The sequence below is a fragment of the Polaromonas eurypsychrophila genome (assembly GCF_014641715.1).
GTDB classification, from domain to species: domain Bacteria; phylum Pseudomonadota; class Gammaproteobacteria; order Burkholderiales; family Burkholderiaceae_C; genus Polaromonas; species Polaromonas eurypsychrophila.
Genome location: NZ_BMIG01000017.1, coordinates 1 through 53764, shown reverse-complemented (window position 1 = coordinate 53764; position 53764 = coordinate 1). Strand labels below are relative to the sequence as shown.

60 protein-coding genes (1 of these 60 cut by a window edge) are annotated in these 53764 nt (G+C 62.0%); 32 read left to right on the top strand and 28 right to left on the bottom strand.

Annotation, left to right across the window (positions count from 1 at the left end):
• Window positions 1–407 carry the 3' portion of a histidine phosphatase family protein gene (locus IEX16_RS17920; RefSeq protein ID WP_188709847.1) on the top strand. Its footprint begins 181 nt before the window's first position, so only the last 407 of its 588 coding nucleotides appear in the window; its start codon lies off the left edge, out of view; the stop codon is at window positions 405–407.
• On the opposite strand, the gene IEX16_RS17915 is transcribed toward IEX16_RS17920, so the two are convergent.
• From IEX16_RS17915 to IEX16_RS17895, 5 genes are all read right to left on the bottom strand, one after another.
• A complete protein-coding gene (locus IEX16_RS17915) occupies window positions 404–685 on the bottom strand; it encodes a DUF4389 domain-containing protein (protein WP_188709846.1) in 282 nt (93 codons plus the stop codon). The two genes, IEX16_RS17920 and IEX16_RS17915, sit on opposite strands and share 4 nt — an antisense overlap.
• 110 nt (window positions 686–795) lie before the next feature.
• Window positions 796–1119 carry a type II toxin-antitoxin system HicB family antitoxin gene (locus IEX16_RS17910; RefSeq protein ID WP_188709845.1) on the bottom strand — a complete coding sequence of 108 codons (324 nt, stop codon included), beginning with the start codon at window positions 1117–1119 and terminating at the stop codon, window positions 796–798.
• On the bottom strand, window positions 1116–1364 hold the full coding sequence (locus IEX16_RS17905; RefSeq protein WP_188709844.1) for a toxin HicA: 249 nt from the start codon (window positions 1362–1364) through the stop codon (window positions 1116–1118). The genes IEX16_RS17910 and IEX16_RS17905 overlap by 4 nt, the downstream gene beginning before the upstream one ends.
• 268 nt (window positions 1365–1632) lie before the next feature.
• Window positions 1633–2307 carry a lectin gene (locus tag IEX16_RS17900; RefSeq protein WP_188709843.1) on the bottom strand — a complete coding sequence of 225 codons (675 nt, stop codon included), beginning with the start codon at window positions 2305–2307 and terminating at the stop codon, window positions 1633–1635.
• A 333-nt stretch (window positions 2308–2640) separates the two neighbouring features.
• Window positions 2641–3486, bottom strand: coding sequence for a lipase family protein (locus IEX16_RS17895; protein WP_188709842.1), 846 nt, complete (start codon window positions 3484–3486; stop codon window positions 2641–2643).
• 151 nt (window positions 3487–3637) lie between these two features.
• Between IEX16_RS17895 and IEX16_RS17890 the strand changes: the two genes are divergently transcribed.
• Window positions 3638–4624, top strand: coding sequence for an alkaline phosphatase D family protein (locus IEX16_RS17890; protein WP_188709841.1), 987 nt, complete (start codon window positions 3638–3640; stop codon window positions 4622–4624).
• Window positions 4625–4649: 25 nt separating this feature from the next.
• Here the strand turns inward: IEX16_RS17890 and IEX16_RS17885 are convergent, their stop codons facing one another.
• The 3 genes from IEX16_RS17885 to IEX16_RS17875 form a co-directional block, all read right to left on the bottom strand.
• Complete coding sequence (locus IEX16_RS17885; RefSeq protein ID WP_188709840.1) at window positions 4650–5024, bottom strand: type II toxin-antitoxin system PemK/MazF family toxin; 375 nt, start codon at window positions 5022–5024, stop codon at window positions 4650–4652.
• The gene (locus tag IEX16_RS17880; protein WP_188709839.1) at window positions 5011–5241 is read right to left on the bottom strand and encodes an antitoxin of toxin-antitoxin stability system; all 231 of its coding nucleotides are present in this window, start codon (window positions 5239–5241) and stop codon (window positions 5011–5013) included. Before IEX16_RS17880 ends, IEX16_RS17885 begins: the two co-directional genes overlap by 14 nt.
• Window positions 5242–5445: 204 nt before the next feature.
• Window positions 5446–6729 (bottom strand): phospholipase D-like domain-containing protein, encoded by a 1284-nt coding sequence (locus tag IEX16_RS17875; RefSeq protein ID WP_188709838.1) that lies wholly within the window; start codon window positions 6727–6729, stop codon window positions 5446–5448.
• Between the two features lie 337 nt (window positions 6730–7066).
• Between IEX16_RS17875 and IEX16_RS17870 the strand changes: the two genes are divergently transcribed.
• A complete protein-coding gene (locus IEX16_RS17870) occupies window positions 7067–9511 on the top strand; it encodes a penicillin-binding protein 1A (RefSeq protein ID WP_188709837.1) in 2445 nt (814 codons plus the stop codon).
• A gap of 5 nt (window positions 9512–9516) precedes the next feature.
• Here the strand turns inward: IEX16_RS17870 and IEX16_RS17865 are convergent, their stop codons facing one another.
• From IEX16_RS17865 to IEX16_RS17845, 5 genes are all read right to left on the bottom strand, one after another.
• Window positions 9517–9927, bottom strand: coding sequence for a DoxX family protein (locus IEX16_RS17865; protein ID WP_188709836.1), 411 nt, complete (start codon window positions 9925–9927; stop codon window positions 9517–9519).
• A 615-nt stretch (window positions 9928–10542) separates the two neighbouring features.
• A complete protein-coding gene (locus IEX16_RS17860) occupies window positions 10543–11457 on the bottom strand; it encodes a hypothetical protein (RefSeq protein WP_188709835.1) in 915 nt (304 codons plus the stop codon).
• Between the two features lie 85 nt (window positions 11458–11542).
• Window positions 11543–11896, bottom strand: coding sequence for an H-NS histone family protein (locus IEX16_RS17855; RefSeq protein WP_188709834.1), 354 nt, complete (start codon window positions 11894–11896; stop codon window positions 11543–11545).
• 78 nt (window positions 11897–11974) lie between these two features.
• Window positions 11975–12490: a hypothetical protein gene (locus IEX16_RS17850; protein WP_188709833.1), complete on the bottom strand. Its 516-nt coding sequence runs from the start codon at window positions 12488–12490 to the stop codon at window positions 11975–11977.
• A gap of 3 nt (window positions 12491–12493) precedes the next feature.
• On the bottom strand, window positions 12494–12817 hold the full coding sequence (locus IEX16_RS17845) for a hypothetical protein (RefSeq protein ID WP_188709832.1): 324 nt from the start codon (window positions 12815–12817) through the stop codon (window positions 12494–12496).
• A 644-nt stretch (window positions 12818–13461) separates the two neighbouring features.
• On the opposite strand from IEX16_RS17845, the gene IEX16_RS17840 reads away from it, so the two are divergent.
• From IEX16_RS17840 to IEX16_RS17820, 5 genes are all read left to right on the top strand, one after another.
• Complete coding sequence (locus IEX16_RS17840) at window positions 13462–14040, top strand: DUF2889 domain-containing protein (protein ID WP_188709831.1); 579 nt, start codon at window positions 13462–13464, stop codon at window positions 14038–14040.
• Between the two features lie 77 nt (window positions 14041–14117).
• Window positions 14118–16562 (top strand): penicillin-binding protein 1A, encoded by a 2445-nt coding sequence (locus IEX16_RS17835; protein ID WP_373288376.1) that lies wholly within the window; start codon window positions 14118–14120, stop codon window positions 16560–16562.
• 81 nt (window positions 16563–16643) lie between these two features.
• A complete protein-coding gene (locus IEX16_RS17830) occupies window positions 16644–17867 on the top strand; it encodes an MFS transporter (protein WP_188709830.1) in 1224 nt (407 codons plus the stop codon).
• Window positions 17868–17951: 84 nt separating this feature from the next.
• Window positions 17952–18209 carry a hypothetical protein gene (locus IEX16_RS17825; protein ID WP_188709829.1) on the top strand — a complete coding sequence of 86 codons (258 nt, stop codon included), beginning with the start codon at window positions 17952–17954 and terminating at the stop codon, window positions 18207–18209.
• A gap of 180 nt (window positions 18210–18389) precedes the next feature.
• On the top strand, window positions 18390–18740 hold the full coding sequence (locus IEX16_RS17820) for a hypothetical protein (RefSeq protein ID WP_188709875.1): 351 nt from the start codon (window positions 18390–18392) through the stop codon (window positions 18738–18740).
• A 5-nt stretch (window positions 18741–18745) separates the two neighbouring features.
• Here IEX16_RS17820 and IEX16_RS17815 read toward each other — a convergent pair whose 3' ends face one another.
• Window positions 18746–19675, bottom strand: coding sequence for a peptidoglycan-binding protein (locus tag IEX16_RS17815; RefSeq protein ID WP_188709828.1), 930 nt, complete (start codon window positions 19673–19675; stop codon window positions 18746–18748).
• Window positions 19676–20040: 365 nt separating this feature from the next.
• Between IEX16_RS17815 and IEX16_RS17810 the strand changes: the two genes are divergently transcribed.
• Window positions 20041–20352, top strand: a complete 312-nt coding sequence (locus IEX16_RS17810; RefSeq protein ID WP_188709827.1) for a PilZ domain-containing protein — start codon at window positions 20041–20043, stop codon at window positions 20350–20352.
• A gap of 103 nt (window positions 20353–20455) precedes the next feature.
• The gene (locus IEX16_RS17805; protein ID WP_188709826.1) at window positions 20456–21100 is read left to right on the top strand and encodes a glutathione S-transferase family protein; all 645 of its coding nucleotides are present in this window, start codon (window positions 20456–20458) and stop codon (window positions 21098–21100) included.
• A 213-nt stretch (window positions 21101–21313) separates the two neighbouring features.
• Here the strand turns inward: IEX16_RS17805 and IEX16_RS17800 are convergent, their stop codons facing one another.
• The 3 genes from IEX16_RS17800 to msrB are packed head-to-tail and all read right to left on the bottom strand — an operon-like array spanning window position 21314 to window position 23439.
• Window positions 21314–22204 carry a dienelactone hydrolase family protein gene (locus IEX16_RS17800; RefSeq protein WP_188709825.1) on the bottom strand — a complete coding sequence of 297 codons (891 nt, stop codon included), beginning with the start codon at window positions 22202–22204 and terminating at the stop codon, window positions 21314–21316.
• 30 nt (window positions 22205–22234) lie between these two features.
• Entirely contained in the window at window positions 22235–22939 is a 705-nt protein-coding gene (msrA, locus tag IEX16_RS17795; protein ID WP_188709824.1) for a peptide-methionine (S)-S-oxide reductase MsrA, read from the bottom strand.
• Complete coding sequence (gene msrB / locus IEX16_RS17790; RefSeq protein ID WP_188709823.1) at window positions 22939–23439, bottom strand: peptide-methionine (R)-S-oxide reductase MsrB; 501 nt, start codon at window positions 23437–23439, stop codon at window positions 22939–22941. Before msrB ends, msrA begins: the two co-directional genes overlap by 1 nt.
• Before the next feature lie 241 nt (window positions 23440–23680).
• Between msrB and IEX16_RS17785 the strand changes: the two genes are divergently transcribed.
• From IEX16_RS17785 to IEX16_RS17725, 13 genes are all read left to right on the top strand, one after another.
• A complete protein-coding gene (locus IEX16_RS17785; protein WP_188709822.1) occupies window positions 23681–24232 on the top strand; it encodes a hemerythrin domain-containing protein in 552 nt (183 codons plus the stop codon).
• 130 nt (window positions 24233–24362) lie between these two features.
• Window positions 24363–24725, top strand: a complete 363-nt coding sequence (locus IEX16_RS17780; protein ID WP_188709821.1) for a translation initiation factor Sui1 — start codon at window positions 24363–24365, stop codon at window positions 24723–24725.
• Between the two features lies 1 nt (window position 24726).
• Window positions 24727–24942 (top strand): DUF3820 family protein, encoded by a 216-nt coding sequence (locus IEX16_RS17775; RefSeq protein ID WP_188709820.1) that lies wholly within the window; start codon window positions 24727–24729, stop codon window positions 24940–24942.
• 114 nt (window positions 24943–25056) lie between these two features.
• Entirely contained in the window at window positions 25057–25689 is a 633-nt protein-coding gene (locus IEX16_RS17770; RefSeq protein ID WP_188709819.1) for an FHA domain-containing protein, read from the top strand.
• Window positions 25690–25834: 145 nt separating this feature from the next.
• Window positions 25835–26629 (top strand): DUF2726 domain-containing protein, encoded by a 795-nt coding sequence (locus tag IEX16_RS17765; protein WP_188709818.1) that lies wholly within the window; start codon window positions 25835–25837, stop codon window positions 26627–26629.
• 155 nt (window positions 26630–26784) lie between these two features.
• The gene (locus IEX16_RS17760) at window positions 26785–27264 is read left to right on the top strand and encodes a hypothetical protein (RefSeq protein WP_188709817.1); all 480 of its coding nucleotides are present in this window, start codon (window positions 26785–26787) and stop codon (window positions 27262–27264) included.
• 74 nt (window positions 27265–27338) lie between these two features.
• Entirely contained in the window at window positions 27339–27935 is a 597-nt protein-coding gene (locus IEX16_RS17755) for a CDP-alcohol phosphatidyltransferase family protein (RefSeq protein WP_188709816.1), read from the top strand.
• 203 nt (window positions 27936–28138) lie between these two features.
• The gene (locus IEX16_RS17750) at window positions 28139–28348 is read left to right on the top strand and encodes a hypothetical protein (RefSeq protein ID WP_188709815.1); all 210 of its coding nucleotides are present in this window, start codon (window positions 28139–28141) and stop codon (window positions 28346–28348) included.
• A gap of 15 nt (window positions 28349–28363) precedes the next feature.
• Window positions 28364–28522, top strand: coding sequence for a hypothetical protein (locus tag IEX16_RS17745; RefSeq protein WP_188709814.1), 159 nt, complete (start codon window positions 28364–28366; stop codon window positions 28520–28522).
• Window positions 28523–28532: 10 nt separating this feature from the next.
• Complete coding sequence (locus IEX16_RS17740; RefSeq protein WP_188709813.1) at window positions 28533–28730, top strand: hypothetical protein; 198 nt, start codon at window positions 28533–28535, stop codon at window positions 28728–28730.
• A 164-nt stretch (window positions 28731–28894) separates the two neighbouring features.
• Window positions 28895–29098 (top strand): hypothetical protein, encoded by a 204-nt coding sequence (locus tag IEX16_RS17735; protein WP_188709812.1) that lies wholly within the window; start codon window positions 28895–28897, stop codon window positions 29096–29098.
• Between the two features lie 52 nt (window positions 29099–29150).
• On the top strand, window positions 29151–29546 hold the full coding sequence (locus IEX16_RS17730) for a response regulator (protein WP_188709811.1): 396 nt from the start codon (window positions 29151–29153) through the stop codon (window positions 29544–29546).
• 200 nt (window positions 29547–29746) lie between these two features.
• Complete coding sequence (locus tag IEX16_RS17725) at window positions 29747–32512, top strand: 7TM diverse intracellular signaling domain-containing protein (RefSeq protein WP_188709810.1); 2766 nt, start codon at window positions 29747–29749, stop codon at window positions 32510–32512.
• 7 nt (window positions 32513–32519) lie between these two features.
• Here IEX16_RS17725 and IEX16_RS17720 read toward each other — a convergent pair whose 3' ends face one another.
• The 6 genes from IEX16_RS17720 to mfd all read right to left on the bottom strand — a co-directional run bounded on the left by IEX16_RS17720 (window position 32520) and on the right by mfd (window position 39802).
• Entirely contained in the window at window positions 32520–32888 is a 369-nt protein-coding gene (locus tag IEX16_RS17720; RefSeq protein ID WP_188709809.1) for a glyoxalase superfamily protein, read from the bottom strand.
• Window positions 32885–34747, bottom strand: a complete 1863-nt coding sequence (locus IEX16_RS17715; protein WP_188709808.1) for an ABC transporter ATP-binding protein — start codon at window positions 34745–34747, stop codon at window positions 32885–32887. The genes IEX16_RS17720 and IEX16_RS17715 overlap by 4 nt, the downstream gene beginning before the upstream one ends.
• 6 nt (window positions 34748–34753) lie before the next feature.
• A complete protein-coding gene (serB, locus tag IEX16_RS17710) occupies window positions 34754–35464 on the bottom strand; it encodes a phosphoserine phosphatase SerB (RefSeq protein WP_188709807.1) in 711 nt (236 codons plus the stop codon).
• Window positions 35465–35605: 141 nt separating this feature from the next.
• Complete coding sequence (locus IEX16_RS17705) at window positions 35606–36004, bottom strand: type II toxin-antitoxin system VapC family toxin (RefSeq protein ID WP_188709806.1); 399 nt, start codon at window positions 36002–36004, stop codon at window positions 35606–35608.
• A complete protein-coding gene (locus tag IEX16_RS17700; protein ID WP_188709805.1) occupies window positions 36001–36264 on the bottom strand; it encodes a hypothetical protein in 264 nt (87 codons plus the stop codon). Before IEX16_RS17700 ends, IEX16_RS17705 begins: the two co-directional genes overlap by 4 nt.
• 46 nt (window positions 36265–36310) lie before the next feature.
• On the bottom strand, window positions 36311–39802 hold the full coding sequence (gene mfd / locus IEX16_RS17695) for a transcription-repair coupling factor (RefSeq protein ID WP_188709804.1): 3492 nt from the start codon (window positions 39800–39802) through the stop codon (window positions 36311–36313).
• Window positions 39803–39928: 126 nt separating this feature from the next.
• Here mfd and ispD point away from each other — a divergent pair, with 126 nt between their 5' ends.
• Complete coding sequence (ispD, locus tag IEX16_RS17690) at window positions 39929–40744, top strand: 2-C-methyl-D-erythritol 4-phosphate cytidylyltransferase (protein WP_188709803.1); 816 nt, start codon at window positions 39929–39931, stop codon at window positions 40742–40744.
• Window positions 40745–40853: 109 nt separating this feature from the next.
• On the top strand, window positions 40854–41333 hold the full coding sequence (gene ispF, locus IEX16_RS17685) for a 2-C-methyl-D-erythritol 2,4-cyclodiphosphate synthase (RefSeq protein WP_229676416.1): 480 nt from the start codon (window positions 40854–40856) through the stop codon (window positions 41331–41333).
• Window positions 41334–41646: 313 nt separating this feature from the next.
• Here ispF and IEX16_RS17680 read toward each other — a convergent pair whose 3' ends face one another.
• Window positions 41647–43023 (bottom strand): sensor histidine kinase family protein, encoded by a 1377-nt coding sequence (locus IEX16_RS17680; protein WP_188709801.1) that lies wholly within the window; start codon window positions 43021–43023, stop codon window positions 41647–41649.
• Window positions 43024–43108: 85 nt separating this feature from the next.
• Window positions 43109–43846, bottom strand: a complete 738-nt coding sequence (gene ompR / locus IEX16_RS17675; RefSeq protein ID WP_188709800.1) for an osmolarity response regulator transcription factor OmpR — start codon at window positions 43844–43846, stop codon at window positions 43109–43111.
• A gap of 269 nt (window positions 43847–44115) precedes the next feature.
• Here ompR and IEX16_RS17670 point away from each other — a divergent pair, with 269 nt between their 5' ends.
• The 3 genes from IEX16_RS17670 to IEX16_RS17660 all read left to right on the top strand — a co-directional run bounded on the left by IEX16_RS17670 (window position 44116) and on the right by IEX16_RS17660 (window position 46873).
• On the top strand, window positions 44116–44817 hold the full coding sequence (locus IEX16_RS17670; protein WP_373288375.1) for an SIMPL domain-containing protein: 702 nt from the start codon (window positions 44116–44118) through the stop codon (window positions 44815–44817).
• 93 nt (window positions 44818–44910) lie between these two features.
• Window positions 44911–45882: a diacylglycerol/lipid kinase family protein gene (locus IEX16_RS17665; protein WP_188709799.1), complete on the top strand. Its 972-nt coding sequence runs from the start codon at window positions 44911–44913 to the stop codon at window positions 45880–45882.
• A 175-nt stretch (window positions 45883–46057) separates the two neighbouring features.
• Window positions 46058–46873 carry a metallophosphoesterase family protein gene (locus tag IEX16_RS17660; protein ID WP_188709798.1) on the top strand — a complete coding sequence of 272 codons (816 nt, stop codon included), beginning with the start codon at window positions 46058–46060 and terminating at the stop codon, window positions 46871–46873.
• Window positions 46874–46886: 13 nt separating this feature from the next.
• Here IEX16_RS17660 and IEX16_RS17655 read toward each other — a convergent pair whose 3' ends face one another.
• Window positions 46887–47339 (bottom strand): multidrug/biocide efflux PACE transporter, encoded by a 453-nt coding sequence (locus IEX16_RS17655; protein WP_188709797.1) that lies wholly within the window; start codon window positions 47337–47339, stop codon window positions 46887–46889.
• Between the two features lie 102 nt (window positions 47340–47441).
• Between IEX16_RS17655 and IEX16_RS17650 the strand changes: the two genes are divergently transcribed.
• The 4 genes from IEX16_RS17650 to IEX16_RS17635 all read left to right on the top strand — a co-directional run bounded on the left by IEX16_RS17650 (window position 47442) and on the right by IEX16_RS17635 (window position 51025).
• Complete coding sequence (locus IEX16_RS17650) at window positions 47442–48326, top strand: LysR family transcriptional regulator (protein WP_188709796.1); 885 nt, start codon at window positions 47442–47444, stop codon at window positions 48324–48326.
• 120 nt (window positions 48327–48446) lie between these two features.
• A complete protein-coding gene (locus tag IEX16_RS17645; protein WP_188709795.1) occupies window positions 48447–49307 on the top strand; it encodes an N-formylglutamate amidohydrolase in 861 nt (286 codons plus the stop codon).
• 100 nt (window positions 49308–49407) lie between these two features.
• Window positions 49408–49809 carry a YkvA family protein gene (locus IEX16_RS17640; RefSeq protein WP_188709873.1) on the top strand — a complete coding sequence of 134 codons (402 nt, stop codon included), beginning with the start codon at window positions 49408–49410 and terminating at the stop codon, window positions 49807–49809.
• A gap of 94 nt (window positions 49810–49903) precedes the next feature.
• Window positions 49904–51025 (top strand): NAD(P)/FAD-dependent oxidoreductase, encoded by a 1122-nt coding sequence (locus tag IEX16_RS17635; protein WP_188709794.1) that lies wholly within the window; start codon window positions 49904–49906, stop codon window positions 51023–51025.
• A 3-nt stretch (window positions 51026–51028) separates the two neighbouring features.
• Here IEX16_RS17635 and IEX16_RS17630 read toward each other — a convergent pair whose 3' ends face one another.
• The gene (locus tag IEX16_RS17630; RefSeq protein ID WP_188709793.1) at window positions 51029–53104 is read right to left on the bottom strand and encodes an NADPH-dependent 2,4-dienoyl-CoA reductase; all 2076 of its coding nucleotides are present in this window, start codon (window positions 53102–53104) and stop codon (window positions 51029–51031) included.
• 476 nt (window positions 53105–53580) lie between these two features.
• Window positions 53581–53764 (bottom strand): hypothetical protein (locus IEX16_RS20145; protein ID WP_229676415.1); only part of this gene is annotated, 184 nt, incomplete at its 5' end.

Sequence of the window (53764 nt, the reverse complement as noted above, 5' to 3'; positions counted from 1 at the left end):
AGCTCAACGACTGCCCGACGCAGCGCAACCTGGACGACACGGGCCGGGCCGAGGCGCGCAAGCTGGGGGAGCAGTTCCGCAGCCGCAAGATCAATGTGGGTGCGGTGCTGAGCTCGCAGTGGTGCCGCACGCGTGACACGGCGCGGCTGGCGTTTGGCAATGAGGCTGTGAAGGACGAGCCGGCCTTCAATTCGTTTTTCGGCAGATCGTCCGGGATCAGCGATGCACAGACGGCGCAGGCCCGCGCCATTCTGGTGCGCTGGCGTGGCCCCGGCACCTTGGTCGTGGTGACGCACCAGGTCAACATCACGGCGCTGACGGGTGTGAACCCGACCTCGGCCGAAGGGGTGGTGGTTCGGCCGGCAGCCGACGGCAGCCTGCAGGTGATGGGCTCGGTGACGCCCTAGACCTTTGCGGACGGCCAGTCGCTGAATGGGAAGGGCAGGGTCTCGGTAGAAAAGGAGACGAAGGCGGCGATCTGGCCCAGGTAGCGGCCCACACTGCGGCCCAGGCTTTGCAGGCGCGGGTTGGGCTCGTCATTGAAGACTGCAAAGCCGAGTTGCAGCAAGGCAATAATAATCAGCACCCAGGCGGCGATCTGGAAGGCCATGCACATCAGCAGCATGAGCAGGGCGCGCATAGGCAGCTTGCGCGGCGGGAGGGTGGCGAGGGAGGTGACGGTCATGGTGCTCCTTCAGGGTGACGGCAATACTTCTTTTCATCAGGTGGGGCCGGCGGGCGCAGCATCAAGCCTTCTTTTCCCCCACGTCTTGCGGGGCCACCTCCAGCTCCGCCTCAAGCCGCCAACTTGGCACTCGCCAGCCGATTCAAACTCACCCCTTGTTCTGCAGCCGTCAAGGCCAGGTTGCGGTGAAGCTGCGGCGGGATGCGGACCCTGAACTCGCCGCTGTAATGCTTTTCGGCCATCGCCTCGGGAATAGGCTCGCCGCTGGCCTGCATGTCGGCCACCACCTCTGCCACAACTTTGCCGATGCCTCTGAGTGCAGACTCCGGGGTTTTTGCCAACCAGCTTAAAGACGGAAACTCGGCGCACAAGCCCAAATGTTCGTTATCTTCCGGGGACCAGGTGACCCGGTAGGTGTAGTGTTTGATGTTCATGATTTGCCTTGTAGTTTTTCAATGGCCTGCAGGACTTGCCGGACCTGATAGGGCTTGGCTTTGCCTTTTGCGTTCTGAATATTGACGCGCGGGTCGCCGAGCCAGGGCGTTTTGAAAATGGCATGGCTGCTGCCATCTTGTCTCGGCTTGCCGAAGTAAGCGATACACACCTTTTTGAGATCGCCGAAACCCACATTGGCGGGCTCGGCGCGCATTTTTTCCAGGAGTTTATCGAGGCTGGCCATGGACGACATGGTGCCACTATTGGCCCCATATGTCAATTTGAGAAGGTGGGAGGAGGTGAAGATGAAGGCTGTGCGGCGGCCAAAATCGGACGGCCTTCGCTAGCAAAATCATAGCTTCTAACGCAGGCTGTGTAAGGGCTGGATGCCGATTTGGTCAAGAAAGACAGGAGGGCCGACCCCGGTCCGGGGCGACCCCGCCCAGGCTGGGGCAGGGCACCAGTGCGCCGCCGGCGGGATGCCGGGGCGTTGCAGCTATCGCTTCATCAAATCAGTTTGCTGCGAAGCAGTAGAACTTGCCTGAGCCACCGGTGCGGACTAGGGCCTCCTGGCTGCAGCCGGCGGACTGGTGCGAGAAGTTCCAGGACTTGGCCCAGTTGTCGGTGTTGGGGCCGATCAGGTCATGGTGACCGACGATGGCCGAGCCGTCGGTTGAACTGGTCCAGGCTTTGCAGGTGGTGTCGGTTTGCGGTGCAAAAGCAGTGCCGTCCGCGCGCGAGCCGGTCAGGATGTCGTGCTCATTGGGTGTGTCGCCCCGGCCCTTGATCACGTTGCCGCGCTCGTCGAGTGCGGTGTCCTTGCTGATGAAGTTGCCGTTGTGCAGATGCGTGACGCTGCGCGCAATCATCGCGCCCTTGGCGTTGAACCAGGGGCCGGTACCGACGCGGTCACGTGCGTGAGTGGCTGCCACGGCCGGGGCGGTGGCGGAGGCGAAGGTGGGCGGCGTGCTCAGGTAGGCGCGCCAGTTTTTGCCGGTGGAGCCGGCGGCCGAGGCCAGGCGCTGGCAGTGCGCATCGGCGCCGGCCAGGCCGCCCAGGTCGGCGCCCTTGCCGCTGCCTGCGCTGGTGATAAAAAAGCTCATGAAGCCGGGGCCGGACGGGGTGGCACAGGCGGTGAGCAGGGCCACGGTGATGCCTGCGGCGGCGATGTAAGAGAGTTTGCGCATGAAAAATTTCCTTGGGTGGTTGGTGGGCAGGACCATACGCATCAATCGTCGAGAAGGCAGCGGGCTGTTCCTGCCTGTATTGAACCTCCAAGCCCGCTGCCGCTCTATTCGGGATGACCCACCCCCCCTGTCATCCCGCCTCCCGGCCTGTCATCCCGGACTCGATCCGGGATCCATGCCGCATGAACCACCGTCGCGTGGAAGCAGCCATGGATTGCGGGTCCGGCCCGCAATGACAGCCGGGGAGATGCGTGTCTCCCCTGCGCTTTTCTGGCGCGGTCAGGCATCTGCGCAGGCGGGAGCCTGTGCGACCACTGGGGCGCGATGCCCGGATCAAAAAAATGCCCTGGCGTAATTGATTGGTGCGTGGTCGGCCAGGTCGCGCACCACCACCGTGCCCCTGTGCCAGGTGTGGTTCTTCAGATAGTCCAGGCGGCCTTGTTCACGGTCAATGGCAATGAAAGCGTCTGTCGGGTTCTCACGTATCTGCCCGTCAAAGGTGATGTAGCTGCGGAAGTTGGGGTGGGCGTATCCCAAAAACGTCGGCGGAACCCGTGTGACGAAGTCGCAGCAGTTCACAAGCCGTGTCCACGGCCCCTTGATGCTGGCCACAAAAGCGCTGTCCCCAGTGCGTGGCCCGCCTATCGTAACCAGCCTGTGCGGGGTGGAAATGCTGGCGCACAGGCAAGCCAGTGCCGCCCCCAGGCTGTGTCCGGAAATGATGAGCTGTCTGCCGGCGGCGGGCCCGGCACGCCATTGGCGGATCTCCGGTTGAATGGCCTGGTAGGCGCGCTGAAAGCCATAGTGCACACCGCCTGTGCCCTGTTCCCATGGCACCAGCAGCGCATTGGCGTCGGAGCCCAGGTCGGCCAGCTTGTCGGGCTGTGTTCCGCGAAAGGCGAGCAAGGCCGTGCCGTCACTTGCGTGGATGGCGCCAAAGGCTTCGGTACCCACCAGGGTGTTGCTGCTGAAAGTTTCCACGTTGACATAACCGGCCAGTGCCAGCGCCTGGTGAAGCCGCACCTTCTCTGCGTCGCTCTCTTCAACCCGGTAGTAGGCCAGCCGCGCTGCCTCGACTGCAATGGCAATGTGCCCGGGCTGGGTGTGGCTGCTGAAGACGGTGTCGCGCAGCTCGGGCCGCAGCAAGGCATCGTTGGTGGGGTCGTAGGCGAGAGGCATGGCGTCTCCTGAATTGAAAACGCCACAGTAATGAGGTGTTGCAGCATGCGCATCCTCCAATCAGAGGAGCGCCTCGCGTGTTGCCCTCCAATTGGGGGATGTGCGCCGGCAGACCCGGTGCTAGATTGGCGCACCACTACCGGGAGCTACGATGAAAATCGCCTTTACCTCTTGCACCTGCGCAGGCCTTATCAGCAAGCAACCCGTGTGGGACTCCATCCGCGAGGCGCAACCCGATCACCTTGTGCTTCTCGGCGACAACATTTACAACGACGTGCCGTCAACGAGCATGTCTGAGCTGCAGGCGATGAACGCGCACCAGTTTGCCGAACATATGTATGTGCGTTATGCGCAGCAACTGGCCAACCCGAAATTTCGCGCCATGGTGGCTGCGCCCGGCATCCAGGTTCACGCGATCTGGGACGATCACGACTTTGCCTGGAACGACGCAAAAGGCGGCGTGATTCAGGGGCAACCGGTGCAAGCCGACAAGGTGAAGGTGTCCACCAGTTTCATGCGCGAGTTTCGCCGGGTGCTGGCTGCAAAAGACCTGACGCTGTTCCCTTCTTCTGCCGGTGCCGCGGCTTTCTGGCAGGACGCTGCGGCGCCAGTGTTCACGCCGCTGGGCGCCACCTCCATCAAGCTCGAGCCGGATGGCCGGTCGTGGCTGCACCTGACGGACGGCCGCACGCAGCGCCAGGGGCAAACCCTGTTGGGCAACGCACAACGCGTGCAACTGGCACAGCAGTTTGCGGCCCATCCGGACGCCCTGCACATCATTGCGAGTGGTGGCACTTTCAGCCAGAAGGACTGCTGGGCGAAGTACAGGGACGACTTCAGCTGGCTCAAGGAACGCATTGGCTCAAAGACATGGCTGATGCTCAGCGGCGATGTGCATGCCACCGGCCTGCTGACCCACAAGGTGTCGGCTGCAGGCCGCCTGGTGGAGCTCACGGCCTCGGGGGCAGCCGTTGTGGCCAAACTGAACCCCGTGATCACCGGCCCCGAACTGCGCAACCACGGCATGGTGGAGCTGCGGGCAAATGACGCCAAGCTGGACCTGTTTGCTTACAACAAGCCTGTGACTTCAGCCGTGTTGCCGCGCCGCGCGGGTGGCGATCTGGTGGCACTTGACTAACGCGAGATGCACGGGTCCGGGTTTCTCATTCACCCACCAAAATTCGCAGCGCTTCTTCCACCCGCTTAATGTGCGTGCGTGGTAGCTCGGTGATGGGTTTGTCCCCCATCACGCGTCGATTGGAGATGGTGCGAATCTGGTCTATCAGCAAGTCGGTTTCTTCCTGCATCTTGCCCAACTTGCCAAGTGCCACGCGCAAGGGGTAACCGTCGCCCTGGGCATCGCGATAGGTATTTGTGGTGCCGGGTATGACGATGGTGGTGGCATGCCATGCCGAGTTGAGGACATTGGTCTGGATGACCAAAGCGGGTCGGCTAAGTTCGCCTGGTTCTTCTTTGTGGCTTTGTGGCTCGAAGTCCACTTCCCATACTTGTCCGCGCTTGAGCTTAAGCAAGGCCATCTCCGGCGCTGGCGTCCATGGCCTCGTTTTCCGCCAGATGTCGAGCCGACAGGTGTTTCGAGAGAAAGACCATGCGCTCCTTGAGCAGACGCTCATTCTTTTCGCGCACGGCCTCACGCACGTAGTCCGAGCTGGACATATTGAAAGCGTCGGCCAGAGCCTTGGTTTGCTCGGCAAACTCGGTCGAGGTCCGAAAAGAGAGGGTGGCGGTGCTCATGGCGTATCTCAATTTTGTATGACGTAATTGCAATACGTTTATGTTTGCATGCAAGGCAAGGCAAGAGATGCTTGCCCAGTGCTGATGCTGGTCAGAGCGGCTCAGGCAGGTGTGTCGAGCGTGGGGGCGCTAGTGTTTTAATAGCTGCTCGCGCCCACCGGGCATGGGCTGAAAGCCGATTTGATCAATAAAACCGGGTCGCCCTCACAACACCTCGTTGAACACATAAAACCAGTTGTCCTTGAACTTGTGCCACAGGCCGCGTTGCTGCCAGGCCTTGAGTTCGATCTCCTGGCAGCGCGCCACGTATTTTTCGAACACCGCGTCGAGCTGGCCTGCCAGCGCTTCGTCCTTGACGCTCAGGGTGAGCTCGTCGTTGGTGTCGAAGGAGCGGTCGTCGAAGTTGCTGGAGCCGATGGCACTCCAGACGCCGTCAATGGTCATCGCCTTCTGGTGCAGCAGGGTGTGCGGGTACTCGAACAGGCGCACGCCGCACTTGAGCAGTTTTTCAAAATTGCGGTGGCCGGCATGTTGCACCATGGGGTTGTCGGAACCGCCGGTGGACGGCATCATGACGCGCACGTCGACACCGCGCTTGACGGCTTCACCAAACGCGTCGATGGCTTCAGGCTTGGGGATGAAGTAGGGGTTCTGGATCCAGATACGCTTTTGCGCCAGGCAGATCACGGTGTGGTGAAGAATCTTCACGGCTGGCGCCGAGCCTTCGGGCTTGGCGTAGGCGGCGTGGATGCTGACTTCGCCAGCCGGTTTCAGCTCCGGAAACACAGCGTCGCCAACAAACAGCTCACCGGTCTGGCCGCCCCAGTTCTCGCTGAAGGCGGCCTGCACGCTGTGCACGATGGGCCCGTGCAGGTGCACGCTGAGGTCGGCGTAATGTCGGCCGTCCTCGGCATCGCCCAGCCACTCGTCCACCACGCAGTGGCCGCCGACAAACGCTTCCTTGCCATCGATCACGGCGAGCTTGCGGTGGTCGCGTTCGTTCATCACGCCGATGGTGTAGATCGAACGCTCATGGAACATCGCGAGCTTGCAGCCGGCGTCTTCCATCTGTTTGCGCTCGCTCTTGCCGATTTTTTTGGAACCGGTGGCGTCGAGCAGCACGCGCACCTTGAGTCCGGAGCGTGCGCGTTCGGACAGCGCATCAGCCATGCGCTGGCCGAGCTTGCCTTCTTTCCAGAGATAGGTCTCGAAATGCACGGTTTGTTGGGCAGCGCCGATGCGCTCTATCAGGACGTCGAAGAATTTGCCGTTTTCCAGCAGCTGGACCGAGTTGCCGGAGGTCATGCTGCCCAGGGTCAAACCTGCCAGCGAGGGCATCAGCGCGTCGATGGTCGCGCCGTATTCGATCTTGAGCTTGGGGCTGCGGTGGCGCTTGATCGACCAGATGACAAACACCAGGAACGTGGCGATGGCCAGAAACAGCGCGGCGGCGCCGTGCAACGCGCTGCCCAGAAAAGATTCACTCACGATTGTTGCGTCCGCGAACCTGATCGACGAAATCAATGCGGTAGGGTTCCCCGCCGGGCTGGGCCATGGCTGTCTCCTGAGAGGAATCCTGAGAGGAACGAAAGATGAAAGTGTGAGCTAGTAGGGTACAACCGCTGGCGCTTGCTGGCTGTAGGCGATTGCCGCAGCGTGTTGCCCGTGGCGGGCCTGCCATCGGCGCTTGACCCGCCAACCACCCGACTGAAGTCCGGAAGGTTGAGCTTGATATCGACGGCAGCAGCCTGGCTGCCGCAGCCGATGGCTTCTATGTCTGGCGTCCTACAGGCTGCTGTTGCGTTAGCCACTAGGCTGCTCGCTCATGATTACACCGCCCGACATCGACCTCACCGAGCCCGCCCCGTCCCGCCTGCGGCAGATCGTCACTTCCATCGCGCATGGCCTGCGGCATCCGACACTGCGCGGCCTGGCCTGGGGGCTGGCGGCGGTTCCGGTGGTGTTGCTGATCTACGTGCTGGCCTTGATTCCCTTCACGCCCAGCATCAACGACCTGCGCAAGGCCAAGGCGGCCAAACCTTCGGTCGTGCTGTCGGCCGACGGGCAGCAACTGACGGTGTTCAGCCGAGCCAACCGCGACTGGGTCCCACTGGCCGAGATCTCGCCGCATGTGGTGAACGCGCTGATCAGCACCGAGGACGCCCGCTTTTACCAGCATCGGGGCATGCACCTGCAGCGTACCGCGTCCGCTGCAATGAACACGGTGCAGGGCAAGGTGCAGGGCGGCTCGACCATCACGCAACAGCTGGCGCGCAACCTCTATCCGGAAGAAATTGGCCGTGCGCGCACCATGACTCGCAAGATCAAGGAGGCCATCACCTCGCTGAAGATCGAGGCGGTGTACTCCAAGGATGAAATCCTTGAGACCTACCTGAACACCGTGCCTTTTTTGTACAACGCCTACGGCATCGAGATGGCGGCACGCACCTACTTCGACAAGACGGCCGATACGCTGAATGTGCTGGAAAGTGCCACCCTGATCGGCATGCTCAAGGGCACCAGTTACTACAACCCGGTGCTCAACCCTGAGCGGGCGCTGCAGCGCCGCAACACGGTGCTGGGCCGCATGGTGCGGCACCAGAAGCTTCCGGCCGAACAACTGGCCGCGCTGAAACAGATGCCGCTCAAGGTGGACTTCGAACGCCAGGAGCCCGAGCTCGGCCCGGCCCCGCACTTTACCCAGCAGTTGCGTCGCTGGCTGATCGAATGGGCCGACCGCAACAGCTACAACATGTATGCCGATGGCCTGGTGGTCCACACCACCATCGATTCGCGGCTGCAAGTCATGGCCAACGAGGCGCTGACGCGTCAGGCGGACAAACTGCAGACGCTCTCGGACGCCGACTGGGCGCAAAAGTCCGGGTGGACCGCCAAAGGCGCCAAACGCGAGCTGATGCTGACCTTTGTGCGCGATTCGGCCGAGTACAAGGCCGCGATAAAAGCCGGGCAGAGCGATGAGCAGTCCTTCAAAGAACTGGCCGGCGACGTGACTTTCATGCAAAAGCTGCGCGAGGACAAGACGCGGCTGCAGGCCGGTTTTCTCGCGCTGAACCCGTCCAACGGCCATGTGATGGCCTGGGTCGGCAGCCGCGACTTCGTCATTGACCAGTTCGACCATGTGGCGCAGGCGCGCCGGCAGCCGGGCTCGACCTTCAAGCCCTTTGTCTACGGTGCAGCATTGGAAAACGGCTCGCGGCCTTACGACGGCTTCATGGACCAGGCGGTGGACATTGCCATGGGCGACGGTAGCTTCTGGCGGCCCAGCGACGGCGGCGGCCCCAGCGGCGCGCCCATGACACTGCGCGAAGGCCTGGTCTATTCGAAAAACACCATCACCGCGCAGGTCATGCAGATCGTCGGCCCGGCGCGCGTGGCCAGCCTGGCGCGCAGCATGGGGGTTCGCCAGAGCAAGCTTGACGAAGTCATGTCGCTGGCGCTGGGCACCAGCCCGGTGACCCTCAGGGAAATGGTGGCCAGCTACGGCACGCTGGTCAACGACGGCCGGTATGTGCCGCCCATGGTGGTCACCAGGGTGGAAGACCGCAACGGGCAGGTGGTGGAAGCGTTTCAAAGCGCGGTGGCCGAAACCGCGATGTCCACCGCTGCTGCCAACATGCTGCTGGACGTGATGCGCGGCGTGGTGGACCAGGGCACCGGCGCCGGCATACGCAGCCGTTACGGCATCAAGGCCGACGTGGCTGGCAAAACCGGCACTACCCAGGACAACACCGACGGCTGGTTCATCCTGATGCATCCGCAATTGGTGGCGGGTGCCTGGGTTGGCTTCAACGACAACCGCGTGACCATGGGAGATCGCTGGGGCCAGGGCGCGCAAAGTGCGCTGCCCATGGTGGGCGAATTTTTTCAGCAGGCGATCAAGGCCAAGGTGGTGGATGCGCGCGCCAGGTTCTCTGCGCCCGATGGCCTGAGCAAACAGGCGCCGCCACCCGGCCTGGAACCGCTGCCGCTGCCCGGTGCGCCCCTGGCCGAGATCACCCCGATTGAGCCGCCGCTGGGGAGCGCGGTGACGGTGCAGGGGCCGCAGGGCGGCGCGCCGACGGGCATGTTGTCGCCACCGCCGATTAAATACGTGAACATCCAGATCCTTCCGGCTGCACCCGCGCCCGCCGCCGACCTGCCGGCGATGCAGTCGCCCCCGCCCCGCGCAGTGGAGGCAGGAACCCAGGACGCCCCGCGCGAACTGCCGGTGCTGCAGATGTCCGCGCCGCGCGTCGTCACCGAGCCTTGATGGTTTTACCGGCGTGACGCCGCCGCCGGCCGCAAGGCCAGCCAGGCGATCAGCGCCAGCAGCGCCGCCTGCAAGGGCAGCCGCAGTACCAGCGCCCAATACGGCACGGACGGAAACAATGCCGGTTGCTGCAACATGTAGATATGCGCTGGCGTCACGGCAATCGTCAGCAGGAACAGTCCCCACAGCGCGGCGCGCCTGCTTGGTCGCCAGAGCAGACCGGCGGCGCCCAGCAGTTCGGCCGCGCCGCTGAGTAACACCGCCTCGCGTGGCCAGGGCATCCAGGGCGGCACGATGCGCATTTCTGCTTCGGTGAAAACAAAGTGCGCGATCCCGCCCAGCAAGAACCACAGGAATACGAAGACCAGCCCGGCGCGGTCGGCCTTGCGGAAAAATATGGTAGGTGCTGGATGCATGGCTGCAGTGTGAGGCAAATCGCTGGACAGGCCCTTGCACTGTTCGCGGGCCTCGGGTCAAAATCAATCCACTGACCTCTGAACACGCGGCCGTCATGGGCGAACCGCCTGACTTCGTGCATCCATGCGCGTGTAGTTCCCTCCGTCGGCATGCGCCAGCCGCTGAACGCGCGGCCGTCATGGGAATGTTCGGGATGCCCCCATCGTCGAAACACTATTTCCAGGCTCAAATATCCGCGCGCAATCGACAAAGCGGTACGAAATCACCCATGGATCGTGTCACCCTGGTTGGCTGGCAGCCAATTGGCATGTCGATTTTCGACAACTGGCCTGAATGACGTTTTTTTTGATGAAAAATCGCTTTGTTTTCAACGACTTGCAAGCGTGTCGAAGGCGGGAGGCAGAAAGCTGTCGAATCCGGGGTTTTCGACAGTTTTCTAACTATTAGGTAGTGCCTTGAAATATAAGAATTTTCAGGCAATAGTTAAATTAAGACAAAACAAAATCATCAATGAAATTAAGTGTTTACATAATGTACATCGTTTATGTAATGTAAACATTTTTAAAGAGCCTCCGAGGAGGCTCTTTGTAACGGTCGACTTTAAATTAAAAATATCAGTCGAGCGATACGAGTTTTACTTTTTGACCGGAGTTGAGAAAGCTATCCGGGTGATAGTTCAAAAGCGTTGACTCGATAATCAACCCAAGAGAAGGCGCATACACGATTTCTTGCTGGTCCTTTCCTGTGCCACACGTACCAGCCCATCGTCCGTCAAAAGAAACTTCAACCACGGGAACATCTACCTCTTTCCCCTTGATTAAAAGCTTCCTATGCCCCTCTTTTAGAGAGACATCGCTGTAGTCCAGTTGAATAACACCACAACTGAACGCGCTAACCATCGAAGTTCTGATGCTTTGTTTTTTGCCAGGCGTCAAATCAGAAGGCTTCCAATGAAATTGGTTACCAGCGAGTTTACCTCGGCGCGCGGGAGAAACGAAGTCCATCATCGACATACTACTATCGAAAGCGTCAACCCGACCGTTTCCGTACCTGATGGTCGTAATTCCGCCAGATACGTTTAGCCGTGCAGACACAGATTTAATATCTGCTTCGTATATTTCCCGTCCACGTTCAGCGAGTGCTATGAATTGATAGGTCGTTTTTTGCCCCATCACAGACACTTCTTCGTTGCGTGAGGCGATCATCCTCACGTTGAAGAATTCATCCGCACCATCCTTTCGAAAGGTGATCGGCATGAGACTGCTGCCATTTAACTTCCAGCTGTCGTACTTGCGTACGACTCGGGACGTCTCGATGACGTAGGTACCGCTATCACAATCTTGCTTGGGGTTGCAGTTGACGAAGGTGCCATCAGGCAAGAAAGAGATGGTTTCACCATCAGCGATCGTGAACTTGCGCCCCTTTTCCCCAACAACATACGTTTTCAGTTCTTCCCCCTGAATGACGACAGGCTGCGCGAAAGCAGTGTTTGTAAACAGCAGGAAGAAAGCGAAAATCTTTGCATTCATGATTAACTCCTTGCGCCATGGCGCGTTTGATGTAAGTTTACATAATGTACATCGTTTATATAATGTAAAAAATGCATGAATATCACTATTTATTTTCAATCAAATAATCTTGTTTGCTGTGACCGGCAGACAAGTAGGTCACTAGCCATGCGGGGGCTTTGCCGCGACCTGACCAAGTTTTTCCAGTAGATGGATCTGCGTATTTCGGCGCGACAGTTAGGCCTTTGTCAACCCTTGCATGTTTCGTGCGCGCGGCGGATTTCTTCGCACTAAGCCCTAAATCAGTTGCAGAGAGTTGGTGCGTTTTAATCAATTCTTTGATTGACGCAATAGTTTGTGCGCGTTCAGTATTTTTTTGTTGATTAAGTTTTTCGCGCAGCTCACTGATTTTTGCTTCGGCTTGGTTGATTTGCTGCTGAAGATCGGTTGTGTTAGACATAATAAAACTTTAATTTTAAAAAATATTTAATAAATGATTTTGTAATAGCCAATGCTGCATGCCGTGATGCCTGCTATGTTATTGGCGATTTGAAAGCGATGGCGGTTGAATATTTTCCTCTATTAACCAATCATCACCATGCTGCTTGAGAACGTAGGTGTGGTGGCTTGTCTCGCGGTAGTAGGGGTTGCGATATTTACCTTCGACTGTGCTCCACCATCGAAGATACCAATATTCCGTGGTTCTAACAACTGTCGTACCTTCGCGTATTTCTTTAACAGTCATCGAAATAAGTCGCTTTGTTGATGGATTGTGAAAATTCGTCAAGGTCCATGATCGTTGCGTCACCTTTTGCAGGGTATGAATCAAATCCTTGTATGCCGTGCCATTGCTGGCATACCAAGGCAAGAGTTTCTTTTCGTCGATCAGCGGCAAAGTCTTGTAGGCTTCAAATTCTGCGTCCATGCATGCAGCCACCACCATTTCGATGTGTTCACGGGTTGTCGCGAGGGTTTGGGGATTAACTTCGCTTGAGTGACGTCGATCTTGAACCAGCAGGTGGTACCCGCCGACCTCTGGATAGTCCTCGTCCACGACCTAAATTTTCACGTTTGGCGTCACGGCCACTGACAAGGCGAAAGATAAACGCCAACGGTTGATCGCCGCGAAGACACAAGCGCCGCAACTTGTATTCGACTTCAAACTTGTACTGTGCAATTTGTAGCGGACGCCAGCCATGCGGTTTGGCCGGGTCTCCAAGAGTGCGCTCAAGGTAATGCCGAAAGTACTACCATTGCGCGGCATTTTTCTTGGGCACCACGATGGGATTGTTGATGAGCTTCTCAACGCAACCCAAATTTGGATGGCGTGCTCCCGAACTTCCGCCAGCGTCAAAAATTCCATACAGGTATCGACATCCATATCCCCAATTACTGACTTCAATTGGAGTGGAACTAGCTGCGCAAGCCGGATAAAACTTGCTCCTGAATGGCCGATGACACAAGATGAAGTTATCAATTTTCAAGGAGTAAACACCATGCCTATTGGACGTTTCACAGGCAACTTGCCACTGTTCGCCCCGAGCTTGTCGACAGGCTCAGCCCGAACGGTGGGGTGTCATGAATTGCGAAAACATCAATAGTTGCTCCTAAAACAATAGCTGATGACGTCCAGCCATTATGGGCTGGAGGCCAATTAGATGTCAAATTGATGGCAAATCAACCGAGCTGTCACCGCTGGCGCAGCGGACAAGCCTCCTTGCAGGGAAAATAGGGTTTTCAGCCCGACTAGGGCCTGTTCACACTATTTATGCAAGATGCGTTGCGAGTCAAAAAGGTCATGCGCGAGGCGCAAAATGCAGCCGGGCTGGAGCCCGGCAAGGCTTTGCAACGCTGCGCATGGCCCTTTTTGGCCGCAACCCGGAGGGAACGTGGTTAAAACACCCCCACTCGTTGTTGCACTCCTAGCTCAGCCGCCCAGGCTGAGCGTCGTCACGCGCCTAGATTGGCGCTGTTTTAACCACGTTCGCACTTGTATAAATAGTGTGAACAGACCCTAGCCGCCCCATGCCATTGCCCGCCCCCCAAGCCAGAGACCTCCTGCACACCCGCGCCGTTGTCTACCGCGGCTACCGCCGCGAGGACGGCCTGTGGGACATCGAGGCCGAAATGAGCGACACCAAAACCTATGCGCTGGAGCGCTCGGAGCGCGGCGAGATGCCGCCGGGCACACCGATTCACGGCATGGCGATACGCGCGACGGTAGACGACCAGATGACCATCCGCGAGATCAGCACCGCAATGGACCACACGCCATTTGGCGAATGCCGGGCCGGTGTGGACCCGATGCAGCAGATGGTGGGCGTCACCATGGGGCCGGGCTGGCGCCAGGCGATAGAAAAGGCGCTGGGCGGCATCCAGGGCTGCACACATTTGCGTGAGCTGCTGTTCAACATGGCGACGGCTGCCTATCAGACCGTGCCGGTGTACCGCGAGCGGCTGCGTCGCCAGTCCGGCGTGCCCGAGGCTGAGAATGCCGGCCCGCCTTACCATCTGGGCAAGTGCCTGGCCTGGGACTTCAAGGGCGCGGTGGTGCAGCGCCACTACCCGCAGTTTGCCGACTGGCAGCCCGTGAAAAAAATCTGACAGGCCCTGCACACCGTCCTGTTTACCTGTCACAGCCCGTAATGACGAGCCAGCCCAAGCGCCTACACTGGCAGCCGATGAACAAGTTTTACACCCTTTACGACCGCCTCCGGCCCACTGTCATGACATTCGTCACGACATTTTCCACGCAAGCCTGGTACCACCTGCGTCACCCCACATGGCGCGGTGTGGCCCTGTCGCTGGCGGCTCTGCCGGCGCTGTTGCTGGTGTACTTTGTGCTGCTGATTCCGTTCACGCCCAGCATTCGCGATATCCAGAAGTCGAGGACCCAGCAGCCGGCCATCGTGATGTCGGTCGACGGCAAGGAGCTGGCGGCTTTCAAGGGGGCCAACCGCGACCGGATCAAGCTGGCGGACATTTCGCCCAATGTGGTGGCGGCGCTGATTTCCACCGAGGACCACCGTTTTTACGAGCACCATGGCCTGGACTTCACGCGTATCGTCGGCGCGATCCTGCGCACCTTCGGCGGTGACCTGCAGGGTGGCTCGACCCTCACCCAGCAACTGGCGCGCAACCTTTACCCGGAAGAGGTGGGCCGCTCGCGCAGCCTGACGCGCAAGTTCAAGGAGATCATCACCGCACTGAAGATCGAGGCGATCTACAGCAAGGACGAGATTCTCGAAACCTATCTCAATACCGTGCCCTTTTTGTACAACGCCTTCGGCATCGAGATGGCGGCGCGCACCTATTTCGACAAGTCGGCTGACAAACTCGACGTGCTTGAAAGCGCCACCCTGGTCGGCATGCTCAAGGGCACGAGTTATTACAACCCGGTGATGAATCCCGAGCGTGCCAAGGAGCGGCGCAACATCGTGCTCGGCCAGATGGTCAAGCACAACAAGCTCGACGCCAAACGCTTCGAGGCGCTCAAGAAGCGCCCGCTCAAGGTGGACTTCGAGCGCCAGACCGAGCCGCTGGGTGCCGCGCCGCACCTGACGCAGTTCCTGCGCCGCTGGCTCATCGACTGGGCCGACCGCAACGACTACAACATCTATGCCGACGGTCTGGTGGTGCGCACCACGATTGACTCGCGGCTGCAGAAGCTGGCCAACGAAGCGGTCAAGCGCCAGGCCGACCGCTTGCAAGGTGTGGCCAACAACGAGTGGAGCCCGCGCGCCTGGGCCGGCAAAAAGGAGCTGGTGCGTGCGCTGGTGCGTGAAACGCCCGAGTACAAGGCCGCCAGGGAGCAGGGCGAAGCCGATGAGGCCATCTTCAAGCGCCTGCTGGCCGACAGCGCCTTCATTCAGGCCCTGCGCCAGGACAAGACACGTTTGCAGGCCGGCTTCCTTGCGCTGGACCCGACCACAGGCCATGTGAAGGCCTGGGTCGGCAGCCGCGACTTTGCCAAAGACCCGTTCGACCACGTGCAACAGGCGCGGCGGCAGGCCGGTTCGACCTTCAAACCCTTTGTATATGGCGCGGCATTTGAAAACGGTGCGCGACCGACCGACACCTATATGGACGACGCGGTCGAAATCTCACTGGGCGGCAACCAGGTCTGGCGGCCTACCGACGGCGGCGGCCCCAGCTACGCGCCCATGACGCTGCGCCAGGGCCTGATGTACTCCAAAAACACCATCACCGCGCAGGTCATGCAAAGCGTGGGACCGGGCAAGGTGGCCGCGTTGGCCCAGGCGGCCGGTGTGCGCCAGAGCAAGCTGGAGCAGGTGATGTCGCTGGCGCTGGGCACCAGCCCGGTCACGCTCAAGGAAATGGTTGCCGGCTACGCCACCATCGCCAACAAGGGCAGCTACATTGAGCCCTTCATGGTCATCAGCGTTGAGGACCGCAGCGGCAAGGTGCTGGAAACCTGGCAGGCCAAGGCACCCGAGCAGGCGATGCAGGTGTCCACCGCGCAGACGCTGGTTGATGTGATGCGCGGTGTGGTCGATCAGGGCACCGGCGCCGGCATCCGCAGCCGCTACGGCATCCAGGCCGACGTGGCCGGCAAGACCGGTACCACCCAGGACAACACCGACGGCTGGTTCATCCTGATGCACCCGCAACTCGTCGCGGGTGCGTGGGTCGGCTTCAACGACAACCGCGTCACGCTCAGCGACTACTGGGGCCAGGGCGCCCACAGTGCGCTGCCCATCGTCGGTGATTTTTTTGCAGCCTCGCTGCGCAGCAGGGTGGTCGATGCGCAGGCGCGTTTTGACGTGCCGAAAAACTCCAGCTCACCCGTGCCCGCACCGTCCAGCCCGGTCAACGACTGGTTCAACAGCCTGTTCCCGCCGGCCGGGCAGGTGGTGCCGCCGCCTTTGCCCATGACCACGCCCGATGGCAGTCCCATCCCCGGTTACCAAGCGCCGCAGGTGCAGGCGCCGCCGCCAGTGCAGCAGTCTCCCGGTGTGGTGATCCCGGCGCAGCCGGCGCCGGGTACGGCGCCGCCGCAGTTTGTGGTGGTGCCGGGACGGCCTGTCACGCCGCAGGAGCGGGGCAGCAGTGGCGGCATTCCCATCCTCCGCGAATACAGCGTGCCTGACTCCGCCAACCGTTGACCGGGCCCTGGTGCCTGCCTTGCCTACAATCGGTATTAGTCGGCCGTTTGCGCCCGCGACGCACCCTCACTGATCCTCCCCATGACCTCCGGCTCCGCCACGCTTCCTGCGGCCACACGCCGATCCATTCTTTTGCTGTCTCTCGCCACGTTTTCGAGCATGGCGGTGCAGCGCATTTGTGATGCCATGTTGCCTGAGCTGTCACGCGCTTTCGCGGTGAGCCTGGCGCAGGCCGCGCAGGTGGTGTCGGTGTTTGCCGTCACCTACGGCCTGGCGCAACTGGTTTACGGTCCGCTGGGCGACCGATTCAGCAAGTTCGGCATTGTCACCTTCGCCACGCTGGCGTGCTGCGCCGGCAGCTTGTTGTCGGTGTTTGCCGCCAGCCTGGATGTGCTGGTGCTGGCCCGCGTGCTGGTGGCGCTGGCGGCGGCGGCCATCATTCCGATCTCCATGGCCTGGGTGGGCGACAACATTGCGTATGAGCTGCGCCAGGAAACGCTGGCCCGCGTTGGCCTGGGCACCACGCTGGGCCTGGTCAGTGGGCAACTGGTCGGCGGGCTGGTGACCGATGCGCTCGGATGGCGCTGGGCCTTCGGCATCACCACCGTGCTGTTTGGCGCGGTGGGCACGCTGCTGTATGCCGACTGGCGCCGCCAGCAGGCCACACCCCTTGCCGCACAAGCCCCTGGGGAGCCGGTGTTGCGGCCGGGTTTTATTGCACAAGCCCTGCTCATCATCACCGGCCCGTGGTCGCGCGTGGTGCTGGCGGTGTCTTTTGCCGAAGGCGCAGCGGGTTTTGGCGTGTTGGCAATCTGGGCTTCGCACTTGCACGATGCCCTGGGCCTGTCGCTCACGGCATCCGGCGCCATTGTGGCCTTGTTCGGGCTGGGCGGCATGTTGTACATGACGGTGGCGCGGCACCTGATACGCCGCCTTGGCGAGCGCGGCCTGGCCATGGCGGGCGGCGCCCTGGCCGGGGTGGCCGTCATCGTGCTGGGCCTGACGCCCTGGTGGGTGCTGGCGCTGCCGGCCAGCCTGCTGGCGGGCTTCGGGTTTTTCATGCTGCACAACACCTTGCAGACCAACGCCACCCAAATGGCCCCCGGCGCGCGCGGCACCGGCGTGTCAATGTTTGCCGCAGCGCTGTTTCTCGGGCAATCGGTTGGCGTGCTGCTGGCCGCCAGTTTGGTCGCGCGCCTGAGCGCAGGCACCGTGATCGCATTGAGCGGCGGCGTGTTGGTGGCGCTAGGCGTACTTTTCGCGCGGGCCCTGCGCAGGCGCGATGCGATGATGCAGGCAGCCTGATGTTCGGGCCCGCGTTGCAACTGAATCCTTCCATCCTTCCACCTTTCAACGCCTTCTCACACACCACGAACAAAGTACCTCACCATGGCATCCGCACAGGGCATCACCACCGACGACTACAAGCTGTTCCCGTCGCCGCGCAACCGGCACCGGCTCATCTTTCCGCACCAGGTGTTTGTGCCTTACCCCTACATGCTGATCGACCTTGAGAGCTACTACCTGCAGGGCAAGTTCAGCCTGTTCGCGGCCTGCCGGCTCAGCGACGGCAAGATGGGGCAGTTGGTGACGCTGGAGCTGCAGGCTGACGAAACCAAGTTCAAGGCGAGGTTTGTGCCGGACTGAGTCGCGGTTGCAGAACAGGCATAAAATCGCCCTGTAGCCCATATGCAGAGGTCGTTAGCAGCTATTAAATTAGTAGCGAGCTGCAGACTTGCCCGCTGACGCATACTTGGCCTCATCATGGCCATAGCGTCTCGCAAAGCACCGAAAAAGGTCGCCAAAGGCCAGGCGACGGCGAAAGTCGTGCCGCGCGTCAAAAAGCCGTTCACGCCGCGCAGCCATCACTACCACGTCTATGTGATCGAGCTGTCCGACGAGGTCTGGAACGTCGGTCGCTTTCGCCGCGCCAACCCGGACTGGCAGCTCGGCAAGCCTTTTGTGTATGTCGGTATGACCGGGCTGGACCCGGATGTGCGTTTTGACAAACACAAGGCCGGCATCCAGGCCAATGTCTATGTCCAGAAGTGGGGCCTGCGCCTGCTGCCGCAGCTTTACACCATGTACAACCCCATGCCTTACGAAGGCGCGCGCGACATGGAAGTTGAACTCGGCATCGCGCTGCGCGAACAGGGTTACGGGGTCTGGCAAGCCTAGTGCTGCTAGGCGGCGGCGTCTTCCCCCAGGCCCCAGGCCGTCAGCTGGTAACTCGCACCATGCACCACGCCTTGCCCGGTGGCGAGTGTGTTCTTGCGGCTTAACACGTCCGTCTGGTACTGCGGCCGCGCGCTGGCGGCCACGCAGGCGGCCAGCTTCTGGCGTCGCACCGCTTCTGTCGTGGCTGGGGGCAGGCCGGCGGCCAGCGTAGTGGCGTCGGGCTTGAAGCCGCCGTTTTGCACAAACACGTCAAAGGCCAGCGCAATGCCCAGCTCACTGGCGAGGCCGAGCGTGGCAGCCGAGGCGGCGCAGGGCACAAAGTAACGCTCGTAGGCGCGCTTCATCTGGATGCGTTTGACCACCTCCTCGTTGCCGAGCTTTTCAAAGGCCTGCAGCCAGGCGACGGGCAGGCCTTCACGGGATGGCCCCGACGACATGGCATGGGCCCAGGCGACCTGCTGCATCAGCGTCAGTACGGTGACGGCTCGCCATTCGGCGGCCAGCGGCCCCATGCAGCGCGCCAGGATGCCGGGCGACTGCACCTCTGCCGCTGCCAGCACTACCTGAATTTCGCGGTTGGACAGCGTGAAGCCGATCACGCCCCAGGTGATGCCGGCGCCATCAAAGTTGCCTTTGGCCAGCCCGAAGCCGTGGCCTTCAAAGGCGGCGGTCACCTGCAGGCAGCGTTCGAACAGGCTGGGCATGGGCATGGGCGTCGGCGTGAGTCGCTGCCAGGTCAGGGGGTCCACCGCGCCGGTGGCAGGCAGGCCGCGCGCGCCTTGCAGCGACTGCACGGCGGCATGGGTCTTGCCGCCGAAGTCGCCATCGGCAAACCTCGAAGGGTCGCCGACGGCAAAGCCCTGGCGCTGCAGGTCGGTCTGGATGCGTTTGGCAATCATGCCTTTGCAGCCTCTGGAAAAACAGGAAGTGGACATGCTTGCTCCGGATCGGGTTGGCGGTTTCGCTTGAACCGTGGCAAGTGTTGGCGCGCACCGGGGGCTTTGTCATCCCCCGTTTGTAGGAGGCCCTTGTCGTCAGCCGCGGGTCAAGATGTCCATCAAAGGCAGCGGGCTCGGCTGGCGTCAACTGCCAGCAACACCGATCGGCGCGTGTGATTTGATGGGGGCGGACGGCAGATAGCGACGCCTGGCCTTTGGGTTACCCCAAGCAGACAGGCACGCATAGCCTGCGTCCCACACGCGGCCCGTTTGCACGCCTACAGCCCAGCCATCAATGGGGCTTAAGGTAAATACCGCGTCCGCTTCCCGGACGTTTCCCGGACTTTTAAAAAGCGACAAACATGGAAATTTCCACCCAAAACGAAAAAAAGGCCTTTTTGCTTGATCAGCGGGCGGCGCAGCGTTTTGGCCTGGCCTTGCGCCTGACTGTTGACGGAGGCGAGGGCGCAACGCATGACCTCAGCGCCACCGGCCTGTATTTCGCGTCCGCCACCCGTTATCTGCCCGGCCAGGCCATAGAGATGGTGCTGGAGTTTCCGGGTACCACCGGGACCCGCAAGCTCAGCTGCAAGGCCGAGGTGGTACGGGTGACGCCCGTCGCGCGGGAATTCAATGTCGCCGTGCGCTTGCTGGCGCCGCTGTTTCCCGAGTAACCGCCTGGGTGGCCGCCGGGCGGGCGAAACTGTCGCCGCGGTTGCACGCCGCCGGAATGGGGCAGCATAAACTGGGGGTCACCTACCCTGGAGACTCCTTCCCATGCTTATTCTTTGCGGCTCCCCGATTTCAAATTACTACAACAAGGTCAAGCTCGCGCTGCTTGAAAAAGGACTGCCCTTCACCGAGGAAGCCGCCGCCACGCACAGCAGCGACGACGCGATTCTGAGCGCCTCGCCTCTGGGCAAGATCCCGTTTGTGCGTACTGCGCACGGCGGACTGTGCGAAAGCCAGGCCATCCTCGACTACATCGAGGCCACCGCGCCGCAGCCTGCGCTGCTGCCTGCCGACGCCTTCGAGGCGGCCAAGGTGCGCGAACTCACCACCTTCATCGACTGGCACCTGGAGATCGTTGCGCGCCAGTTGTACGCCTCGACTTTTTTCGGCGCCGCGCCGCTCAGCGAAGGCAACCTGGCGCGCATCCGCAAGCAACTGGAAACCAACATCGCCGCCTTCAAGAAGCTGGCGAGGTTTTCGCCCTACGTGGCCGGAGACAGCTTCAGCCAGGCCGATTGCGCCGCATTTTCCAACTTGCCGCTGGTCGGCATGGCCAGCAAAGCGGCTTTTGGCGAAGATCTGTTGATCGCCGGCGACATCGACTACAAGCCGTATATCAAGTTCATCGGCGAGCGGCCATCGGCGCAAAAGGTGGTGGCCGACCGCAAGGCGGCGCAGGCGAAAACCTGAGCCCTGCACCCACCTAGTACTGCAACCCGAAAATATTGAAACATGAAAGCGCGTCTTCGCACCGCTGGCGGCGTTGCCATTCTTGCGAAGGCGCACAGCCTTCGCTGCGGCTGGCGCCTTGCCCTCGGCACGAAGCCATCACTTTCATTTTGTTCCGCTACTTCCGGGCTGCAGTATTAGCACTGCCATCTGCCGGCCCGGCTCAAGAACGATTCAAGTCCGTAAATTCTGGTTGAAAAACGCCAGCGTCCTGTCCCAGGCTAGCTTGGCGGCGGCCGCGTCATAACGCGGAGTCGTGTCGTTGTTGAAGCCGTGCTGCGTGCCGGGGTACTGGTGCGCGGTGTAGCGTACCGCTGCGGCCTTGAGCGCCGCCTCGTAGGTCGGCCAAGCGGCGTTGATGCGTTCATCGACGGCCGCGAAGTGGATCAGCAGCGGGGCCTTGACCCTGGCTGCGTCTTCCGGCTTGGGATGGTTGCCGTAAAACGGAACCGCCGCGCCCAGATCGGGCAGACGGACGGACAAGTTGTGGGACATGCCGCCACCGTAACAAAAGCCCACCACACCATATTTGCCGCTGCAGTCGGGGCGGTTTTTCAGCAGGCTGGCGGCGGCGACGAAATCTTCAATGGTTTTACTTTGGTCGAGTTTGGGGAACAGCTCGCGCGCCTTGTCCTCGTCGCCGGGGTAGCCGCCCAGCGGTGTCAGTGCGTCCGGTGCGAAGGCGATAAAGTTTTCCAGCGCCAGGCGCCGCGTGATGTCTTCAATGTGCGGGTTCAGGCCGCGGTTTTCGTGAACAACCAGCACGCCCGGCAATTTGCCGGTGGCGTTGGCCGGTTTGGCCAGGTAACCCCTGACCGTGCCGTACCCATTGGGCGAGGCAAACTCAAGCGTCTCGGTCTTCAGGCGCTTGTCATCTTTGGGCACCTGTTGCGCCGCGGCGAAGTCCGGGCTCAGCGCGGTCAGCAACATGCCGGCTGTCATCCCGCCCACAGCAAACTTCTGCGCCCGCTCAAGGAAGCCGCGCCGGTCGATGCCGCCGTGCACATAAGCGTCAAACAGGATCAGCAGTTCCTGGTCAAAATCCTGGGCGGTTGGGCGGGGCATGCGAGGCTCCTGACGATGGGAAAGGTGAATTTATTTGACGAACGATACCAGCACCGGCGTGGCCCGGTAAAGCTCGGGCATCACGGTTTTCAGATTGACGATTTTCGGCGCGTCGAAGCGGCGGATGTAAGGCGCGTTCGGGTTGCGTGTGGCGTAGTCCTGGTGGTAGGCCTCGGCCGCGTAAAAGGCGTTCAGCGGCGTGAGCTGGGTCACGATCTTGCCGACATAAACCCGGGCGCCGTCCAGTTGCGCGATGTAGCGCTCCGCCACCTGCTTTTGACCGGCATCCTTGTAAAAAATTGCGGAGCGGTACTGGGTGCCTGTGTCCGGCCCCTGGCGGTTGAGCTGCGTTGGATCGTGCGCGACCGAAAAGTAAATCTGCAACAGCTTGCCGTAAGAGATCTGCTTGGGGTCATAGGTGATTTCAACGGCTTCGGCGTGCCCGGTTCGGCCTGTGCCTATACTGGCGTAGGTGGCCGTTTCGCGCGCCCCGCCCGAGTAGCCAGACACTGCGTTCAGCACGCCCTGGGTGTGCTGAAAAACTGCCTGCACGCCCCAAAAGCAGCCGCCCGCAAACACGGCAGTCTCAAACGCGGGAGGGGCGGCGGCGGCCGCATCGAAGGCGGGAGCGGGCAGGATCACGGCTTTTTCTGTGGCCGTACTGTTGCCCAGCAAGCCCCAGGCCAGCAAGCCCGCAGCAGCGACCAGTCCGAGGGCATGGAGGGCGCCGCGCATCATGCAGCCGTGAAGTTCAGAGACACGCCGTTCATGCAATAACGCAGGCCGGTGGGGCGCGGACCGTCGGTAAACACATGGCCCAGGTGGCCGCCGCAACGACGGCACAACACTTCGGTGCGTTTTATGAACAGGCTGGTGTCGCTTTCTTCGACCACGGCTTTATCCAGCGGTTGCCAGAAGCTGGGCCAGCCGGTGCCGCTTTCGAACTTGGTACTTGACGCAAACAGGGGTAGGGCGCAGCCGGCGCAACTGTAGGTGCCGGCGCGTTTTTCCTTGTTCAAGGGGCTGGTGTGCGGGCGTTCTGTCCCGGCCTTGCGCAGCACCGCGTACTGGTCGGGCTTGAGCAGCGCTTTCCAGTCGGCATCGGTTTTGCTGATCTCGTAAGTGTGTGCCGGTGGCGCTGCCTGCGCCGGGCTGCCGCCGAACAGGCCGCGCGCGCTGGCCAACAGGGCGGATACCGCGCCCAGGCCCAGAAGGGTGTTTCTTCGGCTCATCATGGTGTCTCCTTGTGGCTGGCCATCTGGTCGGATGCCTTTTGGAGTTGCCGACACGCGAAGGGGTTCCCTGGATTTACCGCCCAGCGTCAGGTTTTTTCAGCCAGTCGGCACCCCATCCGCCTCCAGTGCCGGCGCGCCAAGAAAGCCCGAACGTCTGGCGCCCCAATCTGTCGCAGGGATAGGTGGCCGCTTTATTGATGTGCATCAAACCAGCCGCACCGGCGCGCCCTATATTGGCAGGATGACGACCCCCCCTACCGCGCACGACCCGAGTCATTCCAGCGAGCCACTGGTCGGTTTTTCCCAGTGCCATCTGGGCATTCTGTCCAGGCTTCAGGCCTTTGAGAAATTGCCTGCGCTCCAGGCGGCTGCGGCCCAGGCGCGAACCATCGCCACCGACACGCTGGCCCTGTTCCAACACGCGGTGTACGAACACCATGCGGACGAGGAGAGCGAGTTGTTTCCCGCCGTGTTGCGCAGTGCCGGCCGGGGCCGGGAGGCAGAGGAGGTTCAGGCCATGGTGCGGCGTCTGACCGCAGAGCACCGCCAGATCGAGGCAATGTGGAAAAAGTTGGAGCCTGTTGTCAAGGCCGTGGCCAAGTCCCAGTCTGTCGATCTGGATCTCGATGCCGTGGAAAAACTGGTTCACGCTTATTCGTCGCACGCCCGTTTCGAAGAGGAATATTTCCTTCCCCTGGCCGAAACAATTCTCGGCCGTGACGGCAATCACATGGAGGCGCTGGGTATGTCGCTTCATCTGCGGCACACCCCGCAGCCTGTCGGCTACATCTGAGCCTGCACCCAGCACCGGCTACAACCGATGCAACGCCAGGGTGTCGGGGAATCCCGCTTGCGTCGTTGTACGATAGCCAATGGCGCTCGGGGCGATGGGTTCTGAGGCAGTTTCTCCATCGGTGCATTCCATGAAAAGTCATTCAACCGCCGGCGGACTCGTCTATTCGACCGACGCGGGGCGCATGTGCCCGGTGTGTCGCAAGGCGCTGGCCCAGTGCCTGTGCCGCCAGACGCGACCGTTTCCCCCGTCCGACGGAATTGTCCGGGTATCGCGCGAGACCAAGGGGCGCGGCGGTAAAAGTGTGACCGTCGTCAAGGGCGTGCCGCTGGCAGAGCCGGCGCTGGTCCAGCTTGGCAAACAGCTCAAGGCGGCCTGCGGCTCGGGCGGCACCGTCAAGGACGGCGTGATCGAGGTGCAGGGCGACCACCTGGCCAGCCTGATCGAGTTGCTCAAAAAGCAGGGCTTTACCGTCAAGCAGGCGGGGGGCTGAAATGGCGCCCGAGGACTTGCAGTTGCTGGTTACACGCGAGATGCCTTTTGGCAAGTACCAGGGGCGCCTGATCGCAGACCTGCCGGGCAACTATTTAGCCTGGTTCGCGCGCGAGGGTTTCCCCAAAGGCGAACTTGGCCGATTGCTCGCATTGGCACTGGAGATCGACCACAACGGCCTGACGGGACTGCTGCAGCCGCTGCGCGGGCCACGCTAGAAGTTCACAGTCTGTTGCGTACCGGGTAGCCAGCCCTCTTGTTTCAGGCGGCCCCGAGGACTACCATGGTGGACCATCGCGCGACAGGCGCCGGTGGGTGAATGGGGGAGTTTTATGCCGCAACTCATAACATCGGTCGAGGGCGTCGAGGTCAAGCATGTCTACCTGCGCAAGGACCGCACCACGCTGGGCCGGCGGCCGAATAACGACATTGTGCTCAATAACCCGCTGGTCAGCGGCGAGCACTGCGTGTTCGAGTTGCACGGCCTGGCCGAGGTCCATGTCGAGGACCTGGGTAGCACCAATGGCACCTACCTCAATGGGCACATGATCAAGGCCCGCGAACTGCTGCACGACAACGACGCCATCGCGATCGGAAATTTCAGGATTCAATACCTCGCGGCGTCGGAAGAGTCGGGTTACCACGAAACTGCGACGATGAAGCTTGATGCGCAGGCGTCGCCGGGCGCGTCAACTGCCTTGCACGCCAGCTTCAAGGTGCTGTCGGGGTCGTCGGCCGGGCTGGAGATGCCGGTGGTCAAGACCGTCACCACGTTTGGTCAGCCCGATGTCAGCGTGGTGGCTGTCTCGCACCGGCGTTATGGCTTCTATGTGGCCCACATGACGGGTGCCGTTCAGCCCACGCTCAACGGGCTTCCAGTCGGCGCCGAAGCTGTGCCACTGGCACACAACGATGTGCTGGAACTGGCGGGAACCAGCATGCAGTTTTTACTGAGGGACGGTTAGTTATTGTCCCGAGCCTGCTCCGTGCTGAAGGGGCCGTGTTGCGGTATGGCATCTTTGTTAACGCACACACACATCATTTTCTGCCGCGCTGCGGCTTTGTGATTTAAGCTGATGCAGGTTGTTACTGAGCCGAGGAGAAGATACTGTGAACACATTGACATGGCTGATGATCGGGCTGGGCGGTGTGGTTGGGGCGGCGCTGGGTGGCCTGGCACACAGGGCCTGGGCGCAGCGCCATCGCACCGAAAAACTTCGCCTGCCCTCGCGCTGGCTGCTCAACGCCAGGGGACTGGTGACCAGCGAAGAGCTGGATGTGTGGAAGTGGCTGCGCGCGGCTTTTCCCGAACACGCCGTGATGGTCAAGGTGGCAGTGATGCGCTTTACCATTCCAAGCACCAAGGACCGGCCCGAAAACAAGGACCAGCACTGGCACGAACTGCTCGAAGGCGTCTATTGCACTTTTGTGGTCAGCACGCTGGACGGCAAGGTGGTGGGCTGCGTGGATGTGCCGGGAAAACGCGGCCTGACCAAGGCCCAGCGTGACATGAAGGAAGGCCTGCTGCTGGAATGCGGCATTGGCTACACCACGGTGCGCAGCAACAGCTTGCCATCCGGCAGCGCCATGCGCACAGCCTTCCTTGACGAGGCCGAGATCATCGAACGTGATCATGAAGAAACCCGAGGCGGCGACAGCAGCTTTCACGCGGCGCTTGACGAGTTCACCAGTGAAAAAGTCCGTGCCACCAAAGCTGCAGCCATGAAAGAGCTTAAAGACAAGCAGGCCGCCGCGACCGAGACGCGAGGGACAAGCCAGGGCGCAGGCTTCAACCCGGATGGCACCGGCTCCTTCATGACGCGGGAAAAGCCGGACCGGTTTGCCGTCAAGTGGGACGACTCCTTCACCATGCCCGGCGACAGCCGGCCCGCCAAACTATCCTGAAGCTTTCCGGTACTGCACCGGTCTCGCGTTGGTGAAAGACCTGTCCTACAGAGGGTCGGGTGCCTGAACCCCCGCAGCGGCGATGAATTCCCTCAATGCCCGCTGCCTCTGCCTTTCTAGACTCAAGCATCTTTAAATGTCCAAGGAGCTTGAGCATGAACACATTTTCAAAATTCCCCCGCGTACTTGCTGGCATGGGTCTGTCCCTGTTGATGGTTTCAGGCGTAGCGGTGGCGCAGGTGCCGATTACCGCCACCGGCACCACCGGAATCGACGCATCTGGCAGTACCCAAAAGGAGCGTGAGGCCTGCATGACGGGGCGTACCCAACAGGACCAGGCCACCTGCCTGCGCGAAACCAACAACGCCGCTGCTGAAAAACGCAGTGGCAGGCTCGACAACAGCGGCTCACAGTTTGAAGCCAATGCCCGCCAGCGCTGTGAAGTGTTGACCGGCGAAGACCGCACCGCCTGTGAGGCGCGTGTCATGGGATATGGCAACACGCAAGGCAGTGTGGCCGGTGGCGGTGTGATTCGCGAGGTCGAGACGGTGGTGGTCCCGGCGGGTGCCACGTCGGTGCGCATTGAGCCCAAGACCAATGCCCCAGTGCTGATCCTGCCCGCGCCAGCGAAATAATCGACCTCGACCGAGTCCCGTCAAGCAGCCTGAGCAAACCCGTACCTGTGAAAGAACAGCCTAAACATTTTTCAATGCTCCGGGGTTTTCACCTGGCGGACTTTCTGACCCTGTGCAACGCCGCCTGCGGCGTTGCAGGCGTTTTTCTGGCCATGCTATATGCCGTGGAAGGGTCGAAGCTCTTCTTCTATGCTGCGGCCTTCATGGCACCCGCTGCCTTTATTTTTGACGTGCTCGACGGCCGCGTGGCACGCTGGCGCAACCAGCATTCCGCGCTCGGGCGCGAGCTTGACTCGCTGGCGGACATCATCTCCTTTGGCATGGCGCCGGCAGCGCTGGCCTTTGCGGCCGGCATGCGCGGCGGATGGGACTGGATCGCGCTGATTTATTTTGTCTGCTGCGGCGTCAGCCGGCTGGCGCGTTACAACGTCACCGCCGAGACGCTGTCTCAGGGCAATGCCAAAGTGGCTTACTTCGAGGGCACGCCCATCCCTACCAGTGTGTTGCTGACGGCGGTGCTGGCCTTTGCCGCCTGGCAGGACCGTCTCGGCGAGCAGCTGTGTGGCGGCGTGTGGCAACTGGGGCCGTGGATGCTGCATCCCCTGGCCTTGTTGTTTGTGCTGTCGGGCACACTGATGCTCAGCAAAACTTTGCGTATCCCCAAGTTTTAACGCGCAGCGCTGGCCAACAAGGGTCAGCGCGACCTGGTTTCGATCTGAGCGTCAAATAGGCCTCCAGCCCATGCCCAGAGAGCGCTGCCTGCTCCTGAAAACAGAGCGCTTGTCGGCTACCGCCGACATCGGCAACTGGCCTCGGCCTATGGCCGTTTGACTTGTGGCAAGTCATGATGAAATCATCTACAGAGGCCTCTTTCATGACCACTCCCGCCACCCATCCCGGTAATTTTCCTGCAGCTTGTCACGGCGCGCTGTCTCCGTCTTCGCAGCATTCGTTACAGCGGCGTCTTCGTCAATGGCTGCCTGCGGTGACGGCCTATGCCTCTGCGGTATCTTTCAGCGTGGCTGCGGCCGCTGCGCTGGTGGCTGCCGACCTGCCGACCCAGGCCTTGATTGCGGTGATCTGAGTCATGAGCTCCGCCATGCCCACCGACTTCCCCGAGCCCGGCGACCGTCCGTCTGCCCCACCTGGTGGCAAACCGCCTCACAACCCGGCTGATTTGCCGGTAGAGCCTGATCTGGGCCCGGTACCGCCTTTGGCGCATCCCGAAGATCCTGGCATGGTTCAACCGGCGCTTTAGCCCTGTTGACATGCCCGCCAACATCGATGCTCAACAAGCGCTGGCTGACTATGACGAGGCGCGCGCGGACTACATGCGGTTTTTAAGCATGGCCCCACCCGATGACAAAGCCGTCAGCGCGGCGATGGTGGCCATGGACGAAGCGCATATCCGCTTCAAGCAGGCCATGGGTGATCCCGACGCCCCGACGCATTTGCGGCCTTTGTAAACGGTTTTGCCGGGCCCACTGGCAGGTTTTTCAGACGCCTAGAGGCGATCTCCCACACGCAACGCTCGAGTTGGCCTATGTCGCCAGCCACCGAGTGTCCGCAAAATCAAAACATGTTGGGTGGCGCAAAGCCCACTCTTCAAGAGATTCACCGGGAGACGCACATGCAGGCACACGTCATCACATCCACCCTGCGACCCACGGTCGCGCTGGCTGACTACGACCTTCTGCGCGCCACCTACGACATGCTGCTGCGCGCACCGGTGCGCAACCCCGCGGCGATTAACGCGGCGTTCGAGGCGCTGGATGCAGCCCATGCGAGATTAAAGGCGGCCCATCTCAGACAGTGCGCGGCGCTCCTCAATTAGAAAAGCCAGGCAATTCGGTGGGCGATATGTATTTAAAAAGATTGGATTCTTCATGGCACTTATCACTTACCTTGTCGAAGACAATCAGATGATTCTTGACAACCTGATCGAGACGCTGACGGAAATCGCCATGGTCAAGGTGGTTGGTCACGCTGCGACCGAGGTCGAAGCCACGCGCTGGCTGTCGGTGAACGACGGCCACTGGCAACTGGCGGTTGTGGACATGTTTCTCCAGGAAGGCAGTGGCATGGGTGTGCTGGCGGGTTGCCGCCAGCGTGAGCCCCACCAAAAAGTGGTGGTGCTGACCAACTACGCAACCGCCGCCATCCGCGAACGCAGCTTGGCCCTTGGCGCCGACGCCGTGTTCGACAAGTCCAACGAACTCGACGAGTTTTTCGCCTACTGCGTTGAAGAGACCACCAAAAACCAGCCGACGCCGCAAACCTGAGTCGCTGACCGACCTGATTCGGAAATTGATGAGAAAAGTGGTTCCAGCCCATGTGCAGCAAGCGTCAGAAGCTACTGAAAACATAGCGTTCTGAAGGCGTAGGCGCCTGTCTGTCCGCGTGCGGTCCCAGCCGGCCCACGGCCCGCTGCGCGCGTCACAGCGTGGATAATGGTCCCAAAAACGGGCCTGACGCCACGCACATGCCGACACACACGCGCCTTTCTTTCGCTGCCCGCTTGCGCTGCTGCGGGCTCGGGCTGATGTTGCTAGTGCTGGCGCCGCAGACACTGCGCGCCGAGGGTGAAGCGCTGGTCCTCGGCGGCGAGGGCAGCTACCCGCTGTCCCGCGCTTTCACGGTGCTGGAAGACCGCACTGCCGTGCTGACGCTGGATCAGGTGCTGGAGCCGACGCAACAGGCGCGCTTCATGACCGTCGCGCAAAACGGCTCCACCACCAACTTCGGATTGACGCCCTCAGCCTTCTGGCTGCGCGTCTCGTTGCGGGCTCAGGCCGGCGCGCCAGAACACTGGTTGCTGGAAGTGGCTTACCCGGCGCTCGATCAGCTGGACGTGTATGTCTCCCAGCCTCAAGGCGGTTTTGCGCACCAGCGCGGCGGCGACTTGTTGCCGTTCGCCACCCGGGTGGTGCCTCACCGCAACCATGTGTTGCCAGTGGCCTTGCAGCGGGACCGTGACACCACGCTGTATCTGCGCGTGCAGTCGCAAGGCACGCTGTCGGCCCCTGCGCGTCTGTGGCAGGCGCAAGCGCTGTGGCGGCACGACCAGTCCGAATATTCATTGCTGAGCCTGTACTTTGGCTTGCTGATCGGGCTGTTTCTGTACAACCTGTTGCTCTACGGATCCGTGCGGGACCGTGCCTACCTGATTTATGTGGCGTTTGTAGGCGGCATGGCCGTCGTTCAGGCAGCGCTAACGGGGCTGGGGGCCCAGTTTTTGTGGCCTGGTCAGGTCTGGTGGAACAGCGTTTCACCACCGGTGGGCATGGCCGTTGCTGCAGCCTTCGGCTTGCTGTTTGCGCGAAATTTTTTGGCCAGCGCTGCCCGCATGCCACGCATGGACCGCTTGATGCTGGTCCTGGTGGGCGGCTGGCTGCTGGCCTTGCTGGCTGCGCTGCTGCTGCCGTATACGGTGTCTTCCTGGATGGTGACTGTGCTGGCGGTGATCAGCGTGACCACGCTGGTGGTGGCGGGCCTGCTCAGTGTGCACGCCAGACACCCTGGCGCGCGTTATTTTCTGACGGCCTGGGCGGTGCTGCTGCTGGGCGTGGTCACGCTGGTGTTGCACAACACCGGCGTGTTGCCGTCCAACATTCTGACCGCCAACGCCCTGCTGATTGGTTCGGCGCTGGAGATGGTGTTGCTGTCGTTTGCGCTGGCCGACCGCATCAATGTGGAGCGGGCTGAAAAAGAGGAGGCCCAAGCTGCCAGCCTGGCCGACCACGCGATGGTCCAGGCGCTGAGCCAGTCACAGGAGCGTTACCGCACGGTGCTGCAGGAACGTGAAACCATTCTCGAAAACTCCATCGTCGGTATCGCTTTCCTGACGCCCGATGGGCGCTTTCGCTGGGCTAACCAGGCCATGCTGGAAATCTTTGGCGCCGGTGAGCAGAGCCTCACCTCCATGGAGCCGTTTTATCTGTCACGCCAGGAGTACCTGCGTGTGGGCGGCGAGGTCGCGGACTGCATCCGCGAAGGACGGGCCTACCAGACCGAGATTCAGGTGCGCCAGTACGACGGCACGCGGATCTGGATCTCGCTGTCGGGCAAGGCGGTCAGCCCGCGTGACCTCACGCAGGGCACGGTCTGGGTGATGATGGACATCACGCGGCGCAAAGAGCTGGAGGCCGAGCTGCTGCGCACCTCGTCGGAGCGTGAGGCGATTCTCAACAGCGCACTGGTCGGCATCGTGTTGTCGGTGGCGCGCAAGCATGAATGGGTCAACGACAAGTTCGCCGAGATGGTGGGCTACCCGCGCGATGAACTGATAGGTCGCTCGTCCGAACGCCTGCACACCGACAGTACAGCCTGGGAGGTTTTCGGTCAGGTGGCCCGGCAGGCCTTGCTCCAGTCGGGCACCTACGCCTGCGAGCTGCAACTGCGGCGGCGCAGTGGCGAGCTGTTCTGGGTCCAGATGGGCGGCAACTGCCTGCGCTCGCATGAGCCGGAGTCGGGCGTGATCTGGACCTTTCTGGACATCACCGAGCGCAAAAAATCCGAAGAAGACACGCGCGAGGCGCTTCAGCAGCAAAAGGAGCTGAACGCGTTGCGCAGCCGCTTCGTCGCCATGACCAGCCACGAGTTCCGCACGCCGCTGGCCACCATCCTGTCGTCCGGGGAAATTCTCAAACATTACGGCGAGCGGCTGCCGGCACAGGAAAAATCCGACACACTCGACACGATTGCCGCCAGCGTGCAGCGCATGATACGCATGCTTGACCGGGTGCTGCTGATCGGCAAGGCCGAGGCGAAAATGCTGGAGTTTGAGCCGCGCCTGCTCGACTTGAAGGCGCTGTGCCACCAATTGCTGGAGGAGGCGCGCCTGCAGCAGGGCGGCAGCCTGTGTGAGCTTGCGCTGGACTATGCGGCCGGTGCAGAGCCTGGCCTGTACGATGAAAATCTGCTCAGGCACATCGTCAGTAACCTGCTGTCCAACGCCGTCAAATATTCACCGCTGGGCGGCAGGGTGTTGTTCCGGGTGTTTATCGATTCGCAAAGCGTGGTGTTCGAGGTGTCGGATCAGGGTATCGGCATCCCCGAGGGCGAACTCGCTCACCTGTTCGAGTCCTTTCACCGTGCCAGCAACGTGGGCAGCATTCCGGGCACCGGTCTGGGCCTGGCCATTGCCAAGAACGCGGTGGACGTGCACGGCGGCAGCATTTCAGTCAGCAGCAGCGCCGGTTCAGGGACGTGTTTTACGGTCCGGCTGCCGTGCGCCGGCACATCCTGAATACGTTTCAGACGCTGATCGCGTTGGTGAAGGTCAGGCGGTTGCCGAAAGGGTCGCTGATCGACATGTCGGTGCTGCCCCAGGGCGTTTCCTGCAGTCCGGGCCGCGCATGGCTGTAGGCTTTGGCGAGCAACTCACGGTGAAAGGCCGCCAGCTCGTCGGTCTCGATGCGCAGGGCCGCACCGGGGCAGCCGTCGCCGTGGTGCTCTGACAGATGTATCACACAGCCGTCCCGGGACACCTGCAGGTACAGCGGCAGGCCGGGCTCGAAGCGGTGCTCCCAGTCCACCTTGAAACCCAGAAAGTCGACATAGAACTCGCGGGCCTTGCGCTCGTCAAAAATCCGCAGGATAGGGGTAGTTTTTCCAAAACTCATGCTTCGAGCGCCTGTTCTTCCTTGAGGTTGTCACTCAAAAATCCACCGCTCTGGTGGGTCCACAGCCGTGCATACAGGCCGCCGCTGGCCAGCAGGCTGCGGTGGTCGCCTTCTTCCACGATACGGCCCTGGTCCAGCACGATCAGGCGGTCCATCGCGGCAATCGTCGAGAGGCGGTGGGCAATCGCGATCACGGTTTTGCCCTGCATCAGCGTGTCCAGGCTGCCCTGGATGGCGACCTCGACTTCGGAGTCGAGCGCACTGGTGGCTTCATCGAGCAGCAGGATGGGCGCGTCCTTGAGCATCACGCGCGCTATCGCGATGCGCTGGCGCTGCCCGCCCGAGAGCTTGACCCCGCGCTCACCCACATGCGCGTCGTAACCGGTGCGGCCGTGCGGATCGCTCAGGTGGGCGATGAAGGCGTCGGCTTCGGCGCGGCCCGCTGCCTGCCGGATGTCGTCGTCCGTCGCGCCGGGCCGGCTGTAGGCAATGTTGTCGCGCACCGAGCGGTGCAGCAGCGAGGTGTCCTGCGTGACCATGCCGATGTGACTGCGCAGGCTGTCCTGCGTGGCGGTCGCGATGTCCTGGCCATCGATCAGGATGCGGCCGCCGCTGAGGTCATGAAAGCGCAGCAGCAGGTTGACCAGCGTGGACTTGCCGGCGCCGGAGCGGCCGATCAGGCCGATTTTTTCACCGGGCCGCACCGTCAGCGTCAAGCCGGCGATCACGCGCGGGCCGCTGGCGCTGTAGTTGAAGTCCACCTGCTCGAAACGAATCTCGCCGCGCGGCACGTCGAGCGTGCGCGCATCCGGCGCATCGACGATGGTGCGCGCGCGCGACAGCGTGTTGATGCCGTCCTGCACCGTGCCCACGCTTTCGAACAGGCTGGTGGTCTCCCACATGATCCAGTGCGACATGCCCTGCAGGCGAAGCGCCATCGCGGTGGCCGCCGCTACGGCGCCGGCGCCGACCGACCCCTCGGACCACAACCACAGCGAGGTGCCGGCCATGCCGATGATCAGGCCCATGCTCAGTGCATGGTTGACGATCTCGAACAGGCTGACCAGACGCATCTGGCGGTGCCCGGTCTTCATGAAGTCCAGCATGGCGGCGCGTGCAAAACCGGCTTCGCGCTGGGTGTGCGAGAACAGTTTGACGGTGGCGATGTTGGTGTAGGCGTCGGTGATGCGGCCCGTCATCAGCGAGCGGGCATCGGCCTGCTGCTTGCCGATCTTGCCCAGGCGTGGAACGAAGTAAGCCAGCGACAACATGTAGAGCGCCAACCAGACCATGAAGGGCAGCACCAGCCTCATGTCGAAGGAGCCGGCCAGCAGCGTCATGGTCACCACATAGGCGCCCATGGTTACCAGCACGTCGGCCATGACGAACAGCGTGTCGCGCACGGCCAGCGCGGTCTGCATGACCTTGGTGGTCAGGCGCCCCGCAAACTCGTCCTGGTAGAAGGACAGGCTCTGGCCTAGCATCAGGCGGTGGAAGTTCCAGCGCAGGCGCATCGGAAAGTTGATGGCCAGAGTTTGGTGCTTGACGATTGTCTGCAGCGCCACCACGACCACGCTGGCCAGCACGATCACAAACAGCAGCATCAGCATGGGCCCCCGCGCCTGCCAGAAGTCTGCAGGCGGGGTGATGGCCAGCCAGTCCACGATGCGCCCCAGCATCGCGAACAGCAGGGCGTCGAAGATGGCCATGGTTGCCGACAGGCCGGCCAGCAGCAGGAGGTAGCCGCGCGCGCCCGCTGAGGCGGCCCAGATGAAGGCGATAAAGCCTTTGGGAGGCAACACCGGCTCCGCGTCGGGGTACGCGTGCAGCAGCTTTTCAAAACGTTTGAGAAGAAACATCAGGGCCTAGGCTAAAACTTCGAGCAGCCGGTTCAGCCCGCCTTCGTTGATGGCGACCATGGCCTGTGCGCGCACCGCCGGCTTGGCGTGGTAGGCCACGGACAGGCCGGCCACACCCATCATTGGCAGGTCATTGGCGCCGTCGCCCATGGCAATCGCCTGTGCGGAGGTGATACCCAGCATGGCGCAGGTTTCCAGCAGCATCTTTTTCTTCTCCTCGCCGTCGCAGATGTCGCCCCAGGGCTGGTCCACCAGACGACCGGTCAGCAGTCCGTCTTCGACCTCCAGCACATTCGAGCGGGTGTAGTCAATGCCGAGCTCGCGCTGGACGCGGTCGGTGAAAAAGGTGAAACCGCCGCTGACCAGCAGCACCTTCATGCCGGCTTCCTTGCAGGCGTGTACCAGTTCGGCGGCGCCGGGGTTGAGCTTGAGGCGCTCGTGGTAAACGCCTTCCATGCTTTCGACGCTGACGCCCTTGAGCAGGGCCACGCGCCGGCGCAGGCTGTCCTTGTAGTCGGTGATCTCGCCGCGCATCGCCGCTTCGGTGATGGCCGCCACTTCGGCCTTGCGCCCGGCGGCATCGGCAATTTCGTCGACACATTCGATGTTGATCAGCGTCGAGTCCATGTCGAAGGCGATCAGCTTGAAGTCGCTGAGCTTCAGGTCGGGCGTGGAAATGTTGGCGATGAGGCCGGAGGCAATTTCGGTGGGGGTCATGGGTGAGTCAATCGGTATTGCTGGTGGTCAGGTATTTGGAATGGTGTCGCGCATCCACTGCCTGAGTCGGGTCAGATAGTCGAAATCGGTTTGATGGCGATGTATCCATCTGCTGGGACGTCATGCAATGCAGGAGCGTTGTCAGTCATACCAGTTCTCGACTTTCAGCTGTGGCACTCTTGAGAACTCGCGCACGTTGCGAGTCACCACCGTCAGGTTATTGGTTAATGCGATGCCCGCGATCAGCACGTCATAGGGGCCTATCGGTGAACCGCTGGTTTGGAGATGCGCGCGGACCCTGCCTGCTTGCTGGCTGGCCGCGAAATCAAAGCCAAGCACCGCATAGCGGCCGCTGATAGCGGATAAATAACGTGCCATCAGTGTTCGGTTTGACGACTTTGCCATGCCAAATTCAAGTTCAAATAAATTGATCGTGCTGGTGGCTATATCGCTGTCATGCTCGTTCTCCAGACGCGAAAGGCAATTGCCCGCACGCTTGAACACGTAGATCAATGTGTCGGTATCGAGCAGGTATTTCAAAACGATTCCCGGGGCGCGTCAACACCAAGTCCGGCGTAACGATCTTTCAAAAGCTCGTTCCATCCGTCCACGGCTTCAGGTTCCCGAAGTAGAAGCTGATCAACCTCGGCAAAAAACTCGGGCCAGCTTTGTTTTTGCTTTTGCTCTTGCGCTTCGGCAAACTGCGCAAACCACTGGCTAACCGAGATCTTTGCCCTAGATGCGGCGATTTTTGCCGCCTCCAAGGCGCTTTCCTTGACGTAAATCGTGACTTGTGCCATGAATTTACTCCTAAAAATTACATGGGCAATTATAAGTTTTTGAAACCTATATTTCAAGCGGTGTTGCCTTGGTGGCTGAATTATTTGGTGTTCCCAAACTCCTCAATACATCGCGCACCATCTGCGCTCTGTCCTTGGGTTCCTTGAGTTCGCGCTCTATGCGCAGCTTGTCGTTTCCGGCCAGCTTGATGTGTTTGTTCTTCTGGATCAAATGCATGATGGCCATCGGGTCGATCGGCGGGTCCTTCTTGAAGGTGATGTTGATTAGCGTGGGCGCGGCATCGACCTTGACCACGCCGTAAGGCTTGGCGATCACGCGCAGGCGGTGCACGTCAATCAGGGTTTGCGCCTGCGCTGGCAGCTTGCCGAAGCGGTCCACGATTTCTTCGAGCAGGGCATCGATCTGATCGGTGGTTTTGGCGGTGGCCAGTTTCTTGTAGAAACTCAGCCGTAAATGCACGTCGCCGCAGTAGTCGCTTGGCAGCAGCGCCGGGGCATGCAGGTTGATGTCGGTGCTGACATTGAGAGGCGAAAGCAAATCGGGCTCGCGCCCGGCCTTCAGTGAGGCCACGGCCTCGTTGAGCATCTCGTTGTAAAGCTGGAAGCCGATCTCCATCATGTTGCCGCTCTGGTTCTCGCCGAGTACCTCGCCGGTACCGCGAATCTCCAGGTCGTGCATCGCCAGGTAAAAACCGGAGCCGAGCTCTTCCATCTGCTGGATGGCTTCGAGCCGCTGGCTCGCCTGTTTGGTCAGGCCCTCGATGTCGGGCACCATCAGGTAGGCGTAGGCCTGGTGGTGGCTGCGGCCGACGCGGCCCCGCAACTGGTGCAACTGCGCCAGACCGAACTTGTCAGCGCGGCTCATGACGATGGTGTTGGCCGTCGGCACATCAATACCGGTTTCGATGATGGTCGAACACAGCAGCAGGTTGTAGCGCTGGGCCACGAAGTCCTTCATGACTTTTTCGAGTTCGCGCTCGGGCATCTGGCCGTGCGCCACGGCGATGCGCGCCTCCGGCAGCAGGGCTTCGAGCTTCTCCCGCCGGTTCTGGATGGTCTCGACCTCGTTGTGCAGGAAATAGACCTGGCCGCCGCGTTTCAATTCGCGCAGAACGGCCTCGCGGATCACCCCGTTGCTTTCACTGCGCACAAAGGTCTTGATCGCCAGCCGCCGCTGCGGTGCAGTGGCAATGACGCTCAGATCGCGCAGGCCTTCGAGCGCCATGCCCAGCGTGCGCGGAATCGGCGTGGCGGTCAGCGTCAGCACATCGACCTCGGCGCGCATGGCCTTCATTGCCTCCTTGTGGCGCACGCCGAAACGATGTTCCTCGTCGATGATGAGCAGGCCCAGGCGCTGGAACTTCACGTCCTGGCTCAGCAGCTTGTGGGTGCCGACCACGATGTCGATGCTGCCATCGGCGATGCCCTTGATGGCAGCGGTGATTTCCTTGCCGGAGCGGAAGCGGCTCATCTCGGCCACCTTGACCGGCCACTTGGCAAATCGGTCGACCAGGGTCTGGTAGTGCTGCTCGGCCAGCAGGGTGGTGGGCGCCAGCAGCGCCACCTGCTTGCCGCCGGTGATGGCGATGAAGGCGGCGCGCAGCGCGACTTCGGTCTTGCCAAAGCCCACGTCACCGCAGACCAGCCGGTCCATCGGTCGCGGGCTGATCATGTCCTGGATCACCGCATGAATGGCGGCGCGCTGGTCGGCGGTTTCGTCAAAACCGAAGTCGTTGGCGAACACCTCGTAGTCGTCGGGTGAGTAGCGGAAGGCATGGCCCTCGCGCGCAGCGCGGCGCGCGTAAATGTTGAGCAGTTCGGCGGCCGAGTCGCGTACCTGTTCGGCGGCCTTGCGTTTGGCCTTTTCCCACTGCCCGCTGCCGAGCCGGTGCAGTGGGGCTTCGTCGGCACTGACACCGGTGTAGCGGCTGATCTGCTGCAATTGGCTGACTGGCACGTAGAGCGTGGCGTCATCGGCATATTGCAGATGCAGGAACTCGGTGGTGCCCTGGCCCAGGTCCATGTTGATCAGGCCCTTGTAGCGGCCTATGCCGTGCGCGCTGTGCACCACCGGGTCGCCGACATTGAGCTCGGACAGGTCCTTGATCAGCGCCTCGACGTCACTGACCTGTTCCTGCTTTTTGTTGCGCCTGCGGGTCACCGCGCCGGCCGCAAACAGCTCGGTTTCGGTGACGAAATCGATGTCGCCAGCGAGCCAGCTAAAACCCGTGTTTATTGCCGCCGTGGCAATGCCGAGTTTTTCCAGGCTGGTCTGGAAGTCTTCCAGCGAATCGAAGGCGGGCGGGTTCAGGCTGCTGGCGCGCAGGAAGTCGAGCAGGCTTTCGCGGCGGCCATCGCTTTCAGCCAGCAGCAGCACGCGCTGCGGCGTGTTGCGGATGTGCGCCTTCAGCCGCGCCAGCGGGTCCTCGGCGCCGCGCACCACCGACATCTCACCGAGCTTCTGGTAATGCGCGTTGTCGGCCACGTCCTCGATCGCGGGGCGGATGGCAAGCTGCGGATAATCGTTGGCACGCGCATAAAACTGCTCGGTGCTCAGGAACAGCGATTCGGGCGGCAGCGCCGGGCGGTCCGGGGCATCGCGCACCAGCCGGTAGCGGTCCTTGGTGTCCTGCCAGAAACGCTGGAAGGCCGGCTCCAGATCACCGTGCAACACCACCATGGCTTCGCTGCCCAGATAGTCGAACACCGTCGCGGTTTCCTCGAAAAAAAGCGGCAGGTAATATTCGATGCCGGCGGTGGCCACGCCGTTGCCGATATCCTTGTAAATGCGGCTTTTGGTCGGGTCGCCTTCCAGCAGTTCGCGCCAGCGGCTTCGGAATCGGGTGCGGGCTTCGTCGTCCATCGGGAATTCGCGGCCCGGCAGCAGCCGTACTTCGGGCACCGGGTAAAGGCTGCGCTGGCTGTCCGGGTCGAAGGTGCGTATCGAGTCGATCTCGTCGTCGAACAGGTCCACGCGGTAGGGCACGGGCGAGCCCATGGGAAACAGGTCGATCAGTCCGCCGCGCACCGCGTATTCACCGGGGCTCACGACCTGGGTCACGTGGCTGTAGCCGGCCAGCGTCAGCTGACTTTTGAGCTTGGCCTCGTCGAGCTTTTGCTTGACCTTGAAATGAAAGGTGTAGCCGGCCAGGAAGGCCGGCGGCGCCAGCCGGTACAGGGCGGTGGTGGCCGGCACGATCACGACATCAACGCCGCTGTCCTTGTCGCGCTGGCCGCCCGAGGCATGCAGGCGCCACAGCGTGGCCAGGCGCTCGCTGATCAGATCCTGGTGCGGCGAGAAGGTGTCGTAGGGCAGGGTCTCCCAGTCGGGGAACAGGGCGCAGCGAAGATCGGGCGCAAAAAACGCCATCTCGTCGAGCAGGCGCTGGGCCGTGGCCGCGTCCGCGGTGACGATGGCTGTCAGCCGGCCGGCAGTCTTTTCCTTCAACCCTAGCTGCGCCAGCAACAAGGCGTCGGCCGAGCCGGTGGGCTGGGGCAGCGTGTAGCGTTTGCCGGGAAGCAGTTTGGGTAAATCCATGAAGCAGTCGCAAAAGGTGACAGAAAGTCGGGAAAAAAAGGCCGGAAAAAAGGGAAACACCCCAAACCGGCCGGAATGGGGTGTGAGGACCTTTGAAGCCCTGATTTTAGAATCTATGATCAGGCCATGACGCTTCGAGCACCGAAATCCCTGATTCCGCGCTTTTTTGCGCTGATCCCCTGTGCGGGTCAGGGCACGCGCGCCGTCGGAGACCGCGCGAAAGATGCAGCGCTGCCCAAACAATATCAGCCGATTGCGGGTGTGCCCATGGTCATGCACACGCTGAAGGCCTTTGCCCAGGTGACGCGCATCGCCTCCTGCCTGGTGGTGGTGGCGCCGGGTGACGAATTCCTGGCCAGGCAGGCGCCTGCCGGCGTGGAGGTTGCGCCTTGCGGCGGCGACAGCCGCGCCGCCAGTGTGTTGGGTGGCCTTGAACAACTGGCCGCCAGCGGCGGCGAAACGGACGACTGGGTGCTGGTGCACGACGCGGCGCGCTGCCTGGTCACGGCTGCGCAGATCGACCAGCTCATTGATGCCTGCCACAGCGATCCTGTGGGCGGCTTGCTGGCCCAGCCGGTGCCCGACACGCTCAAGCAGGGCCGGGACGGCAGGGTGGTGGCAACGGTCTCGCGGGAGGAAAAATGGCAGGCGCAAACGCCGCAGATGTTCCGCCTCGGCGCGCTGACCCAGGCGCTGAAGATGGCGGTGACCCTGGGTGAGGCCGTTACCGACGAAGCCAGCGCCATGGAGGCTGCCGGCCTGGCGCCAAAACTGGTGCGCGGCAGCGCCCACAACTTCAAGGTGACTTACCCGGAAGACTTTGTGCTTGCCGAAGCGCTGATCAAAAGCCGGACACCGGCCAAACCGCGGGTGCGCAAGGCTGCGGCACCGAAAGCTGCACAGAAAGTTTTATCTGATGACGCCAGCCACGAATCCAACTGACTCTTTACCAGCCGGGGCCCCGGACCCGGCTTTGCCGGTCCGGGGGGGCAAGGCCCCTTTCCCTGGTGCCAGGGGCAGCGAAACGCCGGAGGCTCACGAAGTCGGGAGCGTGGGGGCACCATTCCGCATTGGCGAGGGATGGGACACCCATGCGCTGGTGCCGGGCCGCAAACTGATCATCGGCGGCGTGACCGTGCCGCACAGCACCGGCCTGCTCGGCCACTCGGACGCTGACTTGCTGATTCACGCCATCATCGACGCCCTGCTCGGGGCTGCCGGCCTCGGCGACATCGGCAGCCATTTCCCCGACACCGATGCGCGCTTCAAAGGCGCGGATTCGGTGGTGCTGCTGCGGGAAACCGGCCGCCTGCTGGCGGAACGCGGGCTGCGCATAGGCAATATCGACAGCACCGTGATTGCGCAGGCGCCCAAGCTGGCCCCGCACATACCGGCTATGCGCCAGTGCCTGGCTGATGCGCTGGGCCTGGACCTGTCGCGTGTCAACGTGAAAGCCAAAACCGCCGAGAAACTCGGCCCGGTGGGGCAGGGCTTGAGTATGGAAGCGCGCGCTGTGGCGCTATTGTTTTAATAGCTGCTCGCTTCCGCTGAATGGGGGCCGGAGCCCGATTTGATGCTGCAGCTCGCGCAACGAGTGAATTTTATTCACCAGCCGGGGCCGCGGATCCGGCTTCGCCGGTCCGCAGGCGCAGCGCCCCCGCAGGTGCATCCTTCGACAAGCTCAGGATGAACGGATTCCAGGAAGTCATCGCGAGGGCATCTCTTTTCAAGCAGGGGCCGCGGATCCGGCTCTGCCGGTCCGCAGGCGCAGCGCCCCCTCGGGGGGCATCCTTCGACAGGCTCAGGACGAGCGGACAATCAGTGAGCGACCGTGGGGGCAGTATCTAACCCCTTCTTAATTTGATATGCGCCGCCAGCCCGCCCGAGCCGGTGTTGGCCAGCGCAAACACGCCGCCCATGCGGTGCAGGGTTTTTTCAACAATCGCCAGGCCCAGGCCGGCGCCGGTGGCGGCGGTGCGGGCGGCGTCACCGCGAAAAAACGGCTTGGTCAGGTTGCTCAGCGCATGCGGTGCCACGCCGGTGCCATGGTCGCGAACCTTGATCAATACCCACTGGTCACGTTCCTTGGCTGCGATGTCCACCATCGCGATACCGGTTTCCGGTGTCTTGCCGTAGCGCCTGGCGTTTTCCAGCAGGTTGGCGATCACGCGCGACAGCTCCACCTCGTCGGCCAGCACGGTGATGGGGCCGGGCAAGGTGACGTTGACGCGCATGTCGGTGTATTCGGCCACCGCATACACGGCCGCGTCAATGATGGCGTTGAGTGAGAGTGGCGACAGTTGCGGCGGGTCAGGCCGGGCGTAGTCCAGAAACTTGTCGATGATGGCGTCGAGTTGGGAAATGTCGGCGGCCATGTGGGCGCGCGCCTCGGCGTCCGCCACGCTCATTTCGGTTTCCAGTCGCAGGCGCGCCAGCGGCGTGCGCAGGTCGTGTGAAATGCCAGCCAGCATGATGACCCGGTCTTCCTCGATCTTGGAGAGTTGTTCAGCCATGCGGTTAAAACCGATGTTGACCTCGCGGATTTCGCTGGTCGCCACCTGTTCGTCAAGCAAGCTGGCATCGAAATCGCCGTCGCGCATGCGGCTTGCCGCAAACGACAATTGCTTGAGTGGCCGGTTGATCAGGCGTGCGATTAGCGCCGCGCCGAGCAGCGACAAAATGGCCGCTGTGATCAGCCAGATCAGCCAGGTGCCGCCTTGCATCGGGCCCAAACGCGAGGGATCGGTCAGCAGCCAGTAGGAGTCGCCGTCGATGGTGAAGCCAACCCAGACGCCTGGCACGCCATTGACGGATTTGGCCACCACCGTGCCTTTGCCCATGCGAGTGGTGAGTTCATCGCCTATACGTTCGCCGAATGGGTCGTTGACAAACAGCTCGTACTTGTCTCGGGGTTCGCGCGGCGAGATGCGCACACCTTCTTCGTCCGCCAGGGTTTTGATCAGCCAGACACGCGTGATGGAGTCTGAGTACTTGAGCGCCGCGCGGCTCAGGTTGACCAGTGAAGCCAGCTGCTGGGCACTTTGTACGGCACGCGGTTCGAACTCCAGTGCCCGGAAAGTCTGCAGCCAGGCCACGATGCAGCCGATCAGCAGCAGCGCCAGAAAGAAAAAAGTGCGCCAGAACAGGTTCAGGCCGACGCGGGGGCGCATCTCCAGGGGGGCCGGGGCAGTTTCCAGGATCGCGGGACTGGTGCCTTGCATGGGAAAGGGAGAAGAAGTCTGGCAGGAGGCGCGGCGTCAGCGAAGCTGGATATGCCGCGGAAGGGTGGTCGGGGCGCGGGGCCTGTCAGTTGGTGCCGTCCGGCACGAACACATAACCAATGCCCCAGACCGTCTGAATATAACGCGGCACGGCGGCATCCATCTCAATCAGCTTGCGCAGCCGCGAGACCTGCACGTCAAGGCTGCGGTCAAACGGCTCGAACTCTCGGCCACGCGCCAACTGGGCCAGCTTTTCGCGCGACAAGGGCTGGCGCGGATGGCGCACCAGGGTTTTCAGCATCGCAAATTCGCCGGTGGTCAGCGGCAGTTCTTCGCCGTTTTTTTGCAGGGTGCGCAGTCCCATGTCGAAAACAAAGGGGCCAAAGTTGACCACCTCTTGCTCGCTCGACGGCGCACCCGGCACCTCGATGGCGGGCCGGCGGCGCAGCACGGCGTGAATACGCGCCAGCAACTCGCGAGGGTTGAAGGGTTTGGACAGGTAGTCGTCGGCGCCGACTTCCAGGCCGACGATGCGGTCCACGTCTTCGCCCTTGGCGGTCAGCATGATGATGGGGGTGCGGTCATTGGCTGCGCGCAGGCGCCGGCAGATCGACAGGCCGTCTTCGCCGGGCATCATCAGGTCCAGAACGATCAGGTCCACGGCATCCCGCATCATGATGCGGTTCAGGGCCTTGCTGTCTTCCGCCAAAATAACTTCAAAGCCTTCCTGGGTCAGGTAGCGGCGCAGCAGGTCCCGGATCCGGACATCATCGTCAAGAATCAGGATCTTGTCAGCGCGGGGAGTGTTGCTAGCTTGTGTCATGGTGCCATCGTAATTTGTAACAGAGCCATTTTGGAGGCTAAAAACACGGAATCCGGAAATTCTGTGGACTTTGACACACTGTTACAGAAGTTGCGATGGCGGACAAGCTGGCCAGCAGGCAGATAAGGGCAGTAGCAGATGATTGAGCGGCAGGATGACTGCAAATGGAGGCGGATGCTGACAAGGACTTCGGAAAATTTCGGCTATCTTTTCGCCTTGCGTCGGGATCCTGCCAGCAGGACCTGCCTCTCAACCTTCGAAAGAAAACATTGAAAAAGCCCCCACTAATCATCGCAGCCTGTCTGTTGGCCATGGGCAGCACCAGTCTCTGGGCCCAGATCAACCAACCGCCGATGCAGAACGTGGCCCAGTTGTCGGCCAGCGGTTCGGTTGAGGTCCAGCAGGACCTGCTGTCCATCCTGATGAGCACCTCGCGTGACGGTGCCGATGCCGCAGCGGTCCAGAGCCAGCTCAAGGCGGCGCTGGATGCCGCGTTGGTCGAGGCCAAAAAAACCGCCCAGCCCGGTCTGATGGACGTGCGAACCGGCAATTTCAGCCTGTACCCGCGCTATACCAAGGACGGCAAGATCAGCGGTTGGCAGGGCCGGACCGAGTTGGTGCTCGAAGGCAAGGACTTCCCGCGCATCACCGCTGCCGCGGGAAAAATCCAGACCCTGACCCTGGGCAATGTCGGTTTTGCGCTGAGCCGTGAGCAGCGCGCGCAGGTGGAGGGGCAGGCCCAGGCGCAGGCGATTGAAAGCTTCAAGGCCAAAGCCGCCGAGGTTTCCCGCAGTTTTGGTTTCAGCAGCTACACCCTGCGTGAAGTTGCGATCAACGCCAACGACCAGGGACCGATCCGTCCGCGCATGATGGCCATGGAAGCCAAGGCTGCCGACTCTTCGCCAATTCCGGTTGAAGCCGGGAAAAGCACGGTGCTGGTCAATGTCTCCGGTTCGGTGCAGATGAAATAAGCGCCTGCGTCCAACATCGCGATGCGCCGCGCCGGCGGGCGGAAGGGCTGTTGACTGACAGACCTGGCGTCTGGCGGCGTTTACGCTTGCGGCATGTCCCTTCCCGATGCTTTCCCCGAATATGCCGCCCGACACGGTCCGTTTTTTGTTGTTCTCAATGCGGGTTCGGGACACCATGACAGTGACAAACAGCAGGCGCTGATCGCGCAGGCATTTAAAGAGGGCGGGCGCGAATTCGAATTTTTGCTGATCGACGATCCGGCGCGCATCAACGAGGTGGCGCGGCGTGCTGTCGAGCTCGCGTTGTCACGCCAGGGTGTGGTGGTGGCCGCCGGCGGTGACGGCACCATCAATGCCGTGGCCAGTGTGGTGATCAGCAGCGGCTGCCCCTTCGGTGTGTTGCCCCAGGGCACTTTCAATTATTTCGGGCGCGCCCATGCCATTCCGCAAGACACCTTGGCTTCTGCCCGTGCCTTGCTGGGCGCGCGCATCGAGCCGGTTCAGGCCGGCCAGGTCAATGGCCGGCTGTTCCTGGTCAACGCCAGCCTGGGCCTGTACCCGCAACTTCTGGAAGACAGAGAAGTCTGGAAGGCTCAACTCGGGCGCAGTCGTTTGGTGGCTTTTCTCTCCGGTATCGCCACTTTGTTGCAAAGCCGCAAGCAACTCCACCTGCAGATCGAGTCGGCTGGCAAGGCCGTCGCCCTGCGCACGCCCACGCTGTTTGTCGGCAACAACCACCTTCAGCTCACGCGCGTCGGGATCAACGAGCAACAAACGGATGCGGTGGAGCAAGGCCAACTGGCCGCCATTGTGGTGCGGCCCATCGGCACGCTGGCCTTGTTCGGCCTGCTGATGCACGGTTTGCTGGGCCAACTGGGCGAGGCCGAGAACGTCGACAGTTTTTCCTTCCGCCGCCTGACGGTGACGCCGCGCGGCGTCAAACGCATCAAGGTGGCGACCGACGGCGAGATCGCCTGGATGCGCACGCCGCTGGTGTTCGAGATCGCGCCCCAGCCGCTGTTGCTGCTGGTGCCCGCGCCGGCGGACCGGGCGGAGGTGGCATGAGCCGCCGGGCCGTTCCCAAGGCGAATATCGCAGCGCGCAGCGCGGAGGTTTTGATAGCGGACCGCCGGGCCGTTCCCAGGGCGAATATCGCAGCGCGCAGCGCGGAGGTTTTGATAGCGGACCGCCGGGCCGTTCCCAAGGCGAATATCGCAGCGCGCAGCGCGGAGGTTTTCTGATGAGCGTTTTGCTGCAGATTTCTGATCCGCATTTCGGCACCGTGCAGCCGTCCGTGGCCGAGGCGCTGGTCCAATTGGCGCTTGAACAAAGTCCCGATCTGCTGGTGCTGTCGGGAGACATCACGCAGCGCGCGCGGCCCGAACAGTTTGATGCCGCCCGGGCGTTTTGCGACCGGCTGGCGATTCCGGCCATGCTCTCGCTGCCCGGCAACCATGACATCCCGCTGTTCAATCTCTGGCAGCGCGCCTTCAGCCCGTATGCGGGCTACCTGCGCGCCTTCGGCCCGCTGATCGAGACCCGCCTGCAGACGCCAGCCATGCGCGTGATCGGCGTGAAAACCACGCGGCGCTGGCGGCATAAAAACGGCCAGGTGTCTGCCGCGCAGATCAAACGCGTGGTGGCCGAACTGCAGGACGCGACCTCCGCGCAGTTGCGCGTGGTGGTGCTGCACCAGCCGGTGATGGTGCTGCGCGCTGAAGACGAACATGACCGCTTGCGCGGCTGGGAGCCTGCGGTGCGCGCCTGGGCCGCTGCCGGGGCCGACATCGTGATGGGTGGCCACATCCACTTGCCTTATGTCCGCGAGATGTCGTCCCAGGTCGCGGGCCTGGACCGACGCATCTGGTGTGTGCAGGCCGGCACGGCGCTGTCATCGCGGGTCCGGCGCGAGGCACCTAATTCGGTCAACCTGCTGCGCCATGCGTCTGGCCAGCGCTCGTGTTGGGTCGAGCGCTGGGACTATGCAGGGGCCAGCGGGCGTTTTGAACTCGTGCATTCCAGCGAGCTGCTGCTGGATCGCGGCCGGGCCGGCTGAACGGGCTGCAGGTTCAGGCGGAGGCCAGTGCTTTCTTGCGCAAATGCCGGGCCACCAGGACGCTGCGCAGGTGGTCGTAGCTCCAGTTGAAGGCAAAGGTGTAAGGCAGGAAAAACAGCACGATGCCGATGTCCAGCACAAAGGCTTCCCACAGTCCGATGTCCAGCCACCAGGCGGCCAGCGGCACCACGGCCAGGATCAGGCCAATCTCGAAGATCACCGAATGCACGACACGCGCCCCCAGCGTGCGCTTAAAGCCCATGCGGCGCTGGGCACGGTCAAACACGGCGTTGAACACCATGTTCCAGAACATGGCGATCAGCGAAATCATCAGGGTCAGCAGCCCCATGTGCGCCAGCGAATAGCCGAGCAGCCAGGCGCCCAGCGGGGCACAGATGGCGATGGCCAGCACCTCGAAACCGAGGGCGTGGAAAAAGCGTTCTTTAAGGGACTTCTGAAGGCTCATGACTTGGAACAGCGGTGTTGGAAATGTCGATCGCTGTATTTTTATCGCTATTTACAGTACGTTAAAGTTGATAACCATCTTAAAAATAGATAGATCGGTACCATGCGCCATTCTCCCGAAGCCCTGACCGCCTTTGCCGAAGCTGCCACCCTGGGCTCTTTTTCGGCCGCGGCCCGCAAGCTGGGCAAAAGTCAGTCCACCGTGAGCACGGCCATCGCCAACCTTGAAATCGACCTCGGCCTGAGCCTGTTTGATCGCAGCAGCCGCAAGCCGGCGCTGACCGAACATGGCCGCGTGATGCTGGGCAAGGTGCAGGAAATTCTGGCTGCCAGCGACCGTCTCGATCTGTCGGCCAGCCAACTCGGCGGCGGACTGGAGGCCAAGCTCAGCGTGGTCTGGTCCGACACCTACCAGTCGGATCGTTTTGAAGACATGCTCAAGGCTTTCGAGCAGCGTTTCCCCGACCTGGAGTTCGAATGCCTGATCGCGGAACACGGCGACCTGGTGTCGCTGGTGCAAACAGGCCGCGCCCACATTGGTGTGGTCGGCGCGCAAAGCCTGTACCCGCCCGACATCGGTTCTGCAACGATTGCCGAGCAGTCAGAGATCACGCTGTTTGTGGCCAGTACCCACGCGCTGGCCGGCATGAAAGACATCACCCCCGAGCTGCTGGCCAGACATCGTGAGTTGCGGCTGGACACCTACCTGGGCAGTGCCGACCAGGTCATGCCGGCGGCGCGCCGCTCATGGTCGGCACCCAGTTATCTGATGCTGATGGAAATGGCGGTGCTCGGCTTTGGCTGGGCCGCGATCCCGCGCTGGATGGTTACGCGGTTTGCCGTCGGCAAGCTCACTGAGCTGGACGCACGCGGCTGGCCGCAACGGGTGCCGGTGGACGCCGTCTGGTCGCGCCAGCGGCCGCTGGGCCGCGCTGGCACCTGGCTGCTGCAGGAAATGCTGGCTGCACCCTCTGCACCGGCTTTATAAGAAGAATCGGGCTCCAGCCCATGTCTATTGGGCGCAGACTGCTATTTATTCAATAGCATAGGCAGGGGGCAAGGGCTTGTCCGGCCCCGCGTGGGCCGCCGCCACGGGCACAATGAAGCTATGACTGCTTCTCCTGATTCCCCCGTCCGTTACCTGCCCGGCGCCACGGCGTTGGTGCTGGACTCGCCGCACAGTGGCACCACCTATCCCCAGGATTTTGCTTACGCCTGTGATCTGCCGGTTTTGCGGCGCGCCGAAGACACCCATGTCGAAAAGCTCTACGACTTTGCGCCCGCGCTGGGCGTGGGCTGGATCGAGGCGTTTTTTCCGCGCAGCTACCTGGACGCCAACCGCGACACCACCGAGGTTGATGTCAGCCTGTTCGATGAAGACTGGCCCGGCCCGGTCTCCAGCGACGAGAAGGTACTTGGCAAGGTGCGCCTGGGCAAGGGCCTGATCTGGCGCACCACGGATGACGGCTTGCCGATCTACCAGCGCAAGCTTGGCGTGGCTGAGGTCCAGGCGCGTATCGCCAACTGCTGGCAGCCCTACCACGCGGCGGTGGCGCAAGCTATATCCGACGCACATGCGCGGCATGGCTACAGCATCCACATCAACTGCCACTCGATGCCGGCCATCGCCTCCAGCAAGGCCACGGATTTTCCCGGTGAGGCGCATGCCGACTTCGTGGTCGGCGACCGCGATGGTTCCACTGCTTGCGCGCCGCTGTCGCGCCTGGTCTGTGAGCACCTGCGCGGTCTGGGCTACAGCGTGGCCTACAACCACCCGTACAAGGGCGTGGAGCTGGTGCGGCGCTATGGCGCGCCGCAGCAGCAGCGCCACAGCATTCAGCTTGAGATCAACCGCAAGCTCTACATGAGCGAAGAGACGCTGGAGATCAACAACGGCTTTGCGCCGTTGAAAACCAGCCTCCAGTCGCTGGTGCAATTGCTGCTGGCCACCGATCCGCGCAGCTTGTGATCTGGCTGCAAGGTGGCATGCTCTGGCAGCCAATACCCCGGCAACCTGGTGTAGTTGCTTGGAGCGGCATGAACGGCTGTGCATTGGGGGGAGGCTCAAGGTGCCGCTAGCGGATAGCTTGAGAAGATGGGCGAAAGCCATCAAGCGCGACGGCGTGACGCTGTGGTTTGCCACCCGGCATTCCGGAGTTCCCTGGTACACAAAGGCCTTGGGCATCTTCGTAGTGGCATATGCCTTTAGCCCCATTGACCTGATACCTGACTTTATTCCCGTGCTGGGCTACCTCGACGATGTGATCTTGCTGCCCGGGTTGATCTGGCTAGCTGTCCGGATGATTCCGGCGCCTGTTCTTGCGGATTGCCGTGATCTTGCCGACCAATGGATGAAGACAAAAGGTGGCAAACCGACGAGCCGCGTTGGCGCCGCTCTCATCGTGCTCGTCTGGATCGGCGCCACCGCTGCACTTTGGCATTGGGTCGTCGGGCCATGGCTTGGCTCATGAACCGTCAAGGGGCCCAAGGCAGCAGCGGAGGCAAGTCGCGTGCGACACCCGGCCACGTACAGTTGTTTTTTGAAGGTGTCGAGAAAGAAGCTTGATGGATCGTATTGATTGTGTTGATTGCGTCGTCATTGGCGCTGGTGTGGTGGGCCTTGCGGTGGCGCGTGCGCTGGCGCTGCAGGGCCGGGAGGTGATGGTGCTGGAGGCGGCCAACGCTATTGGCACCGGTACCAGCTCGCGCAACAGCGAGGTGATCCACGCCGGCATCTATTACCCGCAGGGTTCGCTGAAGGCGCGCCTGTGTGTGCTGGGCAAACAGATGCTGTATGACTACTGCGCCGAACGCGGCATTGGCCACCAGCGTTGCGGCAAACTGATTGTTGCCACCAGTGCGGCGCAGGCCGCTGAGCTGCCCGGCATCATCGCCAGGGCGGCCGCCAATGGCGTTAATGACCTGATCCTGCTCACACAAGCGCAGGCGCAGGCCATGGAGCCACAACTGGCCTGCGTGGCCGCCGTTTACTCGCCCAGCACCGGCATCATCGACAGCCATGCGCTGATGCTGTCGCTGCAGGGTGACCTGGAGAACGCAGGCGGTGTTGTGGTTATCAATTCGGCTCTGGCCCACGCCAGTTGTGCGCCAACAGCTATCACTTTAGTAGCAAATGATGGCACCGAGCTGCAGGCCAGAACCGTCGTCAATGCGGCCGGCCTGCAGGCGCCTGCACTCGCCGCGCGCTTCGCCGGGCTGCATGCTTCTTTTGTACCGCCGGCTTTTTACGCCAAGGGCAACTACTTCACGTTGTCCGGCCGCTCGCCGTTCAGCCGGCTGATCTACCCTGTGCCCGAACCGGCTTCGCACCTGGCCGGCCTCGGTGTACACCTGACCCTCGACCTCGGCGGCCAGGCCAAATTTGGGCCCGATGTTCAGTGGGTGGATTCGCCCGACGACCTGCGGGTTGATGCAGCGCGCGGTGACGCGTTTTATGCCGAAGTTCGCAAGTACTGGCCAGGCCTGGCCGACGGCGCGCTGGCGCCCGGTTACGCCGGCATACGGCCCAAGATCCAGCCGCCCGGCGCACCGGCCAGCGACTTTGTGATCCAGGGGCCGGCCGAGCACGGCGTGGCGGGGCTGGTCAACCTGTTCGGCATTGAGTCACCGGGGCTGACGAGTTCATTGGCGATTGCTGCTTGCGTCGCCAGCCTGCTGCAGCAATAAAAATCAGACTGCCGCAGCCACCCGCGTGCCCTGATCGATCGCGCGTTTGGCGTCCAGCTCGGACGCTTCGTCAGCGCCGCCAATCAACGTCGTTTTGACACCGGCCGCGCGCAGCGGCGCCAGCAGTTCGCGCAGCGGTTCCTGGCCCGCGCACAGCACGATGTTGTCGACGCTAAGCACGGTGCCGTTCAGGCGCTTCTCGCCGAAGGTGATGAACAGGCCCAAGCCACCGGCGCCGTCATCGCCAATGCGTTCATAGTTCACGCCGGAAAGCATCTCGACCTTTTTCATCTTGAGTGCCGCGCGGTGTATCCAGCCGGTGGTTTTGCCCAGGCCCTTGCCGAGTTTGCCGGGTTTGCGCTGCAGCAGCGTGACCTGCCGCGCCGGCGCTGTCGGCGCCGGGCGCACCACGCCGCCGCGCACCGCGCCGGGGTCGGCCACGCCCCATTCGGCCAGCCACGCCGGAAGGTCGAGCGCAGTGGAATGGTGGGCCGGAGTGACGAGGAATTCGGCGATATCGAAACCGATACCGCCCGCACCAATCAGCGCCACGCGCTGCCCGACCGTCGCGCGGCCCAGCAGCACGTCGATATAACTGAGCACCTTGGGATGCTCCTGGCCGGGGATGCGCGGGTTGCGCGGCGTGACCCCGGTGGCCAGGATCACCTCGTCGAACTTTTGCGCGACCAGCGCGGCAGCGTCCATGCGTGTGCCCAGGTGCAGGCGCACACCGGTGGACGTGATGCGCTGGCCGAAGTAACGCAGGGTTTCCTCAAACTCTTCCTTGCCGGGCACACGTCTGGCCAGGTTGAACTGGCCGCCGATTTTGTCTGCTGCGTCATACAAGTCCACGCTGTGGCCGCGTTCAGCAAGTGTGGTCGCTGCCGCAAGCCCGGCCGGCCCCGCGCCTATGACGGCAATGCGCTTCCGAGCCGGCGTCATGCGGATGACCAGCTCCAGTTCGTGTCCGGCGCGCGGGTTCACCAGGCAACTGGCAATCTTCGCCTGGAAGGCATGGTCCAGGCAGGCCTGGTTGCAGGCGATGCAGGTGTTGATCTCCTGGCTGCGGCCCCGCGCCGCCTTGTTGACGAACTCCGGGTCGGCCAGGAACGGCCGCGCCATGCTGACCATGTCGGCGCTGCCGTCGGCCAGCACCTGCTCGGCGACCTCGGGGGTGTTGATCCGGTTGCTGGTGACCAGCGGAATCGTGAGACCGGCTTTGCGCAATTCGTCGCGGAGTTTCTTCGTGACCCAGGCGAAGGCGCCGCGAGGTACCGAAGTGGCAATTGTCGGCACCCGCGCCTCATGCCAGCCGATGCCGCTGTTGATGAGGGTTGCGCCGGCTGCTTCAACCGCCTTGGCCAGCAACACCACTTCGTCCCAGCTGCTGCCATCGGGAATCAGGTCGATCATGGACAGGCGGTAGATGATGATGAAGTCCGGACCGACGGCCTCGCGCGTGCGGCGCACGATCTCGATGGCCAGGCGCATGCGGTTGGCATAACTGCCGCCCCAGTCGTCCGTGCGCTGGTTGGTGTGGGTGACCAGAAACTGGTTGATCAAATAACCTTCGCTGCCCATGATCTCGACGCCGTCGTAACCGGCCTCGCGCGCAAGCAGCGCGCAGCGGATGAAGGCACGGATCTGCCGCTCGATGCCGCCGGCGCTGAGCGCGAGCGGCGTGAACGGCGAGATCGGGCTTTGAATACGTGAAGGCGCGACACACAGCGGGTGGTAACCGTAACGCCCGGTGTGCAGGATCTGCAGCGCAATCTTGCCGCCCTCGGCATGCACGGCGTCGGTGACCTGTTTGTGGCGCCGCGCGGCGCCCGAACTCGCCAGCATGCCGGCAAACGGTTTGGTCCAGCCCGCAATATTGGGTGCAAAGCCGCCGGTCACCATCAACCCGACACCGCCGCGCGCGCGCTCGGCGAAGTAGGCGGCCATCGCCGGGAAATGTTTGCGTCCGTCTTCCAGCCCGGTGTGCATGCTGCCCATCAGCACCCGGTTTTTCAGGGTGGTGAAGCCGAGGTTCAGGGGGGCGAGGAGGTGGGGGAAGGGCGATGTGTTGTGGGGCATGTTGTTCTTCTCGAAGGGAAATTTGAATGCATGGTAGTCGCAAGCTGGCGTGTAGCGGGTCGCCCGAGTGCGGCCTGCGGGCAAACCCCGATCGGGCTTTGTGGCGGAGCGGGAGCCCGGACTTGCTCCTGTTTTTATAGCTGACGGCGAATGGTGGATATGGGCTGGATGCCGATTCCATTCATAAAACTCGCTCTAGAAGGTTTAATGCCTTCGCGGCGTCACGCTGCGTTTCCGGCTTGCATTGGGCAGTAGTTTCGACTCCCCACTCCCACCCCTAACCCCTCCCTCGCCCCGCTGGGCGATGGAGGGGGACAACATGCGGCCGCGTGTGCTGCGCTCGCGTGCAAACATGAAGGCCGGTTGGGATTCCCGTGCAGGAAGCGCTTCGCGCTTCCTGCACTCCGGATTTTGTCTCGGTACTGATTTTCTCTGCCACCCGTCGGGCTGGGCCGAGGAGCGCAGGCAAAAGCGGATCAGGGCTCGCGATTGTCTGAGGCGAAGCCGAGTTCGAGCGAGACCCCGCTTTTGACGAGCACCACAGGTTGCCTGGAGCGAAGCGGAAGGACCCAGACCATCGGGTCGCCTTCTCTTTGCTTGGCGGTCTCAAGCTTGAAGTGCAACACTCCCCACCCCCGAGGAGAGCAGCACATGAGCGAG

What these genes read in the sequence shown, in the direction of transcription:
- IEX16_RS17915 (WP_188709846.1), bottom strand. Translation starts at nt 685, where the DNA reads ATGACCGTCACCTCCCTCGCCACCCTCCCGCCGCGCAAGCTGCCTATG.
- IEX16_RS17910 (WP_188709845.1), bottom strand. Translation starts at nt 1,119, where the DNA reads ATGAACATCAAACACTACACCTACCGGGTCACCTGGTCCCCGGAAGAT.
- IEX16_RS17905 (WP_188709844.1), bottom strand. Translation starts at nt 1,364, where the DNA reads ATGGCCAGCCTCGATAAACTCCTGGAAAAAATGCGCGCCGAGCCCGCC.
- IEX16_RS17900 (WP_188709843.1), bottom strand. Translation starts at nt 2,307, where the DNA reads ATGCGCAAACTCTCTTACATCGCCGCCGCAGGCATCACCGTGGCCCTG.
- IEX16_RS17895 (WP_188709842.1), bottom strand. Translation starts at nt 3,486, where the DNA reads ATGCCTCTCGCCTACGACCCCACCAACGATGCCTTGCTGCGGCCCGAG.
- IEX16_RS17890 (WP_188709841.1), top strand. Translation starts at nt 3,638, where the DNA reads ATGAAAATCGCCTTTACCTCTTGCACCTGCGCAGGCCTTATCAGCAAG.
- IEX16_RS17885 (WP_188709840.1), bottom strand. Translation starts at nt 5,024, where the DNA reads ATGGCCTTGCTTAAGCTCAAGCGCGGACAAGTATGGGAAGTGGACTTC.
- IEX16_RS17880 (WP_188709839.1), bottom strand. Translation starts at nt 5,241, where the DNA reads ATGAGCACCGCCACCCTCTCTTTTCGGACCTCGACCGAGTTTGCCGAG.
- IEX16_RS17870 (WP_188709837.1), top strand. Translation starts at nt 7,067, where the DNA reads ATGATTACACCGCCCGACATCGACCTCACCGAGCCCGCCCCGTCCCGC.
- IEX16_RS17865 (WP_188709836.1), bottom strand. Translation starts at nt 9,927, where the DNA reads ATGCATCCAGCACCTACCATATTTTTCCGCAAGGCCGACCGCGCCGGG.
- IEX16_RS17860 (WP_188709835.1), bottom strand. Translation starts at nt 11,457, where the DNA reads ATGAATGCAAAGATTTTCGCTTTCTTCCTGCTGTTTACAAACACTGCT.
- IEX16_RS17855 (WP_188709834.1), bottom strand. Translation starts at nt 11,896, where the DNA reads ATGTCTAACACAACCGATCTTCAGCAGCAAATCAACCAAGCCGAAGCA.
- IEX16_RS17845 (WP_188709832.1), bottom strand. Translation starts at nt 12,817, where the DNA reads ATGGATGTCGATACCTGTATGGAATTTTTGACGCTGGCGGAAGTTCGG.
- IEX16_RS17840 (WP_188709831.1), top strand. Translation starts at nt 13,462, where the DNA reads ATGCCATTGCCCGCCCCCCAAGCCAGAGACCTCCTGCACACCCGCGCC.
- IEX16_RS17835 (WP_373288376.1), top strand. Translation starts at nt 14,118, where the DNA reads ATGAACAAGTTTTACACCCTTTACGACCGCCTCCGGCCCACTGTCATG.
- IEX16_RS17830 (WP_188709830.1), top strand. Translation starts at nt 16,644, where the DNA reads ATGACCTCCGGCTCCGCCACGCTTCCTGCGGCCACACGCCGATCCATT.
- IEX16_RS17825 (WP_188709829.1), top strand. Translation starts at nt 17,952, where the DNA reads ATGGCATCCGCACAGGGCATCACCACCGACGACTACAAGCTGTTCCCG.
- IEX16_RS17815 (WP_188709828.1), bottom strand. Translation starts at nt 19,675, where the DNA reads ATGTCCACTTCCTGTTTTTCCAGAGGCTGCAAAGGCATGATTGCCAAA.
- IEX16_RS17810 (WP_188709827.1), top strand. Translation starts at nt 20,041, where the DNA reads ATGGAAATTTCCACCCAAAACGAAAAAAAGGCCTTTTTGCTTGATCAG.
- IEX16_RS17805 (WP_188709826.1), top strand. Translation starts at nt 20,456, where the DNA reads ATGCTTATTCTTTGCGGCTCCCCGATTTCAAATTACTACAACAAGGTC.
- IEX16_RS17800 (WP_188709825.1), bottom strand. Translation starts at nt 22,204, where the DNA reads ATGCCCCGCCCAACCGCCCAGGATTTTGACCAGGAACTGCTGATCCTG.
- msrA (WP_188709824.1), bottom strand. Translation starts at nt 22,939, where the DNA reads ATGCGCGGCGCCCTCCATGCCCTCGGACTGGTCGCTGCTGCGGGCTTG.
- msrB (WP_188709823.1), bottom strand. Translation starts at nt 23,439, where the DNA reads ATGATGAGCCGAAGAAACACCCTTCTGGGCCTGGGCGCGGTATCCGCC.
- IEX16_RS17785 (WP_188709822.1), top strand. Translation starts at nt 23,681, where the DNA reads ATGACGACCCCCCCTACCGCGCACGACCCGAGTCATTCCAGCGAGCCA.
- IEX16_RS17780 (WP_188709821.1), top strand. Translation starts at nt 24,363, where the DNA reads ATGAAAAGTCATTCAACCGCCGGCGGACTCGTCTATTCGACCGACGCG.
- IEX16_RS17775 (WP_188709820.1), top strand. Translation starts at nt 24,727, where the DNA reads ATGGCGCCCGAGGACTTGCAGTTGCTGGTTACACGCGAGATGCCTTTT.
- IEX16_RS17770 (WP_188709819.1), top strand. Translation starts at nt 25,057, where the DNA reads ATGCCGCAACTCATAACATCGGTCGAGGGCGTCGAGGTCAAGCATGTC.
- IEX16_RS17760 (WP_188709817.1), top strand. Translation starts at nt 26,785, where the DNA reads ATGAACACATTTTCAAAATTCCCCCGCGTACTTGCTGGCATGGGTCTG.
- IEX16_RS17755 (WP_188709816.1), top strand. Translation starts at nt 27,339, where the DNA reads ATGCTCCGGGGTTTTCACCTGGCGGACTTTCTGACCCTGTGCAACGCC.
- IEX16_RS17750 (WP_188709815.1), top strand. Translation starts at nt 28,139, where the DNA reads ATGACCACTCCCGCCACCCATCCCGGTAATTTTCCTGCAGCTTGTCAC.
- IEX16_RS17745 (WP_188709814.1), top strand. Translation starts at nt 28,364, where the DNA reads ATGCCCACCGACTTCCCCGAGCCCGGCGACCGTCCGTCTGCCCCACCT.
- IEX16_RS17740 (WP_188709813.1), top strand. Translation starts at nt 28,533, where the DNA reads ATGCCCGCCAACATCGATGCTCAACAAGCGCTGGCTGACTATGACGAG.
- IEX16_RS17735 (WP_188709812.1), top strand. Translation starts at nt 28,895, where the DNA reads ATGCAGGCACACGTCATCACATCCACCCTGCGACCCACGGTCGCGCTG.
- IEX16_RS17730 (WP_188709811.1), top strand. Translation starts at nt 29,151, where the DNA reads ATGGCACTTATCACTTACCTTGTCGAAGACAATCAGATGATTCTTGAC.
- IEX16_RS17725 (WP_188709810.1), top strand. Translation starts at nt 29,747, where the DNA reads ATGCCGACACACACGCGCCTTTCTTTCGCTGCCCGCTTGCGCTGCTGC.
- IEX16_RS17720 (WP_188709809.1), bottom strand. Translation starts at nt 32,888, where the DNA reads ATGAGTTTTGGAAAAACTACCCCTATCCTGCGGATTTTTGACGAGCGC.
- IEX16_RS17715 (WP_188709808.1), bottom strand. Translation starts at nt 34,747, where the DNA reads ATGTTTCTTCTCAAACGTTTTGAAAAGCTGCTGCACGCGTACCCCGAC.
- serB (WP_188709807.1), bottom strand. Translation starts at nt 35,464, where the DNA reads ATGACCCCCACCGAAATTGCCTCCGGCCTCATCGCCAACATTTCCACG.
- IEX16_RS17700 (WP_188709805.1), bottom strand. Translation starts at nt 36,264, where the DNA reads ATGGCACAAGTCACGATTTACGTCAAGGAAAGCGCCTTGGAGGCGGCA.
- mfd (WP_188709804.1), bottom strand. Translation starts at nt 39,802, where the DNA reads ATGGATTTACCCAAACTGCTTCCCGGCAAACGCTACACGCTGCCCCAG.
- ispD (WP_188709803.1), top strand. Translation starts at nt 39,929, where the DNA reads ATGACGCTTCGAGCACCGAAATCCCTGATTCCGCGCTTTTTTGCGCTG.
- IEX16_RS17680 (WP_188709801.1), bottom strand. Translation starts at nt 43,023, where the DNA reads ATGCAAGGCACCAGTCCCGCGATCCTGGAAACTGCCCCGGCCCCCCTG.
- ompR (WP_188709800.1), bottom strand. Translation starts at nt 43,846, where the DNA reads ATGACACAAGCTAGCAACACTCCCCGCGCTGACAAGATCCTGATTCTT.
- IEX16_RS17665 (WP_188709799.1), top strand. Translation starts at nt 44,911, where the DNA reads ATGTCCCTTCCCGATGCTTTCCCCGAATATGCCGCCCGACACGGTCCG.
- IEX16_RS17660 (WP_188709798.1), top strand. Translation starts at nt 46,058, where the DNA reads ATGAGCGTTTTGCTGCAGATTTCTGATCCGCATTTCGGCACCGTGCAG.
- IEX16_RS17655 (WP_188709797.1), bottom strand. Translation starts at nt 47,339, where the DNA reads ATGAGCCTTCAGAAGTCCCTTAAAGAACGCTTTTTCCACGCCCTCGGT.
- IEX16_RS17650 (WP_188709796.1), top strand. Translation starts at nt 47,442, where the DNA reads ATGCGCCATTCTCCCGAAGCCCTGACCGCCTTTGCCGAAGCTGCCACC.
- IEX16_RS17645 (WP_188709795.1), top strand. Translation starts at nt 48,447, where the DNA reads ATGACTGCTTCTCCTGATTCCCCCGTCCGTTACCTGCCCGGCGCCACG.
- IEX16_RS17635 (WP_188709794.1), top strand. Translation starts at nt 49,904, where the DNA reads ATGGATCGTATTGATTGTGTTGATTGCGTCGTCATTGGCGCTGGTGTG.
- IEX16_RS17630 (WP_188709793.1), bottom strand. Translation starts at nt 53,104, where the DNA reads ATGCCCCACAACACATCGCCCTTCCCCCACCTCCTCGCCCCCCTGAAC.